At 70.2% G+C, this 57,671-nt stretch carries 48 protein-coding genes (1 of these 48 running past the window's edge); 46 read left to right on the top strand and 2 right to left on the bottom strand.

Annotated features, from left to right (window positions below):
• The 28 genes from ACZK5N_RS12445 to ACZK5N_RS12580 form a co-directional block, all read left to right on the top strand.
• On the top strand, positions 1 to 760 hold a 760-nt coding region (locus ACZK5N_RS12445; protein WP_463625076.1), incomplete at its 5' end, for a transposase.
• A gap of 437 nt (positions 761 to 1,197) precedes the next feature.
• Positions 1,198 to 2,382, top strand: coding sequence for an alpha-amylase family protein (locus tag ACZK5N_RS12450; RefSeq protein WP_459019670.1), 1,185 nt, complete (start codon positions 1,198 to 1,200; stop codon positions 2,380 to 2,382).
• A gap of 140 nt (positions 2,383 to 2,522) precedes the next feature.
• Positions 2,523 to 7,052 carry a glutamate synthase large subunit gene (gene gltB, locus ACZK5N_RS12455; protein ID WP_459019671.1) on the top strand — a complete coding sequence of 1,510 codons (4,530 nt, stop codon included), beginning with the start codon at positions 2,523 to 2,525 and terminating at the stop codon, positions 7,050 to 7,052.
• Positions 7,045 to 8,511: a glutamate synthase subunit beta gene (gene gltD, locus ACZK5N_RS12460; protein WP_459019672.1), complete on the top strand. Its 1,467-nt coding sequence runs from the start codon at positions 7,045 to 7,047 to the stop codon at positions 8,509 to 8,511. The genes gltB and gltD overlap by 8 nt, the downstream gene beginning before the upstream one ends.
• A gap of 16 nt (positions 8,512 to 8,527) precedes the next feature.
• The gene (locus ACZK5N_RS12465; protein ID WP_459019673.1) at positions 8,528 to 8,824 is read left to right on the top strand and encodes a putative quinol monooxygenase; all 297 of its coding nucleotides are present in this window, start codon (positions 8,528 to 8,530) and stop codon (positions 8,822 to 8,824) included.
• Between the two features lie 25 nt (positions 8,825 to 8,849).
• Positions 8,850 to 10,427 carry an aspartate:alanine exchanger family transporter gene (locus tag ACZK5N_RS12470; RefSeq protein ID WP_459020384.1) on the top strand — a complete coding sequence of 526 codons (1,578 nt, stop codon included), beginning with the start codon at positions 8,850 to 8,852 and terminating at the stop codon, positions 10,425 to 10,427.
• An 85-nt stretch (positions 10,428 to 10,512) separates the two neighbouring features.
• A complete protein-coding gene (gene dnaE, locus ACZK5N_RS12475) occupies positions 10,513 to 14,046 on the top strand; it encodes a DNA polymerase III subunit alpha (protein WP_463625077.1) in 3,534 nt (1,177 codons plus the stop codon).
• Entirely contained in the window at positions 14,046 to 14,615 is a 570-nt protein-coding gene (locus tag ACZK5N_RS12480; RefSeq protein WP_459019675.1) for a hypothetical protein, read from the top strand. Before dnaE ends, ACZK5N_RS12480 begins: the two co-directional genes overlap by 1 nt.
• Positions 14,616 to 14,626: 11 nt before the next feature.
• Positions 14,627 to 15,928: a histidinol dehydrogenase gene (gene hisD / locus ACZK5N_RS12485; RefSeq protein WP_463625078.1), complete on the top strand. Its 1,302-nt coding sequence runs from the start codon at positions 14,627 to 14,629 to the stop codon at positions 15,926 to 15,928.
• On the top strand, positions 15,925 to 17,016 hold the full coding sequence (locus ACZK5N_RS12490; protein ID WP_463625079.1) for a histidinol-phosphate transaminase: 1,092 nt from the start codon (positions 15,925 to 15,927) through the stop codon (positions 17,014 to 17,016). The genes hisD and ACZK5N_RS12490 overlap by 4 nt, the downstream gene beginning before the upstream one ends.
• Positions 17,013 to 17,621, top strand: a complete 609-nt coding sequence (gene hisB / locus ACZK5N_RS12495) for an imidazoleglycerol-phosphate dehydratase HisB (RefSeq protein WP_459019678.1) — start codon at positions 17,013 to 17,015, stop codon at positions 17,619 to 17,621. The genes ACZK5N_RS12490 and hisB overlap by 4 nt, the downstream gene beginning before the upstream one ends.
• Positions 17,622 to 17,629: 8 nt before the next feature.
• Positions 17,630 to 18,229 (top strand): imidazole glycerol phosphate synthase subunit HisH, encoded by a 600-nt coding sequence (gene hisH / locus ACZK5N_RS12500; protein ID WP_459019679.1) that lies wholly within the window; start codon positions 17,630 to 17,632, stop codon positions 18,227 to 18,229.
• Positions 18,230 to 18,266: 37 nt separating this feature from the next.
• Entirely contained in the window at positions 18,267 to 19,004 is a 738-nt protein-coding gene (gene priA, locus ACZK5N_RS12505) for a bifunctional 1-(5-phosphoribosyl)-5-((5-phosphoribosylamino)methylideneamino)imidazole-4-carboxamide isomerase/phosphoribosylanthranilate isomerase PriA (RefSeq protein ID WP_459019680.1), read from the top strand.
• Positions 18,997 to 21,345 carry an HAD-IB family hydrolase gene (locus tag ACZK5N_RS12510; protein ID WP_463625080.1) on the top strand — a complete coding sequence of 783 codons (2,349 nt, stop codon included), beginning with the start codon at positions 18,997 to 18,999 and terminating at the stop codon, positions 21,343 to 21,345. The genes priA and ACZK5N_RS12510 overlap by 8 nt, the downstream gene beginning before the upstream one ends.
• A 17-nt stretch (positions 21,346 to 21,362) precedes the next feature.
• Positions 21,363 to 22,883 (top strand): lactate racemase domain-containing protein, encoded by a 1,521-nt coding sequence (locus tag ACZK5N_RS12515; protein WP_463625081.1) that lies wholly within the window; start codon positions 21,363 to 21,365, stop codon positions 22,881 to 22,883.
• Entirely contained in the window at positions 22,880 to 23,674 is a 795-nt protein-coding gene (locus ACZK5N_RS12520; RefSeq protein ID WP_459019683.1) for a lysophospholipid acyltransferase family protein, read from the top strand. Before ACZK5N_RS12515 ends, ACZK5N_RS12520 begins: the two co-directional genes overlap by 4 nt.
• An 8-nt stretch (positions 23,675 to 23,682) precedes the next feature.
• Positions 23,683 to 24,624: a GNAT family N-acetyltransferase gene (locus ACZK5N_RS12525; RefSeq protein ID WP_459019684.1), complete on the top strand. Its 942-nt coding sequence runs from the start codon at positions 23,683 to 23,685 to the stop codon at positions 24,622 to 24,624.
• Between the two features lie 54 nt (positions 24,625 to 24,678).
• A complete protein-coding gene (locus tag ACZK5N_RS12530; RefSeq protein WP_459019685.1) occupies positions 24,679 to 25,452 on the top strand; it encodes a YebC/PmpR family DNA-binding transcriptional regulator in 774 nt (257 codons plus the stop codon).
• Between the two features lie 11 nt (positions 25,453 to 25,463).
• A complete protein-coding gene (gene ruvC / locus ACZK5N_RS12535) occupies positions 25,464 to 25,985 on the top strand; it encodes a crossover junction endodeoxyribonuclease RuvC (protein WP_459019686.1) in 522 nt (173 codons plus the stop codon).
• Entirely contained in the window at positions 25,982 to 26,590 is a 609-nt protein-coding gene (gene ruvA / locus ACZK5N_RS12540) for a Holliday junction branch migration protein RuvA (protein ID WP_459019687.1), read from the top strand. Before ruvC ends, ruvA begins: the two co-directional genes overlap by 4 nt.
• Positions 26,590 to 27,609 (top strand): Holliday junction branch migration DNA helicase RuvB, encoded by a 1,020-nt coding sequence (gene ruvB / locus ACZK5N_RS12545; protein WP_459019688.1) that lies wholly within the window; start codon positions 26,590 to 26,592, stop codon positions 27,607 to 27,609. Before ruvA ends, ruvB begins: the two co-directional genes overlap by 1 nt.
• Before the next feature lie 42 nt (positions 27,610 to 27,651).
• Positions 27,652 to 28,434, top strand: a complete 783-nt coding sequence (locus tag ACZK5N_RS12550) for an HAD-IIA family hydrolase (protein WP_459019689.1) — start codon at positions 27,652 to 27,654, stop codon at positions 28,432 to 28,434.
• Between the two features lie 97 nt (positions 28,435 to 28,531).
• Positions 28,532 to 28,966: a preprotein translocase subunit YajC gene (yajC, locus tag ACZK5N_RS12555; RefSeq protein WP_459019690.1), complete on the top strand. Its 435-nt coding sequence runs from the start codon at positions 28,532 to 28,534 to the stop codon at positions 28,964 to 28,966.
• Between the two features lie 2 nt (positions 28,967 to 28,968).
• A complete protein-coding gene (gene secD / locus ACZK5N_RS12560; RefSeq protein WP_459019691.1) occupies positions 28,969 to 30,591 on the top strand; it encodes a protein translocase subunit SecD in 1,623 nt (540 codons plus the stop codon).
• Positions 30,591 to 31,712, top strand: coding sequence for a protein translocase subunit SecF (gene secF, locus ACZK5N_RS12565; protein ID WP_459019692.1), 1,122 nt, complete (start codon positions 30,591 to 30,593; stop codon positions 31,710 to 31,712). The genes secD and secF overlap by 1 nt, the downstream gene beginning before the upstream one ends.
• Complete coding sequence (locus ACZK5N_RS12570; RefSeq protein ID WP_459020385.1) at positions 31,712 to 32,254, top strand: adenine phosphoribosyltransferase; 543 nt, start codon at positions 31,712 to 31,714, stop codon at positions 32,252 to 32,254. Before secF ends, ACZK5N_RS12570 begins: the two co-directional genes overlap by 1 nt.
• Before the next feature lie 3 nt (positions 32,255 to 32,257).
• The gene (locus ACZK5N_RS12575) at positions 32,258 to 33,343 is read left to right on the top strand and encodes a potassium channel family protein (RefSeq protein ID WP_459019693.1); all 1,086 of its coding nucleotides are present in this window, start codon (positions 32,258 to 32,260) and stop codon (positions 33,341 to 33,343) included.
• A gap of 42 nt (positions 33,344 to 33,385) precedes the next feature.
• Positions 33,386 to 35,659: a RelA/SpoT family protein gene (locus ACZK5N_RS12580; protein ID WP_459019694.1), complete on the top strand. Its 2,274-nt coding sequence runs from the start codon at positions 33,386 to 33,388 to the stop codon at positions 35,657 to 35,659.
• Here the strand turns inward: ACZK5N_RS12580 and ACZK5N_RS12585 are convergent.
• The gene (locus tag ACZK5N_RS12585) at positions 35,656 to 36,903 is read right to left on the bottom strand and encodes a DUF349 domain-containing protein (protein WP_459019695.1); all 1,248 of its coding nucleotides are present in this window, start codon (positions 36,901 to 36,903) and stop codon (positions 35,656 to 35,658) included. The two genes, ACZK5N_RS12580 and ACZK5N_RS12585, sit on opposite strands and share 4 nt — an antisense overlap.
• 30 nt (positions 36,904 to 36,933) lie before the next feature.
• Between ACZK5N_RS12585 and ACZK5N_RS12590 the strand changes: the two genes are divergently transcribed.
• The 3 genes from ACZK5N_RS12590 to aspS are packed head-to-tail and all read left to right on the top strand — an operon-like array spanning position 36,934 to position 40,807.
• Positions 36,934 to 37,605 carry an MBL fold metallo-hydrolase gene (locus tag ACZK5N_RS12590; protein ID WP_459019696.1) on the top strand — a complete coding sequence of 224 codons (672 nt, stop codon included), beginning with the start codon at positions 36,934 to 36,936 and terminating at the stop codon, positions 37,603 to 37,605.
• 7 nt (positions 37,606 to 37,612) lie between these two features.
• Entirely contained in the window at positions 37,613 to 38,950 is a 1,338-nt protein-coding gene (hisS, locus tag ACZK5N_RS12595; protein ID WP_459019697.1) for a histidine--tRNA ligase, read from the top strand.
• Positions 38,951 to 39,010: 60 nt separating this feature from the next.
• On the top strand, positions 39,011 to 40,807 hold the full coding sequence (gene aspS / locus ACZK5N_RS12600) for an aspartate--tRNA ligase (protein WP_459019698.1): 1,797 nt from the start codon (positions 39,011 to 39,013) through the stop codon (positions 40,805 to 40,807).
• Between the two features lie 171 nt (positions 40,808 to 40,978).
• Here aspS and ACZK5N_RS12605 read toward each other — a convergent pair whose 3' ends face one another.
• Complete coding sequence (locus ACZK5N_RS12605) at positions 40,979 to 42,205, bottom strand: multidrug effflux MFS transporter (RefSeq protein ID WP_459019699.1); 1,227 nt, start codon at positions 42,203 to 42,205, stop codon at positions 40,979 to 40,981.
• A 61-nt stretch (positions 42,206 to 42,266) separates the two neighbouring features.
• Between ACZK5N_RS12605 and ACZK5N_RS12610 the strand changes: the two genes are divergently transcribed.
• The 15 genes from ACZK5N_RS12610 to ACZK5N_RS12680 all read left to right on the top strand — a co-directional run.
• Positions 42,267 to 43,676 (top strand): replication-associated recombination protein A, encoded by a 1,410-nt coding sequence (locus tag ACZK5N_RS12610; protein WP_459019700.1) that lies wholly within the window; start codon positions 42,267 to 42,269, stop codon positions 43,674 to 43,676.
• The gene (locus ACZK5N_RS12615) at positions 43,673 to 44,047 is read left to right on the top strand and encodes a DUF948 domain-containing protein (RefSeq protein WP_459019701.1); all 375 of its coding nucleotides are present in this window, start codon (positions 43,673 to 43,675) and stop codon (positions 44,045 to 44,047) included. Before ACZK5N_RS12610 ends, ACZK5N_RS12615 begins: the two co-directional genes overlap by 4 nt.
• Positions 44,044 to 44,277, top strand: a complete 234-nt coding sequence (locus ACZK5N_RS12620) for a hypothetical protein (RefSeq protein ID WP_459019702.1) — start codon at positions 44,044 to 44,046, stop codon at positions 44,275 to 44,277. The genes ACZK5N_RS12615 and ACZK5N_RS12620 overlap by 4 nt, the downstream gene beginning before the upstream one ends.
• A 20-nt stretch (positions 44,278 to 44,297) precedes the next feature.
• Positions 44,298 to 46,949, top strand: coding sequence for an alanine--tRNA ligase (gene alaS / locus ACZK5N_RS12625; RefSeq protein WP_459019703.1), 2,652 nt, complete (start codon positions 44,298 to 44,300; stop codon positions 46,947 to 46,949).
• Positions 46,942 to 47,403, top strand: coding sequence for a Holliday junction resolvase RuvX (gene ruvX, locus ACZK5N_RS12630; RefSeq protein ID WP_459019704.1), 462 nt, complete (start codon positions 46,942 to 46,944; stop codon positions 47,401 to 47,403). The genes alaS and ruvX overlap by 8 nt, the downstream gene beginning before the upstream one ends.
• Complete coding sequence (gene mltG / locus ACZK5N_RS12635; protein WP_459019705.1) at positions 47,400 to 48,515, top strand: endolytic transglycosylase MltG; 1,116 nt, start codon at positions 47,400 to 47,402, stop codon at positions 48,513 to 48,515. The genes ruvX and mltG overlap by 4 nt, the downstream gene beginning before the upstream one ends.
• Positions 48,509 to 49,327: a shikimate dehydrogenase family protein gene (locus ACZK5N_RS12640; RefSeq protein WP_459019706.1), complete on the top strand. Its 819-nt coding sequence runs from the start codon at positions 48,509 to 48,511 to the stop codon at positions 49,325 to 49,327. The genes mltG and ACZK5N_RS12640 overlap by 7 nt, the downstream gene beginning before the upstream one ends.
• Positions 49,328 to 49,340: 13 nt before the next feature.
• Positions 49,341 to 50,537, top strand: a complete 1,197-nt coding sequence (gene aroC, locus ACZK5N_RS12645; RefSeq protein WP_459019707.1) for a chorismate synthase — start codon at positions 49,341 to 49,343, stop codon at positions 50,535 to 50,537.
• The gene (locus ACZK5N_RS12650; protein WP_459019708.1) at positions 50,534 to 51,031 is read left to right on the top strand and encodes a shikimate kinase; all 498 of its coding nucleotides are present in this window, start codon (positions 50,534 to 50,536) and stop codon (positions 51,029 to 51,031) included. The genes aroC and ACZK5N_RS12650 overlap by 4 nt, the downstream gene beginning before the upstream one ends.
• Positions 51,028 to 52,101, top strand: coding sequence for a 3-dehydroquinate synthase (gene aroB / locus ACZK5N_RS12655; protein WP_463625082.1), 1,074 nt, complete (start codon positions 51,028 to 51,030; stop codon positions 52,099 to 52,101). Before ACZK5N_RS12650 ends, aroB begins: the two co-directional genes overlap by 4 nt.
• Positions 52,102 to 52,182: 81 nt before the next feature.
• Positions 52,183 to 52,746 (top strand): elongation factor P, encoded by a 564-nt coding sequence (gene efp / locus ACZK5N_RS12660; protein ID WP_459019710.1) that lies wholly within the window; start codon positions 52,183 to 52,185, stop codon positions 52,744 to 52,746.
• Positions 52,747 to 53,172 (top strand): transcription antitermination factor NusB, encoded by a 426-nt coding sequence (nusB, locus tag ACZK5N_RS12665; protein WP_459019711.1) that lies wholly within the window; start codon positions 52,747 to 52,749, stop codon positions 53,170 to 53,172. It begins immediately after the preceding gene.
• 18 nt (positions 53,173 to 53,190) lie between these two features.
• Complete coding sequence (carA, locus tag ACZK5N_RS12670) at positions 53,191 to 54,315, top strand: glutamine-hydrolyzing carbamoyl-phosphate synthase small subunit (RefSeq protein ID WP_459019712.1); 1,125 nt, start codon at positions 53,191 to 53,193, stop codon at positions 54,313 to 54,315.
• Positions 54,315 to 57,617 (top strand): carbamoyl-phosphate synthase large subunit, encoded by a 3,303-nt coding sequence (gene carB, locus ACZK5N_RS12675; protein ID WP_463625083.1) that lies wholly within the window; start codon positions 54,315 to 54,317, stop codon positions 57,615 to 57,617. The genes carA and carB overlap by 1 nt, the downstream gene beginning before the upstream one ends.
• Positions 57,614 to 57,671 carry the 5' end (the start) of a quinone-dependent dihydroorotate dehydrogenase gene (locus ACZK5N_RS12680; protein WP_463625084.1) on the top strand. 1,001 nt of this gene lie beyond the right edge of the window, so only the first 58 of its 1,059 coding nucleotides appear in the window; its start codon is at positions 57,614 to 57,616; its stop codon lies off the right edge, out of view. Before carB ends, ACZK5N_RS12680 begins: the two co-directional genes overlap by 4 nt.

Raw genomic sequence — 57,671 nt, forward strand, 5'->3', positions numbered from 1 at the left:
CCGACGCATCGGTGAGGAACACACCGTGAAGGTGTGCCACCTGCACCAACTGTTGCTGGAACTGATCCCGGGCGGGGCGAAGAAGGACCTCTCCGCCGCCCAGGCCCGCCGACTCCTGAACGCCGTGCAACCATCCGACCTTGTCAGCGTCACCCGCAAGAGGGTCGCGATGGAACTGGTCGAAGACCTCGAGCGGATCTACCAGCGGAAGAAGGACGCGAACAAGGAACTGGTGGCCCTGGTCAAGGCCACCGGCACCGGGCTGCTCGACCTGCACGGCATCGGCCCCTCCGGCGCGGCCCGGCTCCTGGTCGAGGTCGGTGACATCACCCGGTTCCCCGACAAGGCCCATTTCGCGTCCTGGACCGGGACCGCGCCGATCGAGGCCTCCTCCGGTGACCACGTCCGGCACCGGCTCTCCCGCGGCGGGAACCGCCAAATCAACCGGGTCCTGCACCTCATGGCCACCGTCCAGCTCCGCAACCCCACCGAAGGCCGCGCCTACTACGACCGCAAGAAAGCCGACGGGAAGACCTCCATGGAAGCGATGCGCTGCCTGAAACGACGGCTCTCCGACATCGTCTACCACAGCATGCTCACCGACTACCTCACGCTGCAGGCGACGGGCCCGGGAGGACACCGGGGAACGACACTGACATCCAGCGCGGCCGACTCACATCCCCACACCGGCTCTTCGGATCAGTCACTTCCCGGACCCGTCACCCACCAGCCTAAGACACCCCAACCCGCCACCGCCTGACCACCGACAACAAGACCGGCCGGCATGCTCACACCGCCGCCGGTTCCTCCACGGCTGCCCACCTGCCGGAGCGCAGGCGCGGTCAAGATGGAGCCCCCCACCGGAGGAACGATCTTGACCGCGCCGAGCACCGGCACACCATCAACAGCGGAGGAACCGAAAGAGCTCCATCCGGACCTTGACACAGAAGGGAGCCTCCTGCGGAGGCTGCATGAGCCGGACACGGCTCTCGGTCAAGGGCCACGAGCCGCACACGGCATTCAACACGAGGCTGAGCCGATGTCAGCGCTGCCATCCCCATGAGAGCCAGATCAGGCTCATCGAGTGTCGGCGAGAGCCGTGTCCGGCTCAACCCCACACCAGGCCCGGGCCGACGCCGAGCGCGACACCGGCATGGGTCGGAGTAGCCTGGCGGCACGACCGACGAGGAGACACCGATGGGCCTGATGGAACACGCGATCTGGTGGCAGGTCTACCCCCTCGGGGCGACGGGCGCTCCCATCCGTGGGGAGCACGGTGAGCCGGCCCACCGGCTCACGCGGCTGGAGGCGTGGCTGGACTACCTCGTCGAGCTCGGCTGCAACGGGCTCCTGCTCGGACCGGTCTTCGAGTCCGTCTCCCACGGCTACGACACCCTGGACCACTTCCGCATCGACCCCCGGCTCGGCGACGACGCGGACTTCGACCGGCTCATCGCCGAGGGCCGCGCCCGGGGCATCCACCTCATGCTCGACGGCGTGTTCAACCACGTGGCCCGCGAGCACCGCCTCGTCACCGAGCGGCCCGAGCTGATCCGCCACCGAGACGGCCACCCCCAGGGCTGGGAGGGACACGAGTCCCTCGTTGAGCTCGACCACGACAACCCCGCCGTCCTGGATCTGGTGTCCGACGCGATGCTGCACTGGCTGCGCCGAGGCATCGCCGGGTGGCGCCTCGATGTGGCCTACGCCGTGCCCACCCGCTTCTGGCGCGACGTCGCGGCCCGCGTCCGCGCCGAGTTCCCCGACGCTGTGCTCCTGGGTGAGGTCATTCACGGTGACTACGCGGGCTTCATCCGCGAGTCCACGCTGTCCTCGGTGACCCAGTACGAGCTCTGGAAGGCGGTCTGGAGCTCCTTCAAGGACGCCAACCTCTGGGAACTGGCCCACGCCCTCGAGCGTCACGCGGGGTTCTGCGGCGAGTTCCTGCCGCAGATCTTCGTGGGTAACCACGACGTCACCCGGATCGCCACGATCCTCGGCGCCCCGCGGGCCGCGCTCGCCGCGACCGTGCTGATGACATTGCCCGGCATGCCCAGCATCTACTACGGGGACGAGCAGGGCTTCACCGGCACCAAGACCGAGGCGTGGCACGGCGACGACGAGGTTCGCCCGCCGCTGCCGGCCTCGCCGGCGGAGTTGTCGCCGCTGGGGGAGAGCATGCACCGCACCTACCAGTCGGCCATCGCGTTCCGTCGCCGCCACCCCTGGCTGGCGGGCTCGTCGGTAGAGGTGCTCCAGCGCGACAACACCGCCCTCACCTATCGCTGCCACGGGGGCGCCGAGGAGGCCGAATTCCGTCTGGACCTCGCGGCGGCGTCGCTCACGGTCAGGCAGGGCGACGCGGTGACCGTCCTCGCGTGATGTTTCGAGCAGGTAACAATCTATTTACGCTCGTTCGCGGGGCCTGATATCGGTTTGCCCGCGGAATGCCGCCCGCATACTGTTTCCACGCTACGGCCCGGCCGCAGCGTGTCCTGGAAGTGACCGAGGAGGACCAGCAGATGGCTCAGAGCGTGTTCCCGCACCGCGAGAAGGTGGGTCTGTACGACCCCTCCTACGAGCACGACGCCTGCGGTGTGGCCTTCGTCGCCCATCTCGACGGCGTGCCCCGGCACCAGATCGTCTCGCAGGGTCTTGAGGCGCTGCGCAACCTGGACCACCGTGGTGCCACCGGCGCGGACGAGGCCGCCGGTGACGGCGCTGGCATCCTGATCCAGGTTCCGGACCGCTTCCTCAGGGGTGTCGTCGACGCGCTGCTCCCGGACGCCGGGGAGTACGCCGTCGGCATGGCCTTCCTCCCCGTCGACGACCAGGCCCGGGCCGAGGCCAAGGCGGCCATCGAGGCCCTCGCCGACGAGGTCGAGCTGGACGTCATCGCGTGGCGCGAGGTGCCCGTCGAGACCGCCACGCTCTCGCCGATCTCCATCGGGGCCATGCCGCACTTCGAACACCTCGTCGTGGCCGGCCGCGAGGGCCAGGAAGGCATCGAGCTGGACCGCGCCACCTACGTGCTGCGCCGCCGCGTCCAGCACGAGGTGGGCGTGTATTTCGCGTCGCTCTCCTCGCGCACGCTGGTCTACAAGGGCATGCTCACCACCGCCCAGCTGGAGGAGGTGTTCCCGGAGCTGCACGACGAGCGGATCGAATCGGCGCTGGCCCTGGTCCACTCACGATTCTCCACCAACACGTTCCCCGCGTGGGAGCTGGCGCACCCCTACCGGATGATCGCCCACAACGGCGAGATCAACACCGTGCGCGGCAACCGCAACTGGATGCGGGCCCGCGAGGCACTGCTCACGTCGGACAAGTTCCCCGGCAACCTGGAGAAGCTCTTCCCGATCTGCACCCCCGACGGCTCGGACTCGGCGTCGTTCGACGAGGTGCTGGAGTTGCTGCACCTCGGCGGCCGCTCGCTGCCCCACGCGGTGCTCATGATGATCCCGGAGGCCTGGGAGGGCCACGCGGAGATGGATCCCGAGCGTCGCGCGTTCTACGAGTACCACTCGATGATCATGGAGCCCTGGGACGGCCCCGCCTGCATGACCTTCACCGACGGCACCATCATCGGCGGCTGCCTGGACCGCAACGGCCTGCGCCCCGGGCGCTTCTGGGAGACCGCCGACGGCCTGGTGGTGTTCGCCTCCGAGGCCGGTGTCCTTCCCATCGAGGCCGGTGACGTGGTGCGCAAGGGACGGCTCCAGCCGGGCCGCATGCTGCTGCTGGACCTGGAGAAGCACACCATCGAATCCGACGAGGCGGTCAAGGGCGCGCTTGCCGCTGAGCACCCCTACGGCCAGTGGGTGTCCGAGAACAAGATCGAGCTCGACCAGCTCCCCAGCCGCGCGCACATCGTCCACTCGCACGCCTCCGTGATCCGCAGGCAGCAGGTGTTCGGCTACACCGAGGAGGAGCTGCGGCTCATCATCGCGCCGATGGCCAACGCCGGAGCCGAGCCGATCGGCTCGATGGGCACCGACTCCCCGATCGCGGTCCTCAGCAGCAGGCCCCGGCTGATCTTCGACTACTTCAAGCAGCTGTTCGCGCAGGTGACCAATCCGCCGCTCGACGCCATCCGCGAGGAGCTCGTCACGTCGCTGACCACCAAGATCGGCCCCGAGCGCAACCTCCTCGAGCCCACGCCCGAGGCTGCGCGCCAGATCACCATGAACCGGCCCATCCTGGACTCGGAGCAGCTGGCCAAGATCGTGCGCCTCAACCAGGACGGTGAGCTGCCCGGCTACGGCACCCACGTGGTCCGCGGCCTCTACAAGGTGGCCGGCGGGGGCCGCGCCCTGGAGAAGAAGATCGACGAGATCTGCCAGGAGGTCTCCGCGGCGATCCGCGGCGGCGCCCGCGCGATCGTGCTGTCGGACCGGCACTCCACCGCCCAGCTGGCGCCCATCCCGTCGTTGCTCCTGACCGCGGCCGTGCACCACCACCTGGTGAGGGAGAAGACCCGCACGCAGGTGGGCCTCGTCGTGGAGGCCGGCGACGTCCGCGAGGTGCACCACATGGCGCTGCTCATCGGCTTCGGCGCCGCCGCCATCAACCCGTACCTGGTGTTCGAGACCGCCGAGGACCTGGCACGGCGCGAGATGTACGTCGACGTGTCGCCGGAGAAGGCCATCGCCAACGTCGCCAAGGCGCTGTCGAAGGGCGTGCTCAAGGTGATGAGCAAGATGGGCGTGTCCACCATCGCCTCCTACACCGGCGCGCAGATCTTCGAATGCGTCGGCCTCAGCCAGGACGTCGTGGACCGCTACTTCACCGGCACCACCAGCCGCCTGGGCGGCCTCGGGCTGGGCGAGCTGGCCGACGAGATCAAGGCGCGCCACACCACGGCCTACCCCAGCGACGGCATCCCCCTGGCGCACCGAAACCTGCTGGTGGGCGGCGAGTACCAGTGGCGCCGCGAGGGCGAGCCGCACCTCTTCGACCCGGAGACGGTCTTCCGCCTCCAGCACGCCACCTCCACCGGCGACTACGCGATGTTCAAGCGCTACACCTCGCTGGTCGACGACAACTCGTCGCGCATCATGACGCTGCGCTCCCTCATGGGCTTCAAGCCGGCGCAGCCGATCAGCATCGACGAGGTGGAATCGGTCGAGAGCATCGTCCAGCGGTTCTCCACGGGCGCGATGAGCTACGGCTCCATCTCCATGGAGGCGCATCAGACGCTCGCCGTGGCGATGAACCGCATCGGCGCCAAGTCCAACACCGGCGAGGGAGGCGAGGACCCGGAGCGGCTGCACGACCCGTCGCGCCGTTCCGCCATCAAGCAGGTGGCCTCCGGCCGCTTCGGCGTCACGTCGGAATACCTCACCTACGCCGATGACATCCAGATCAAGATGGCGCAGGGCGCCAAGCCGGGCGAGGGCGGGCAGCTGCCCGGCCCCAAGGTGTATCCGTGGGTGGCGAAGACGCGCCACTCGACGCCCGGCGTGGGCCTCATCTCCCCGCCGCCCCACCACGACATCTACTCCATCGAGGACCTCAAGCAGCTGATCCACGACCTGAAGTGCGCCAACCCGTCGGCGCGGGTGCACGTCAAGCTGGTCTCCGAGATCGGCGTCGGGACGGTCGCGGCGGGCGTCAGCAAGGCCAAGGCCGACGTGGTGCTGATCTCGGGCCACGACGGTGGCACGGGCGCGGCGCCGCTCACCTCGGTCAAGCACGCCGGCGCCCCGTGGGAACTGGGCCTGGCCGAGACGCAGCAGACGCTGCTGCTCAACGGCCTCAGGGACCGGATCGTCGTGCAGTGCGACGGACAGCTCAAGACGGGGCGCGACGTCATCGTCGCCGCCCTCCTGGGCGCCGAGGAGTTCGGCTTCGCCACGGCCCCGCTGGTGGTCTCCGGCTGCATCATGATGCGCGTGTGCCACAAGGACACCTGTCCGGTGGGCGTCGCGACGCAGAATCCCGAGCTGCGCGGCAAGTTCCACGGCGACCCGGACCACGTGGTCAACTTCTTCATGTTCATGGCCCAGGAGGTCCGCGAGCTGCTGGCCCAGCTGGGCCTGCGCTCCATCGAGGAGGCGGTCGGCCGCGTGGACCTGCTCGACGTGGGCAAGGCGGTGGGCCACTGGAAGACCCACGGGCTCAATCTTGGCCCCGTCCTGGCGGAGATCGACGTGCCCGAAGGCACCCCCCGGCACTGCACCACCACGCAGGACCACGGCCTCGACGCCAAGCTGGACGTGGAGCTGATCCGCCTCGCGGAGCCCGCGCTGAGCCGCGGCGAGCAGGTGCGCCACTCGCTCACCGTGCGCAACGTGGACCGCACCGTCGGCACGATGCTCGGGCATGAGGTCACCAAGGCCACGGACGGGCGCGGACTGGACGCCGGCACCATCGAGTTCACGCTCACCGGCACCGGTGGGCAGAGCTTCGGCGCCTTCCTTCCCCGCGGCATCACCCTGCGCCTCATCGGCGACTCGAACGACTACTTCGGCAAGGGGCTCTCGGGCGGCCGGCTCGTCGTCACCCCGCCGTCGGAGTCGAGCTTCGACCCGGCCGAGCAGATCGTGGCCGGCAACGTCATCGGCTACGGCGCCACCTCGGGGGCCATGTTCCTCCGAGGACTCGTGGGCGAGCGGTTCTGCGTGCGCAACTCCGGGGCCACCGCCGTCGTCGAGGGCGTGGGAGACCACGGCTGCGAGTACATGACCGGCGGCGAGGTCCTCGTCCTCGGCCCCACCGGGCGCAACTTCGCCGCGGGCATGTCCGGCGGCGTGGCGTGGGTGCTGGACCTCCACCCGCTGCGTCTCAACACCGAACTGGCGGACCCCGTCGACCCCACGGACGCCGACATCGCCCGCATCCGGGCCCTCCTGGGCGAGCACCGGGCCGAAACCGGATCGCTGGTGGCCGACGAACTCCTGCAGCTCGGCGACGAGGACCTGCGGCTGCGGTTCACCAAGGTCCAGCCCCGCGATTTCGCCCGCATCATGGCCGTCCAGGCCCAGTCCGTCGCCGACGGGCTCACCGTCGAGGAAACCACCACACTGATGATGGAGGCCGCTCATGGCTGATCCCAAAGGATTCATGACCACTCCCCGCCAGGTGGCGGATCGCCGCCCGGTGGAGGAGCGCGTGCACGACTGGAAGGAGGTCTACCCGGGCAGCCCAGGCCGGGCCCTCCTGCCGATCATCTCGGCCCAGGCCGGGCGCTGCATGGACTGCGGCATCCCGTTCTGCCACAACGGCTGCCCGCTGGGCAACCTCATCCCTGAATGGAACGACCTCGTCTGGCGCGACGAGTGGCAGGCCGCGCTGGACCGGCTGCACGCCACCAACAACTTCCCGGAGTTCACCGGACGCCTGTGCCCGGCGCCGTGCGAGACCGCCTGTGTGGTGGCCATCAACATGGACCCGGTGACCATCAAGAACGTCGAGGTGGCCATCATCGACAAGGCGTGGGAGGACTCCCGCGTCGTGCCGCAACAGCCCGAGTGGCACACCGCCAAGACGGTGGCCGTGGTCGGCTCCGGCCCCGCGGGCCTCGCGGCGGCCCAGCAGCTCACACGGGCCGGACACACCGTCGTGGTCTACGAGCGGGCCGACGCCATCGGCGGCCTGCTGCGCTACGGCATCCCCGAGTTCAAGATGGAGAAGGCCGTCCTCAACCGCCGGCTCAAGCAGATGGTGCTGGAGGGCACCCAGTTCAAGACCGGCGTCGAGATCGGCGTCGACCTCACCGGCCGCGAGCTTCTGGAACGCTACGAGGCGGTGGTGCTGGCCATCGGTTCGACGGTGCCGCGCGACCTCCCCGTCCCGGGGCGCGAGCTGGCCGGGATCCATCAGGCCATGGAGTTCCTTCCCCAGGCCAACCGGCGCGCGCTGGGCGAGGACGTGCCGGACCAGATCACCGCCGAGGGCAGGGACGTGGTCATCATCGGCGGCGGCGACACCGGCGCCGACTGCCTCGGCACCTCCATCCGGCAGGGCGCGCGCTCCATCACGCAGCTGGAGATCATGCCCACACCCCCCGAGACCCGTCCGCACGGACAGCCGTGGCCCACCTACCCGATGACGTTCAAGATCACCTCCGCCCACGAGGAGGGCGGCGACCGGGTCTACGCCGTGTCCACCAACCGCTTCGTCGGCGACGACGCGGGCCGGGTGGCGGGGCTGGACATCGTCGAGGTGCGCTTCGAGGCGGGCCGGTTCGTGCCCCTCGAGGGCACCGAGCGCCACGTGCCGGCCCAGCTGGTCCTGCTGGCGATGGGCTTCAGCGGACCGGAGCAGACCGGTCTGGTCGAGGAGCTCGGTCTGGCCCTCGACCCGCGCGGCAACATCGTGCGCGACGAGCTGTACCGCACCAACGTGGACAACGTGTTCGTGTGCGGCGACGCCGGGCGTGGGCAGTCGTTGATCGTGTGGGCCATCGCGGAGGGACGGTCCTGCGCGCAGGGCGTCGACGCGCAGCTCAGTGGCACCTCGAAGCTGCCGCGGCCCATCGGCCCGGAGGCCCGCCAGCTGCTGGTCTGATGGCTAGAGTCTGCTCATGAAGACACTCTTCGCCGAGTTCACCGCGTTGCCCGGGCACGAGGACCGCGTGGCCGAGCTGATGGCCGGCCTCACGGACAAGGTGCGCGCCGAACCTGGCAACGTGCAGTTCCTCCCGTTCACCAGGGAGGAGCACCCGCGTCGCTGGTTCGTGTTCGAGCAGTACCGCGACGACGCCGCGTTCCAGGCCCACATCACGGCGGAGTACGGCGCGCAGTTCAACGCGGAGCTCGTCCACCACATCGCCGAGGACGCCTCCCAGCTCACCTGGCTGAACCAACCCGCCCACAGCTGAACCCTGCCCGCGGCAGAGTAGCCTGCTGACTGTGCTGGACCTGCTCGCCTCGTCGCCCCTGCTGACCATCATGCTGGTGGTGGCGGTGGGCGCCGCCGTCGGGATCATCCCGTTCGGTCCGCTGAAGCTGGGCGCCGCCGGTGCGCTGTTCGTGGGGCTGGCGCTGGGTGCCCTTGACCCGGCCCTCGGCGACGGCCTCGCACTGGTCTCCACGCTGGGGTTGGCGCTCTTCGTCTACGCCGTCGGCATCGCGGCCGGGGAGACGTTCTTCGCGGATCTCAGACGCCAGCTGCCCCTCATGGTCATGGGTGTCGCGGTGCTCGGCGCCGTCACCGCGCTGGCGGTGCTCATCGGCTCCTGGCTGGGCCTGGGCACCGGCATGATCGCCGGCCTGCTGGCCGGCGCGCTGACGTCCACCCCGGCGCTGGCGGCCGCGACCTCGGCCACCGGGAGCCCCGACGCGGCCGTCGGCTACGCCCTCGGCTATCCGGTCGGCGTCGTCCTGGCCATCCTCGTGGTGGCTCTGGTGGTGGGCCGCCGTTGGCCCGCGACGAACGACCCCACGCCGGCCTCGGCCGACGGCATCGTGGCCGAGTCCGTGCACGTCAAGCGGGCCACCGCGCAGCGCGGGGTGCCCGGCTGGGCCGACGAGACCATCAAGATGAGCTACCTCGTGCGCGACGCGCGCACCCGCGTGCTCGCCCCCGGCGAGGACCTGCAGGCCGGGGACCAGGTGCTCGTCGTGGGTTCACCGGCCGCCGTGGAGGAAGCCATCGGATACCTCGGCCACCGGTTGAGCCGTGAACTGACGGATGACCGGGGCGCCGTCGACTTCACGCGCCTGGTGGTGTCCTCGCCGGCGGTGGCGGGCAGGAGCGTGGCGCAGCTCAACCTTCCCAGCCGCTTCGGCGCGGTGCTCACCCGGGTGCGACGCGGCGACACCGACCTGCTGGCCCGCGACGACCTCGTCCTGCAACTCGGCGACAGGGTGCTGGCGGTGGCCCCTCAGGAGGAGCTCGACGACCTGTCGGCGTTCCTCGGCGACTCGGAGCGACGCGTCGCGGAGGTGGACGCGTTGGCGCTGGGCCTGGGGCTGGTGGCCGGTCTGCTGGTCGGCGCCGTCAGCGTGCCGTTGCCCGGAGACGCCGCGTTCTCGCTCGGCTCCGCGGCCGGGCCGCTGCTCGTGGGCATGGTACTCGGCGCCACCCACCGCACCGGTCCGCTGATCTGGGCCATGCCGTTGACGGTCAATCTCACCATCCGGCAGCTTGGCCTGCTGCTCTTCCTCGCCAGCGTCGGGCTGGCCTCCGGCCCCCTGTTCGCCGAGCAGGCGCTCACCGCCACGGGCCTGCGCGCCGGGCTGCTGGCGGCCATCATCGTGGCCGTCTCGGCGGTGCTGTTCCTCGCCGGGTCCCGGCTGCTGGGACTCAGCGCACCCCGGGCCGCCGGGGGGTTCGCGGGTTACGTCGGGCAGCCGGCGATCCTGTCGTTCGCGAGTTCGCGGGTCAGCGACGGGCGGATCGACGCCGGATACGCCGCCCTGTTCGCGCTGGGTATCGTCGCCAAGATCGTCGCCGTGCAGGTCCTGGGGGTTGTGGCGTGAGCCACCGGCCGCGCCGCGCCGCGACCATCGTCGACGGCGGGTATGGTGGGGACCCGTCGCACGGTGACGGAGGGAGGAGACGACGATGACCGACACCTTCGTCCACCTCCACAACCACAGCGAGTTCTCCATGCTCGACGGCGCCGCCCGCGTCAAGGACATGTTCAAGCAGGCCGAGAACCTCGGCATGACGGCGCTGGCCATCACGGACCACGGCAACCTGTTCGGCGCCTACGAGTTCTACAAGGCGTCGAAGAACTTCAACGTCAAGCCCATCATCGGCCTGGAGGCCTACCTCACGCCCCGCACGCACCGCTCCGAGCGCAAGCGGGTGCAGTTCGGGGACGGGACCGGCGACGACGTGGCCTCCAAGGGGGCCTACACGCACATGACGATGTGGGCCTCCAATCAGGAGGGGATGCACAACCTCTTCCGGTTGAGCACCCGCAGCTCACTGGAGGGGTTCTTCTACAAGCCGCGGGCGGACCGGGAACTGCTCAACCAGTACGGCAAGGGCCTCATCGCCACCACCGGCTGCCCCTCCGGCGAGGTGCAGACGTTCCTGCGGCTGGGCCAGTACGACAACGCGCTGGCCTCCGCCGCCGAGTTCCGCGACATCTTCGGGGCAGGCAACTTCTACGTGGAGCTGATGGACCACGGCCTGGACATCGAGACGCGGGTGCGCACGGACCTCCTCCGCATCGCGAAGAGCCTCGGGCTGCCGCTGGTGGCCACGAACGACTCGCACTACGTCCACGCCGAGGACGCGGACGCGCACGACACCCTGCTGTGCGTGTCCGCCGGCTCCCGCAAGGCGCAGACGGACCGGTTCAAGTTCGACGGCAACGGCTACTACATGAAGTCCCCGGCGGAGATGCGGCTGCTGTTCAAGGAGTTGCCGGAGGCCTGCGACAACACGCTGGCCATCGCCGAGCGCGTCGAGACGGTCTTCGACGAGGGCACCGGCACCTACATGCCGCGCTTCGACTGCCCGGACGGCGAGACGGAGGACAGCTGGTTCGTCAAGGAGGTGGAGCGGGGCCTCGCGATCCGGTACCCCGGCGGGGTGCCCGACGAGGTGTGGGACAGGGCCCGGTTCGAGACCGGCATCATCACGCAGATGGGCTTCAGCGGCTACTTCCTGGTGGTGGCCGACTTCATCAACTGGGCCAAGGAGAACGGCGTGCGGGTCGGGCCGGGCCGCGGCTCGGGTGCCGGCTCGATGTGCGCCTACGCGCTGCGCATCACGGACCTGGACCCCATCGAACACGGCCTGCTGTTCGAGCGGTTCCTCAACCCCGAGCGCGTCTCCATGCCGGACTTCGACATCGACTTCGACGACCGTCGTCGCGGCGAGGTGATCGCCTACGTCACCGAGAAGTACGGCTCGGACAAGGTGGCGCAGATCATCACCTACGGCTCCATCAAGGCCAAGGCCGCCGTCAAGGACGCCGCCCGGGTGCTGGACATGCCGTTCTCCATCGGTGAGCAGATCACCAAAGCCATGCCGGCCGACGTCATGGGCAAGGGTGTCCCGCTCACCGAGCTGTTCAACGAGCAGCACAACCGCTACAACGAGGCCAACGAGTTCCGCGAGCTCTACCAGACCTCGCCGGACGTGCGGACCGTCGTGGACACCGCCATGGGCCTGGAGGGGCTCAAGCGTCAGTGGGGGGTGCACGCCGCGGGCGTGATCATGTCCGCCTCGCCGCTGATCGACATCATCCCGCTGATGAAGCGCGAGGCAGACGGCGCCATCATCACCCAGTTCGACTACCCGGGGTGCGAGTCCCTCGGCCTGATCAAGATGGACTTCCTGGGCCTGCGCAACCTCACGGTCCTCGACGACGCCGTGCGCAACGTGCAGCTCAACAAGGGGATCGAGGTGGACCTGGACACGCTCAGCCTGGACGATCCCCGGACCTTCGCGCTGCTCCAGGCCGGCGACACGCTCGGGGTCTTCCAGCTCGACGGTGGCCCCATGCGGGCGCTCCTGCGCCAGATGCAGCCGGACTGCTTCGCCGACATCTCGGCCGTCGGCGCCCTGTACCGTCCCGGCCCCATGGGCGCGGACTCGCACAACAAGTACGCGCGCCGCAAGACCGGCCGCGAGCCGGTGGAGCCGGTCCATCCCGAGCTGGCGGAGGCACTGGAGCCCATCCTGGGGGAGACCTACGGTCTCATCGTCTACCAGGAGCAGGTGATGGCCATCGCCCAGCAGCTGGCGGGCTACTCGCTGGGCAGCGCGGACCTGCTGCGCCGCGCCATGGGCAAGAAGAAGAAGTCAGAACTGGACGCCCAGTACGAGATCTTCTCGGGCGGCATGCAGGAGCGCGGCTTCTCCATGAACGCCGTGCGGACCCTGTGGGACGTTCTCCTGCCGTTCTCGGACTACGCGTTCAACAAGGCGCATTCGGCGGCCTACGGTCTGGTCTCGTACTGGACGGCGTGGCTGAAGGCCAACCACCCCGTCGAGTACATGGCCGCGCTCCTGCAGTCCGTGCGCGACGACAAGGACAAGTCCGGGCTGTACCTGGCGGAGTGCCGCCGGATGGGCATCCAGGTGCTGCCGCCGGACGTGAACTCGTCGGAGACGCAGTTCACGCCGGTGGGCGACCACATCCGCTTCGGCCTGGGCGCGGTCCGCAACGTCGGCGACAAGGTGGTCACGGCGTGGATCACCGAGCGCCAGCGCACCGGGCCCGCCACGGACTTCCACGACTTCCTGGACAAGTCCCCGCTGCTCATGTGCAACAAGCGCGTGATCGAGTCGCTCATCAAGGCGGGCGCCTTCGACGAGATGGGCCACACGCGGCGCGCGCTCATGGGGATCTTCGAGACGGCCGTGGACTCGATCATCGACGTCAAGCGCAACGCGGAGAACGGGCAGGACGGCTTCGACTTCGGCCTGGCGCCTGTGGACGACCCGGGTGGCGCCACGACGCGCGAGCAGGTGCCGCTGATCGACGAATGGGACCGGCGCACGAAGCTGGCGTTCGAGCGCGAGATGCTGGGCCTCTACGTCTCCGACCATCCGCTCAACGGTCTCGAGCACGTGCTGCAGGCCAACAGTGAGCGCCCCATCGCGTCCGCCGCGGCCGGCGAGGGCTACCGCGGGCAGACCAGGCTCTGCGGCCTCATCACCTCCGTCAACCGCCGCGTCAACAAGGCCGGCAACATCTGGGCCCAGGTGGTCCTCGAGGACCTCACGAGCTCCATCGAGGTGACGGTGTTCCCGCGGGTCTACGACCAGGTGGCCGCGCACCTCGCGCCGGACACCATCGTCTCCGTGGAGGGCACCGTCGAGTCCGGCGAGGACCGCGGCAGGATGCGCGCCCAGCACATCGTGGCGCCCCACATGAGCGCCGAGGGTAACGCGGGCCCGCTCGCCCTCACGCTCCCCGCCGTGCGCTGCACGCCCGGCGTGGTCAACCGGATCAAGGAGATCCTGGCCCAGTACCCCGGCTCCGCCGAAGTGCACCTGCAGCTGCGCACGGGTGACCAGGTCAAGACCTTCCGGCTCGGGGACGGGTTCCGGGTGGAGCTCACCTCGGCGCTCTTCGCAGACCTCAAGGCGGTCCTCGGACCCAGCTGCGTCGGCGTCGGGAAGGAACTGTGATGTCGGACGAGGTGCTGGTCTTCTCGCGCAAGGGTCAACTGGCGGAGCTCTGGAACACGCCTGCCTGGAGGGTGGGGCTGTACCTGGCCGGCGCCGTCGTCCTCGGCGTCCTGGCGGGGCTGCTCTGGTCAGGGCTCACCCCGCTGCCCGCCTACACGGTCAACGACGACATGACGGCCTCCATCAACGAGCGCGCGCACACCAGCATCGTCGCGGCCGACGTGACCTTCGCCGTCGTCACCGGCGTGGTGGGGCTGGTGATAGGCGCCGTCGGCTGGGTGATCCTGCACCGTCTCGGATGGGTGGTCATCGCCGTGCCGCTCATCGCCTCGTTGGGCTGTGCGCTCACCGCGTGGCAGGTGGGACTGTTCGTGGGCGAGTCCGGGTTCATCGAGCGGCTCGCCGCGGCCCGCGCGGGGGACGTGGTGCGTGTGGACCTGGCGCTGCGCTCCATGGCCGCTCTGGTGGTGGCGCCGTTCGCCTCCACGACCCCGATCATGCTGATGGCGGCCTTCTGGCCGGAGCCGCGCGTGGACCGTCCGGCGGAGGAGGCCACCGCCTCGGACTAGACTTGGGCCCCGTGCTGCGAGTTCTGGATCTGACGGGCGTCGACGACGCCTACCGTGCCCACCTTCCAAGGGGGGAATTCGACGTGGAGGCGGCCGTCGCCATCGTCGCCCCCATCGTCGAGGACGTGGCCCACCGGGGGGAGGAGGCGCTGCGCGAGTACTGCCAGCGCTTCGACGGCGTGACCCCGGACACCCTCCGGGTGCCCGCCGCCGCCCTGGCCACGGCGGCCGAGGAGCTGGACCCCGCGCTGGCCGACGCGTTCGCCGAGGCCATCAGGCGGCGCCGCCTCGTGGCCGAGCAGCTGGAGCGCGACACCAACCCCGCCCCCGCGATCCTCGCCGACGGCGCGCGCGTGGGGTTGCGCAACATCCCCGTGGAGCGCGTGGGGCTGTACGTGCCGGGCGGCCTAGCGCCGCTCGCCTCCAGCGTCATCATGAACGTGGTGCCCGCGCAGGTGGCCGGCGTACCCTCCATCGCCGTGGCCTCACCGCCGCAGAAGGAGTTCGGCGGGCTGCCGCACCCCAACATCCTCGCCCTGTGCCACATCCTGGGTGTCGAGGAGGTCTACGCCGTCGGCGGCGCCCAGGCCATCGCCATGTTCGCCCACGGCGTGCCGGGGCTGTGCGAGCCGGTGTCCCTCATCACCGGACCGGGCAACATCTACGTCGTCGCGGCGAAGCGGCTCGTGAGAGGGCTCGTCGGCATCGACTCCGAGGCCGGCCCCACCGAGATCGCGATCATCGCCGACGACACCGCCACCGCGTCGTTCGTGGCCGCGGACCTCATCTCACAGGCCGAACACGACCCCTTGGCCGCCTCCGTGCTGATCACCGCGTCTCCTGATCTCGCGGCGCGCGTGCAGGCGGAGCTCGCCGTGCAGGTGCCCGCCACCCGGCACGTGGAGCGGATCCGCACGGCGCTGAGCGGCCCCCAGTCCGCCGTCGTCCTGGTGCGCGACGTGGACCAGGCCGTCGCCGTGGCCGACGCCTACGCCGCGGAGCACCTCGAGATCCAGACCGCGGACGCCGAAGCCGTGGCCAACCGGATCCGCAACGCGGGGGCCATCTTCGTCGGCGACTACGCGCCCGTGTCGCTGGGGGACTACTCGGCCGGGTCCACGCACGTGCTGCCCACGGCCGGCTGCGCCTGCCACTCCTCGGGGCTCACCGTGCGCTCGTTCATCAAGACCGTGCACGTGATCGGCTACACCGAGGAGGCGCTCATGGCCATCGCCGACGGCGTGGAGCGTTTCGCGCTCGCGGAGGACCTGCCGGGACACGCCAATGCCATCACAGTCCGGAGGGCGCGGTGATCACGCTCGCAGACCTGCCGCTGCGCGCCGACCTCGTGGGCCAGGAGCCCTACGGTGCCCCGCAGCTCGACGTGCCCGTTGTGCTCAACGTCAACGAGAATCCGTACCCGCCGTCGCCCCTCATCCGGCACGAGATGGCCGCCGCCCTGGTGGCCGCCGCCGGCACGCTCAACCGCTACCCGGACCGGGAGGCCACGGCGCTGCGGGAGGACCTGGCTGCCTACCTCGGCCACGGGCTGACGGCGGAGCGGATCTGGGCGGCCAACGGTTCCAACGAGATCATGGCTCACCTGCTCACCGCGTTCGGGGGCCCGGGCCGCAGGGTGCTGGCGTTCACGCCGACGTACTCGATGTATCCGGAGTACGCGCGCAACACCTGCACGGACTACGTCACGGTCGCCAGGAACGCGGACTACACCCTGGACGCGCAGCTGGTGCTCGAGGCCATCCGGGAGCACGAACCCACGGTGGTCCTGATCGCCACCCCCAACAACCCCACCGGCACCGTCGTGCCGCTGGAGGTCATCGACGAGATCTGCGCGGGCACGGACGCCATCGTCGTCGTCGACGAGGCCTATCAGGAGTTCGCCGCCACGCCGTCGGCGCTGGAGATCCTTGACCGGCATCCTCGGCTCGTGGTGTCGCGCACCATGTCCAAGGCGTTCGCGCTGGCCGGGGGTCGCGTGGGCTACCTGGCGGCCGCCCCGGCCATCGTCGACGCCTGCCGGATCGTCCGGCTGCCCTACCACCTGAGCACCCAGACCCAGGCCGTGGCCCGGGTGGCGCTGGCGCACGCCGGGGAGTTGCTCGCTCAGGTCCGCCAGCTGGCCGCCGAGGCGCGCGGGTTCGAGGACTGGGCGCGCGGGGGCGGCTACGCCGTGATCGACTCCCAGGCCAACTTCTCCCTCATCGGACGCTTCTCCGACCGGCACCGCGTCTGGCAGGACCTGCTCGATCGAGGCATCCTGGTCCGGGAGACCGGACCCGCCGGCTTCCTCCGTGTCTCCGCGGGCACCCCGACGGAGATGGCCATCCTCCGCGACGCACTGGTCGACCTCAACCCCACCATCGAAGGGACCACCCCGTGACCCGCACCGCCACCGTCGAACGCGCCACCAGCGAATCGAGCATCACGGTCACCGTGGACCTGGACGGCACCGGCCGCTCCACCATCAGCACCGGGGTGGGCTTCTACGACCACATGCTGACCGCGCTGGCCAAGCACTCCCTCATCGACCTCACGGTCCAGGCCACCGGCGACCTCCACATCGATGGCCACCACACCATCGAGGACACCGCCATCTGCCTCGGCCAGGCGCTGCGGCAGGCGCTGGGCGACAAGGCCGGCATCCGGCGCTTCGGCCACGCGGTGGTGCCGCTCGACGAGGCGGTCGCGGACTGCGTCGTCGACGTCGCGGGCCGCCCGTACGTGGTGTGCAAGGGCGAGCCGGAGGGGCAGGTCTATGCGCGCATCGGCGGCTCGGGCGTCGCCTACGCCGGTTCCATGACGTACCACGTGGTGGAGGCCCTGGCCCTCAACGCCGGACTGTGCGTTCACCTGACGCTGCTGGCCGGCCGCGACCCGCACCACATCGTCGAGGCCCAGTTCAAGGCCCTGGCCCGCGCGTTGCGCGACGCGGTAGAGATCGACCCGCGCGTCCAGGGCGTGCCCAGCACGAAGGGGGCGCTCTGACCCGCCGGGTGGGGTTGCTCGACTACGGCTCGGGCAACCTGCACTCCGCCGCGCGCGCCCTGGTGAACGCCGGTGCGGAGCTGGTCGTGTCGGCAGACCTGCACGCGTTGCGCCGGCAGGACGCGCTCGTCGTGCCGGGCGTGGGGGCCTACGCCGCCTGCATGGCGGGGCTCCGAGCTGCGGGTGGCGTCGAGCTGATCGCGGACTGGGTCGCGGCGGAGCGCCCGCTCCTCGGGATCTGCGTGGGGCACCAGGTGCTGTTCGACGGCGGAACCGAGCACGGCGTCGACACGCCCGGGCTCGGCCTGTTCGCCGGTCGCGTCGAGCAACTGCAGGCCCGCCGGCTGCCACACATGGGATGGAACACCGTGGCGCCCCCCGAGGGCACCCGGCTCTTCGCCGGGTTGGCCCGGGAGCGGTTCTACTTCGTGCACAGCTACGCGGCCACGCATGCGCCTGAGGACGCGCTCGTCACCACGGCCCGCCACGAGGCCGCGACCTTCGTGGCCGCGGTTGAGCGTGGCGCCGTGAGCTCCACCCAGTTCCACCCCGAGAAGTCCGGAGCCGCCGGGGCCCGGCTCATCGGCAACTGGCTCGGTTCCTGGTAGCCGGCGCACGCGTCGGTTTCGGATAGGGTTGGGCGTTGTGGAGAAGTTGCAGCTGTTGCCCGCCGTCGATGTGCAGGACGGCCAGGCCGTCCAACTGGTGCAGGGGATCGCGGGGTCGCAGAAGGAGTTCGGTGACCCGCTCGATGCCGCGCTGCGCTGGCAGGACGGTGGAGCCGAGTGGCTCCACCTCGTGGACCTCGACGCCGCCTTCGGGCGAGGCAGCAACGCCGAGCTCCTGCGCTCCATCGTCGGGCGCCTCGACCTGAACGTGGAGCTCTCCGGCGGCATCCGCGACGACGCCTCCCTCGAGCGGGCGCTGTCCACCGGCGCGCGCCGCGTCAACATCGGCACCGCCGCGCTGGAGAATCCGCAGTGGTGCGAGCGGATCATCGCCGAGCACGGGGACCGGATCGCCATCGGCCTCGATGTGCGGGGGGAGAACCTGGCGGCGCGAGGCTGGACCACCGAGGGTGGGCCGTGGCCGGAAACGCTGGACAGGCTGGTCGCGGCGGGCTGCGAGCGGTTCGTCGTCACGGACGTCAACGCCGACGGGATGCTCACCGGCCCCAACACGGACCTGCTCCTGGCGGTGGCGAAGCGCAGCGGCCAGAAGGTGATCGCCTCCGGCGGCATCGCCACCCTGGAGAACCTCCGGGACCTCCGGCTCCTGGTGCCGCAGGGAGTGGAGGGCGCCATCATCGGCACCGCCCTCTACCTGGGCCGGTTCACCATCGAGGAGGCGCTCAGCGTCGCCGGGGGAGACGAGCATGCCTAGGCCACCGGCGAGCACCTTCGGCGAGGTCAACCCCAAGCTGGTGCACGTCCCGCCGTTGCTCAACGGCCGGATCGCGGACCTGCTCAAGGCGAAGAAGATCGTGATGACCGGCGTCACCGGGTTCATCGGTGAGCAACTGCTGTGGAAGGTGCTCACCGAGTGCCCGGACACCACCACCGCCGTCCTCGTGCGCCGCAAGGGTTCCGTCACGGCGCAGCAGCGCGTCGCCTCGCTGCTGGCCAAGAAGATCTTCAAGCCCATCGTGGATGCCTCCGGCGGCATCGAGGCGCTGATGGCCTCCCGCGTCCAGGTCATCGAGGGCGACCTGCCCAACGTGCCGGACCTCCCGCGTGACCTGGACGTGCTGCTGCACTGCGCCGGGGACGTCTCCTTCGACCCGCCCATCGACCAGGCGTTCATGACCAACGTCATCGGCACCAAGGCGCTGCTGACGAAGCTGCGCCAGGCGTGCTCCGACGACGCGGGCACGCTGGTGAAGGTGCCGCACTACGTGCACGTCTCCACGGCCTACACGGCCGGCAGGCGGCGAGGCGCCATCCCGGAGGCGGCGCACGTCCACGACGTGGACTACGAGGCCGAGACCGTGGCTGCGCTGGCCATGAAGGAACACATCGAGGCCCGCTCCCGGGAGGCCGGCCAGTTGACGGCCCTCCGGAAGGAGGCAGAGGCGCTGCACGCCAAGGCCGGCTACCTCACCACCTCGCGGGATACCGAGCGTCGGCGTGAGGAGTGGGTCAAGCGGGAGCTGGTCCAGGCGGGCACGGAGCGCGCGCGCTCGCTGGGTTGGACGGACGTCTACACGTTCGCCAAGGCGTTGGGCGAGCGGGTGGTGGCAGATCTCGGCCAGGGCTTCCGCGTCTCCATCTACCGTCCCGCCATCGTCGAATCGTCGCTGCGCCACCCCTACCCGGGCTGGATCGAGGGTTTCAAGATGGCCGAGCCGCTGATCCTGGCCTACGGCCGGGGCCAACTGCCCGAGTTCCCCGCCTCGCCGGACGCGGTCATCGACATCATCCCGTGCGACTTCATCGTCAACGGCATCATCGCCGTGTGCGCCACCACCCCCGAGATCGGGCGTCCGGAGTACTACCACGGCTCGTCGGGGGCCAGGAACCCGCTCACGTTCCGCGGGGTGTATGAGCACGTCCGCAGCTACTTCTCGGAGCATCCCTACACCTCCGGCCAGGGCTCCACCCCGCTGGCCACGTGGACCTTCCCCGGGGCCGAGCCCATCGAGAAGTTCATGTGGGTGGCCCAGAAGGGCGTGGCGCTGGGCAACGCGGCGCTCAGTTTCGCGCCCCGCGGCAAGACCACCCGGGCCTGGGCCACCCAGCTCGACAAGTCCGGCAAGCAGCTGGACTTCCTGAGCAAGTACCTCACGCTGTACGGCGAGTACCTCCAGTCCGAGCTGCACTTCGTCGACGACGCCGCCCTGGCGCTGCACCACTCCCTGCACCCGGAGGACAAGGAGTCGTTCGGTTTCGACTCCGCCTCCTACACGTGGAGGCACTACCTGGAGGAGGTGCACATCCCGGCCATCACCAACCCGGTGCGCCGCCTCGAGGCGGCACGCAAGCGTCGCCAGGCGCGCTCTGCCACCTTCCGCGACCTCAAACCGGCCGAGCCCGGCACGGTGCTGGCGGCGTTCGACCTCGACGGCACGGTCATGGCCACCAACGTGGTCGAGACCTATCTGTGGGCGCGGCTGCCGGAGCTGTCCCCGATGCGCCGGGCGATCGAGGTCGCGCGGGTCGCTGCGCAGCTGCCGATGTACCTGGGCGCCGAGCGCCGGGACCGTGGCGTGTTCCTGCGCTCCATCTACCGCCGCTACGCGGGGGCGGACCTGGCCGCGTTGGAGAGTTACGTCGACGAGCGTCTCGCACCCCAGATCCTGGACCGGATGTCGCCTGATGCCATCCGGCGGATCAGGGAGCACCGTGACGCAGGCCACACCACCATCCTCATGACCGGAGTGATCCGGCCCCTCACCCGGCCGTTCGAGGGATTGTTCGACACGATCCTCGCGGCGGAGCTGGCCACCGACGAGTCGGGGCGCTGCACCGGCTTCCTCAGCGGTCCGCCGATGGTGGGGGAGTCGCGCTCAGCATGGCTGACCCACTACGCGGCGCTGCACGACCTCGACCTCAGCCAGTCCTACGGCTATGCCGACAGCCATGTCGATCTCCCCATGCTCACCACCGTCGGAAACCCGGTGGCCGTCAGCCCGGACATCGGCCTGATGCGGGCAGCCAAGACGAAGGGCTGGTCCATCGTCGAATGGCCCGCCATGTCGCCGCTGCCGCGCTGGAGGATGTCGTGAACGGAAAGGAACATCCGATGTCTCGTCCAGGATTCGTGCTGGAGGTCGATGACAAGACGCCGCCGCTGCTCACCATGGCCGGCGCAGACGTCCGCCAGGAGCGGATGGGGCTGGGCACCAGGGTGGTGTACCCGGCAGACGCCGTCCCCTCGACGGATCCCGTCGCCCTGATCGACGCGGCGCTCGCCGCGCCTCTCGGGGCGGAGCCCCTCGCCGCGCAGCTGAAGCCGGACACCCGGCTCACGATCGTGGTGGTGGACTCCACGCGGCCGCTGCCGCGCCCCGAGTTCGAGATCCGTCGCACGCTGGTGGAGCGGGTGCTCGAGACGGCCGCGCGGGCCGGGGTGGACGACGTCGAACTCGTCATCGCCACAGGATTGCGGCAGCGCTGGAACGCCGCCCACATCACCGACGTCCTGGGCGACCGGGTGGCCACCTCCTTCCTGCCCGACGGCCTGGTCAGCAGCCACGACGTGACGGCATCGGACCTGGTCACCCTCGGTGACGTCGACGGTGCCCCGGTGAGGTTCAACCGGCGCGTGGCGTCGTCGGATCTCGTGGTGCTCGTCTCGGCCCGCGCGGACTCCGGGGAGCAGTGCCCCTTCGTCGCGGGCCTCGCCGACGTGCGGACCCTCAACCGCCTCCAAGGCGTGGAGCGCGACGACGAGTACTGCCGGGCCGTGGAACGCCTGGTCCACGACACGGTTCGCACGTTCGCTGTGGTGGCGGTGCTGGGGCAACCCCTGCTGTCGCGTTCGCTGCGGTTCGCCTCGAAGCGCGAGTGGGAGTGGAGCCTGGCGGACAAGCTGTCGCTCGCCGGCGCTCGCCAGATCGTCGCGGCGCTGCCGCGCCAGGGGGCGCAGCTGCTGCACGGCAACCCCCGCGCGGACTACGCCGTCGTCGACGTCCTCGGCGGGGACCATGCGCGGGTGTTCGCCGATTCACGGCTGGTCTGGAAGGCCGCCAACGCGGTGGAGCTGAAGGGCCGCTCCGACGTGCTGGTCACCTCGGTGTGGGGGGCATCCATCGACGAGGGGGATCCGGTGGGCTCGCCGCTCAGTGCGGCGCATCACGCTCTGGTGACCCGGGCCGGGTCGCACGTCGGCACCCCGTACACGCGCGAAGGTGGGGCGCTCATCGCCTTCCATCCGCTGCGCGAGCGGTTCTCCAACAGGCGCCAGAGCGCGGCTGCGGATTTCTTCGCCACCGTCCTGCCGCAGACCACGGACCCCGCCGAGATCGCGGCGGTCTACGAGCCGCGCGCCATCGACGACGAGTGGTACCTGGACCTGTACCGCAAGCAGTTCGCCGAGCACCCCCTCCGGGTGTTCCACCAGTGGTACGCCACCGCCAGGGCGGCAGCGCACTTCTCGGACGTCGTCTGGGTGGGCGGGGACCGGCGCAGCGCCGCACTGCTGGGGCACCGCGCGGCCACCACCTACGCAGACGCGCTGGAGATCGCCTCGAACCACGTAGGTCCAACCCCGTCCATCACGGTGCTACGCGGACCGGGGCTGGCGCTGGGCGACGTGCGATGAGCCGTCAGCTGTCGTCCTGGGCGCAGAGCCGCCGCGGTCATCGCGGGCCGCGGCTCACCTGGCCCCGCGACATCGCGCAGATCGCCTCCGACCTGCTCCGGCCCGGCACACCGGCCGGTGCCCCCGCGCGCACCCAGGCCTCCCGCGACAGGCTGAGCCTGCGCGCCCGGCTCTCCGGCCGGCACCTCATGCTCCGGATGCTGAGCCTGCGCCTCGACGTCGAACTCGTCTCCGGAGACAGCATCGCCGGCCTGCAGCCGCCCGTCGTGTTCGCCGCCAACGAGCAGGGCGCCCTGGACTACCAGTTGCTCCGGCTGGCGCTCCCGTCGCGCGTGCGGCCCACCATGATCGCGCCCTCCCGTGCGATCGCCCGCGGCCACAACGTGGTGGTGTTCGCCGACGAGCCGGTCGGCCGCCGCCTCGTGGGCGAGTTCTCCACGGTCCCGGCGGACCTCGCCAACCAGCACAACGTGCCCATCGTGCCGGTGGGCATCGTCGGCACCTTCAAGCTCAAGGACATCCTCAAGCTGGCTCTGCGGAGCAGGCCCAAGGTGTCGATCCGCTTCGGCGCACCCATCTACACCCGCGGGCGGTCCCTGGTGGAGGCCTCGGCCGAGCTGCAGGCCCGCGTCGAGGAGCTGGTGCACGAGGGCGAGCTCTCCTGGTGGACCGTCCAGCGTCGCCACGGCGGCGGGACGGGCGAGCGCCCCACGCCGACGGCCCCCCGCTGGCGGAGGCTCTGGGATCAGGCGGCGCCGGCCTCGGCCCCAGAGTCCCGGATCTGGCGGTAGCGGACGGCATGGACGCCTACGTGGAGCCTCACCTCGCGTGGCGACTCCTCGGGCCGGACGATGCTGAAGACCTGGACCAGTTCCGGGACCAGCTCGACGCGTTGGAGGATTCCGTCCTCTCCGGGGTCGCGGCGTCGATCACCGGCCGGAACCTGCTCGTGGCGCACGCCGTGGGTGGGTTCGACTCCTACCAGTCGCTGTCGGCCTACGGCGTGACCTACATCGCGGAGACGGACCCGCCGCGGATGTACCTCATGGGCGGCGTGCACCCCACCCACCGTCACCTGCACATCGGCACGGCGCTGCTGCACTGGCAGATGACCCACGCGGCCGCGTGGCGCGACGAGTTCCGGCCGGGACAACCGCTGTGGCTGGGCTGCTACGCGGAGCTGGGCCGACCAGGCCTGGCTCGGGTGGCCTCCCACCTGGGATTCACGCCCGAGCGCTACTCCTACGACCTCCAACGCGACCTCACGGTCCCGCTCACCGTGCCCACCGTCGACGGTGTGCTCCTGGAGCCCTTCGAAACCGCCCACTCCGAGCCCGTGCGTCAGCTGCACAACGTGTGCTTCGACGGCATGGGCAAGGAGGTGACCCGGGAGACCTGGGCCGCCAGGGTCGCGGACCCGGACTTCCGCCCCGAGTGGTCCTTCATCGCGCGCGCCGGGGACGAGGTGGTCGGCTACGCCATGAGCGGCCTGGGCGACACCGAGGACGACGGCACGCCCATCGGGTGGATCGAGCGGTTCGGGGTGCACCCGGCCTATCGCGGGAGGAAGATCTCGCTGGCGCTGATGGGCCACTGCCTGCTGGCGATGCGCGACGCGGGCTGCCGGGAGGCGGGCATCGGCATCGACACGCCCGACGGAGTGGGCGTCCAGCGGCTGTGCGCGGACCTCGGCTGGACGACACGCGACGCCGTGGCGCTGCTCTCGAAGGTGGTTCCCTGACCCGCGATAAGCTGTCACGAGCAGTCTGACACGAGCGCGAGAAGGTGGGTCCGGATGAGCGGCCATTCCAAGTGGGCAACAACCAAGCACAAGAAGGCCGTCATCGACGCCAAGCGGGGGAAGCTGTTTGCCAAGCTGATCAAGAACATCGAGGTCGCGGCGCGGCTGGGCGGCGGGGACCTGGCAGGCAACCCCACGCTCTACGACGCGGTCCAGAAGGCCAAGAAGTCCTCTGTGCCCAACGACAACATCGACCGCGCCGTCAAGCGCGGCTCGGGCGCCGAGTCCGGCGGGGCGGACTACGAGACCATCATGTACGAGGCCTACGGCCCGGCCGGCGTCGCCATCCTCATCGAGTGCCTGACGGACAACCGCAACCGTTCCGCCTCGGACGTGCGCGTCGCGGTCACCCGCAACGGCGGGACCATGGCCGACGTCGGCTCCGTGCTGCGGTTGTTCTCCCGCAAGGGCGTGGTGACCGTTCCCAAGCAGCAGGGCGGCAGGGACATCGTCGAGGACGACCTGCTCGAGGCGGCCCTCGAGGCCGGCATCGAAGAGGTCGACGACGACGGCGACGTGTGGGAGGCGGTCTCGGACCCCAACGACACCGTCGAGGTCCGTAAGGCCATCGAGGCGGCCGGGCTGGACTACGACTCCTCCGAGGTGCAGTTCGTCCCCTCCTTCGAGCAGGAGGTCGACTCCGTGGACGTGGCGCAGAAGGTGTTCCGCATCATCGACGCCCTGGACGACTCCGACGATGTGCAGAACGTCTACACCAATCTCGACGTGACCCCCGAGGTCGCCGAGGCCCTCGAGTCCGAGGACTGATCACCCAGGCCATGCGCATCCTCGGCATCGACCCCGGACTCACCCGCTGCGGTGTGGGCATCGTCGACGGCACCGTCGGCCGCCCCCCCACCTTGGTGGCAGTGGGTGTGGTCCGCACCGCGGTGGGGCTCGACGTGGCCCAGCGGCTGCTGGCCCTCGAGGTGGGCCTGGCGGAATGGTTCGACGACTTCGCGCCGGACGCCGTCGCCATCGAGCGCGTGTTCTCGCAGCACAACCTGTCCTCGGTGATGGACACCGCCCAGGCCGCCGGGGTCGCGGCGCTGAACGGCGCCCGCCGTGGGTTGCCGGTGGCGTTCCACACGCCGTCGGAGGTCAAGGCCGCGGTGACGGGATCGGGCAGCGCGGACAAGGCGCAGGTCTCCCTCATGGTCACCCGGATCCTGCGGCTCACGGAGCCGCCGAAGCCCGCCGACGCCGCGGACGCGCTCGCCGTCGCGGTGTGTCACGCCTGGCGCGGCGGCGCCACCAACCGCTACGCGGCCGCGGTCGCGGCGGCGAAGGGGAACCGATGATCGCCCAACTGACCGGCACCGTCGTGACGGCGGGCGCCACCGCCGGCGTGATCGACGTCGGCGGCGTCGGCTACCGCGTGCTCACCACACCCCAGACCGCGGCCGGGCTCCGCCCTGGGGAGCGCACCACCCTGCACACCACTCTGGTGGTCCGCGAGGACTCGATGACGCTGTTCGGTTTCGGCGACGAGGGTGAGCGGGAGGCGTTCGAGCTGGCGCAGACCGCCACGGGCGTGGGCCCGAAGCTGGCGCTGGCCATCGTCTCCGTGCTCACCCCCGGTGAGTTGCGCCGCGCGGTGCTCACGGAGGACATCAAGCGGCTGTGTGCGGTCCCCGGTATCGGCCACAAGGGTGCTCAGAAGCTCATCATCGAACTGAAGGACAAGGTGCTCCTCCTCGCCGACGCACCCGTCGGGGACGGGCCCGCGCCCGTGGACGGCGACGCGTGGCGCGCGCAGGTCAGCGACGGGTTGCAGGGGCTGGGCTGGTCCGCGCGCGACGCGGCGGCGGCGTGTGACAACGTCGCCCACCTCGTCGAGGAGGACCCCTCCGTCGGCGTGGCGAAGCTGTTGCGCGCGGCGCTCAACTCGTTGGCGAGGCGCTAGTGATCAACCCCGAGGTCGATCCGACGGCGGACGTCGAGGATCGCGATTACGAGGCCGCCCTGCGGCCGAAACGGCTCGCCGAGTTCGAGGGCCAGCCGCGGGTGCGCGAACAGCTGGCGCTGGTCCTGGACGCCGCCCGCCATCGAGGCACGGCGCCGGATCACGTGCTGCTCTCCGGCCCGCCGGGCCTGGGCAAGACCACGCTGGCCATGATCATCGCCGCGGAGCTCGGCACCGGCCTCCGGATCTCGTCGGGCCCCGCCATCCAGCACGCCGGGGACCTGGCCGCGATCCTCTCCGGCCTCGACGAGGGTGAGGTCCTGTTCCTCGACGAGATCCACCGCCTCTCCCGGCCGGCGGAGGAGATGCTGTACCTCGCCATGGAGGACTTCCGGGTGGACGTCATCGTCGGCAAGGGGCCGGGTGCCACCGCCATCCCGATCGAGCTGCCGCCGTTCACGCTCGTCGGCGCCACCACGCGTGCCGGCCTGCTGCCCGGGCCGCTGCGGGACCGGTTCGGCTTCACCGCCCAGCTGGACTTCTACGCCGCGGCGGACCTTGAGGGGATCGTCGCCGGCTCGGCGGGGAAGCTGGGCGTGCGGATCGACGACGACGCGCAGCGCGAGATCGCCCGCCGGTCACGGGGTACCCCGCGGATCGCCAACCGCCTGCTGCGGCGCGTCCGCGACTTCTCGCAGGTGCGCGGCCACCCGGACGTGGACCGCTCCGTGGCCAGGGCGGCGCTGGAGCTCTACGAGGTGGACGAGCGCGGCCTCGACCGGCTGGACCGGGCGGTGCTGGACGCCATGTGCCGCCTGTTCGACGGCGGGCCCGTCGGCCTGTCCACGCTGGCGCTCAGCGTCGGTGAGGAGATCGAGACGGTCGCGGAGGTCGCAGAGCCCTTCCTCATCCGTCAGGGATTCATGGTGCGCACGCCGCGCGGCCGCGTGGCCACCCGGGCCGCCTATACCCATCTCGGCATGAGCGTGCCGTCGTCGAACCCCGCGCTGTTCGACTGACACCGGCGGCTGCGGGCACGCGCGGGCCGGTAGCCTACGGGCATGCGGACGCGTGCAGACATCAAGGCCTGGCTCACCGACATGGACGGCGTGCTGGTGCATGACAACCGCGCGCTCCCGGGCGCGCAGGAGCTCATCGACCACTGGGTGGCCACGGGGACGCCGTTCCTCGTGCTCACCAACAACGCCACCTACACGCCGCGGGACCTGTCGGCCCGGCTCAGGGACTCCGGGCTCAACGTGCCTGAGGAGCGGATCTGGACCTCCGGCATGGCCACCGCCAAGTTCCTGGCCGAGCAGATCCCGGGCGGCTCCTGCTTCATGGTGGGCGAGGCGGGCCTGTCGACGGCGTTGCACGACGCGGGCATGGTGCTCTCGGACCGCAACCCGGACTTCGTCGTCATCGGCGACACCCGAACCTACTCCTTCGAGGCCATCACCACCGCGATCAGGCTCATCGACGCTGGCGCCCGGTTCATCGCCACCAACCCGGACGCGACGGGCCCCACGCCCACCGGCGTGGTGCCGGCGACGGGCGCCGTCGCGGCGCTCATCACCAAGGCCACGGGGAGGGAGCCCTACGTGGTGGGCAAGCCCAATCCCATGATGTTCCGCTCAGCGTTGAACAAGATCGGGGCGCACTCGGAGGAGACCGGCATGATCGGTGATCGCATGGACACCGACATCGTCGCCGGCATGGAGGCGGGGCTGCACACGGTCCTGGTCCTCACCGGCATCTCCACGGCCGCATCGCTCGTGCAGTTCCCCTACCGGCCGGTGGAGATCCTCGACGGCGTCCATCAGATGCTCGAGTACACCGACTGACCCGCCCCGATCCGCGCCGCGCCGCGCTGCCGGACGGACCTGCACCACTCACCTCCGCTATCCTGAGCGGTGGCCCACCGTCTCTCGGAGTGAAACTATGCCTTTTGATCTGATTCTCATGATGATCGCGTTGTTCGCGGTCATGTACTTCCTGATGATCCGCCCGCAGCAGAAGCGGGCGAAGCAGCACCAGGAGATGCAGTCGAGCCTGAGTGTGGGGTCGCGCGTCCTCCTCACCTCCGGCATGTTCGGCACCATCGCCTACGTCGGAGAGCGGCAGCTCATCGTCGAACTCGCCCCCGGGGTGGAGGTCACGGTGCTCAAGGGCAACGTGGCGCGGACCGTGACAGCAGACGACGAGGAGTTCGAGTTCACCGACGAGAACGTCGTCGAGGGGGAGACCCCCGACGAGCTGTCCTTGGGCGAGGACGTCACCTCCGGTGAGGCTGTGACGCCCGCCGAGGACGCTCCGGCCGATGACGACTTCTTCCAGGATCGCGGCGCGCAACAGCGCCCGGAGGACACCAAGTAACAGTGGCCACCACAGCTAAGAGGGGGCGCCCCGGCGTCGTCCTCACCGTCTTCCTGCTCATCATCGCGGGGCTCTACGTCATCATGGCGGCCACGAGCACCTGGACCCCTAAACTCGGCCTGGACCTGCAGGGCGGCCAGACGATCACCCTGACCGCCGAGAACGACTCGGTTCCGATGGAGTCCCTCGAACTGGCGCGCAGCATCATCCAGCAGCGCGTCGACGGGCTCGGCGTCGGCGAGGCATCCGTCGTGGTGCAGGGCGAGCGCCACATCGTGGTCTCCGCCCCCAACGTGGCGCGCGACGACCTGGTGGAGCTCGTGGGCGCCACCGCCCAGCTCGCTTTCCGCCCCGTGCTCCAGGTGGGCGCCGGCACCGGGGCGGACCCGTCGTCGTCACCGGACCCGTCGGCCTCCCCGGTGCCGGGCCTGCCCACGGCACCCCCCAGCCCCAGCCCCTCGCCGTCGCCCAGCGCAGGCGAGGTGCCCACGGACCAGCTGCCCATCGCGGAGGTGCTGGCCTACGAGCCCACGGAAGAGGAGTACCAGGGGTTCCTGGACTACACCTGCGGCGACGACGTGACCGAGGACCCCACCCGATCCCAGGTGGTGTGTGATCCCGAGGGTCTGCAGAAGTTCCTTCTCGGCCCGGTGGCCGTCCGCGGCCAGGACCTCAGCACCGCATCCTTCGGCATTCCCCAGGGCGAGCTGCAGTACGCGGTCACGCTGAGCTTCAACGGTCCCGGCACTGCCAACATGTCCGCGCTGACGGGCGCGCTGGTGGGTGCGGCCGAGCCACGCAACATGTTCGCCATCGTCCTCGACGGGAAGGTGGAGTCCGCAGCCACCGCACAGGACCGCATCACCAACGGTGAGGCCATCATCCGCGGCGGTTTCACGGCGGAATCAGCCGCCGGTCTGGCCAACGTGCTGAAGTACGGGTCGCTGCCCCTGTCGTTCGAGCCCTCCCAGGTGGAGACGGTGTCCGCGACCCTCGGGGGCGAGCAGCTGAGGGTCGGCATCATCGCAGGCATCATCGGCCTCATCGTGGTGGCCCTGTACAGCTTCCTCTACTACCGGGGCATGGGCATCGTCGTGGTGCTGTCGCTCGCGGTGGCCGCGTCGGCCACGTACGCGATGATGGTCCTGCTCGGTCAGGTGATGGGCTTCGCGCTCAACCTGCCCGGCATCGCCGGCGCCATCGTCGGCATCGCCGTCACCGCAGACTCGTTCATCATCTACTTCGAACGCATCCGCGACGAGATCCGTGAAGGCCGCAGCCTCAAGTCCGCGCTGGTGGCCGGGTGGCGGAAGGCGCGCGGCACCATCGTCATCTCCGACGCTGTGTCGCTGCTGTCCGCCGTGGTGCTGTTCGTGCTGGCAGTCGGGGCCGTGAAGGGTTTCGCGTTCACGCTCGGCCTCACCACCCTGCTGGACCTGGCCGTGGTGTTCTTCTTCACCAAGCCACTCGTCGAGCTGATGGGACGCACGAAGTTCTTCGGTGAGGGCCACCGGCTCTCCGGTCTGGACGCCCGCCACATGGGCGTCACCCGGGACTCCCTCATCGGCCGCCGCACGCGCCGCAGGCCGGGCACCGTCCCGACGACCACCCCCCAGGAGGCGTGATGTCAGCCAGGAAGCTCGGGATCGCCGAGCGGCTCTACACGGGCCAGTTGAGCTACGACTTCATGAAGAACCGGCGCAGGTGGTTCATCATCTCGGCGGCCGTCATCGCCATCTCACTGCTCCTGCTGCCCATCAGGGGCCTGACGCTGGGCATCGAGTTCAGCGGCGGCACGGATTTCCAGGCACCGATGGCCATCCAGCAGAGCACCGTCGACGACGTGCGCGCCCAGGTGGCAGACGTGGCCGTCAAGGACCTGGACTCGCAGGTGTTCGCCCTCGGCGACGACGCCATCCGGGTCCAGACCCGGGCCCTGACCCCGGCCGAGACCACGACGGTCCGTGCGGAGGTGGCGGAGATCGCGGGCACGACGGTGGACAACGTCACCTACAACGCGATCAGCGGCTCGTGGGGCGAGCAGATCACCCGTCAGGGCACCATCGCGCTCGTGGTGTTCATCGTGCTGGTGATGGCCCTCATCACGGTCTACTTCCGGGACTGGAAGATGTCGGTGGCGGCCATCATCGCGGTCTTCCACGACCTGTTCGTCACGGTGGGCATCTACGCGGCCGTCGGGTTCACGGTGACGCCCTCGACCGTGATCGGTGTGCTGACCATCCTGGCGTACTCGCTGTACGACACGGTGGTGGTGTTCGACAAGATCCGCGAGAACGTCGCCGGCATCGAGCACACCAACAAGACCTACTCGGAACAGGCCAACCTGGCCGTCAACCAGGTGCTGGTGCGCTCGCTCAACACCACCGTGATCGGTGTGCTGCCGGTCCTGGCGCTGTTCATCGCCGGCGCCACGCTGCAGAGCGGCCCGCTGGCGGACCTCGGCCTGGCGCTGCTCGTCGGCATGATCGCCGGCGCCTACTCCTCCCTCTTCATCGCCGCGCCCATCCTGGCGTGGCTGCGCGAGCGGGAGCCGGGCATGACGGAGCACCGCGCACAGATCGAGCGACGCAAGTCGCGCGCCGCCCAGAAGGCGACGCACCGCAGCCCCCTTGACGCCGCGGCCGAGCCGCTGATGGCCACCGAGGGCATCACCATGGTGACCACCGCGGTACGTCAGCAGCGGCGCACGCCCGGCTCAAGGGCCGAACGAAAGGGCAAGCCATGATGGACGAAGCCGCCCAACGGAGAGCCCTGGTCGGCGGGCTCATCGCCGACGTGCCGGACTTCCCCCGCCCAGGTGTGGTGTTCAAGGACATCACGCCCCTGCTGGCCTCGCCGCTCGGCTTCCAGGCGGCGGTCACGGAACTGGTGACGACGGCGCCGCGCGGGATCGACGTGGTGGTGGGCATGGAGGCTCGCGGGTTCATCTTCGCCGCCCCCGTCGCGCTGGCGCTGGGTGCGGGGTTCGTGCCGGTGCGCAAGCCGGGCAAGCTGCCGGGGGAGACCATCAGCGAGTCCTTCGAGCTGGAGTACGGCTTCGAGACGCTCACGATGCACCGCGACGCCATCCGCCCGGGAGCGCGGGTCCTGGTCGTCGACGACGTGCTGGCCACCGGCGGCACCGTCGGGGCCACAGCAGCGCTGCTCAAGCAGATGGGCGCGGATCTGGTGCACGTCAGCGTCCTCATCGAGCTCAGCTTCCTCGGCGGCCGCGAGCGGCTCGCCGAGATGGGCATCGACAACCTCACCTCAGTGCTGACAGTCTGAGCTATGGCCAAGCTGGAGCCCGGGGGTCGCGGTGGGGTGCTGTCGCTGGTCAGCCTGCCCAGGATCAGCGCGTCGCCGTTCAAGGAACTCGCCCGCCGGGCGCTGATGGCGCTGCTGCTGCTCCTGATCAGCACGATGATCGTGTGGCTGGACCACGAGAGCTACGTGGACAACACGGCTCGCGACGGCGTCTCGCTGCTGGACGCGCTCTACTACTCGACGGTCACGGTGACCACCACGGGCTACGGCGACATCACCCCGGTGGCCGCTCATGCCAGGCTCATCAACGTGCTCGTCGTCACCCCGCTGCGCATCGGCTTCCTGGTCCTCCTCGTCGGCACCACCATCGAGGTGCTGACGAAGGAGGGCAGCCGCAGCATCGCGGACCTGTTCTGGAGGAGAAAGATGCGTAACCACGTCGTCGTCATCGGCTACGGCACCAAGGGGCGCAGCGCCGTCAACACGCTGCGCCGCCAAGGCGAGCCGGCCGAGAAGATTCTGGTCATCGACGCCCACGCCAGCGCCGTCGCGGACGCCAACTTCGACGGCCTTGCGGCCTTCCAGGGCGACGCCACGCGCCGTGACCTGCTGCGCCGGGCGGAGATCAGCAAGGCCAAACAGGTCATCATCTCGTTGGACCGGGACGACACGGCGATCCTCGCCACCCTCACCGTGCGCCAGCTCAACCCCACCGCGGGGGTGGTGGTGGCCGTCAGGGAGCACGAGAACGTCCCCCTGGTGCGCCAGTCCGGGGCCTCGTCCGTGGTGACCAGCTCCGAAACCGTCGGACGCCTGCTCGGTCTCTCGGCCATCGGCCCCGAGCTCGGGACCATCATGCAGGACATGCTCACCGGCGCCGAGGGCCTTGAGGTCCACCAGCGCCTGGCCGAGTCCCACGAGGCCGGGCAGCCCCCGTCGGCGGTCCAGGGCGAGCGGGTGATCGGGATCATCCGCAACGGGACGCTGCGCCGGTTCTACGACCAGACCGCAGGCAAGATCGAGATCGGCGACGAGCTGATCGTGGTGCGGCGGGCGCAACCGCCGGCGAAGGACGCCCACGCCCTCCTCGCGCGTCACTACGACGACTAGCGGCTAGGATTGGGCGCCTGAGGCAGTGGAGGGAGGCGGCGGATGTCCGAAGACTCGCTCACGGGTGCCTCCCGCCTCGTCACCGGCCCCGAGCAGCCGCGGCTGCGCATGCGGCACCGGCTGGCCCGGCTGGGCGCGGTGCGGTCGAAGTCCGCCGTCCTGGACCCGCTGTTCCGGATCGTCAGGTCCAACCACCCCAAGGCTGACCTCGAGCTCATCGAGCGCGCCTACCGGGTGGCCGAGCATTACCACGAGGGCCAGAAGCGCAAGTCCGGGGACCCCTACATCACGCACCCGCTCGCGGTGGCCACCATCCTGGCCGAACTGGGCATGACCGAACCCGTCCTGGTGGCCGCGCTCCTCCATGACACGGTGGAGGACACGGACTACTCGCTGGAGCAGCTCAGGGTGGAGTTCTCCGACGAGGTGGCGCGGATGGTGGACGGCGTCACCAAGCTGGACAAGCTGACCTACGGGGAGACCGCGAAGGCCGAGACCATCCGCAAGATGATCATGGCCACCTCCGAGGAGGTGCGGGTGCTGGTGATCAAGCTCGCGGACCGCCTGCACAACATGCGGACCCTGGGCTTCCTGCGGCCGGACAAGCAGGTGCGCATCGCCACGGAGACCCTCAACATCTTCGCCCCCCTGGCACACCGCCTCGGCATGAACACCATCAAGTGGGAGCTCGAGGACCTGTCGTTCGCCGTCATCGAGCCCAAGGTGTACGCGGAGATCGTGGACATGGTGGCGCAGCAGGCGCCCTACCGCGAGCGCTACCTGCGCGAGCTCATCGCAGAGTTCCAGACCCTGCTCAGTGAGGCGAAGATCACCGCCACCGTGTACGGCCGGCCCAAGCACTACTACTCGATCTACCAGAAGATGATGGTCCGGGGCCGCGACTTCAAGGAGATCTACGACCTCATCGGGCTGCGCGTCCTCGTCGCGGACACCGCCACCTGCTACGCGGTGCTCGGCGTGGCGCACGCCGCGTGGAAACCCATTCCGGGCCGGTTCAAGGACTACATCGCCGGGCCGAAGTTCAACCTGTACCAGTCCCTGCACACCACCGTCCTGGGGGTCAACAACGAGCCGGTCGAGTTGCAGATCCGCACGCACGAGATGCACCGCCGCGCCGAGTACGGTGTCGCGGCGCACTGGAAGTACAAGGAGGACCTCCGCCACGGCGTCACGCCGGAGGAGGCCGGGCTGCGCGCCATGCATCAGCTCGGCGTCATGTCGAAGGAGACGGAGGATCCCAGCGAGTTCCTCGACTCGGTGATGTTTGAGATCAACTCCGACGAGATCTACGTGTTCACACCCAAGGGCGAGGTGATCGCGCTGCCGGTCGGCGCCACGCCCGTGGACTTCGCGTTCGCGGTGCACACGCAGGTGGGTTACCGCTGCATCGGGGCGCGCGTCAACGGCCGCCTCGTGGCGCTGAGCACCAGGCTGGCCCAGGGCGACAAGGTGGAGGTGCTCACCTCGAAGGCGGAGGGCGCCGGCCCCAGCAGGGACTGGCTCGGGTTCGTCGTATCGACTCGCGCTCGTCAGAAGATCAAGCAGCACTTCTCCCGCGAACGTCGCGACGAGGCGATCGAGCAGGGCAAGGATGCGCTCGCCAAGGACCTGCGCCGCACGGGCATCCCCATGCAGCGTCTGCTCACCCTCGAGAACCTCACCGCTGTGGCCAACGAGCTGGGTTTCAAGGATGTGCCGAGCCTCTACAACGCCATCGGTGAGGGCCACCTCGGCTCGCAGGGCGTGGTGGAGAAGCTGATCGTGCTGCACGGCGGGGAGGAGGAGGCCGTCGACACGGTCACCGAGGACGTCGTGGTCAAGCAGCGCCGGCGGCCTGTGCGCGACGGAGCCCACATCCTCGTCGACGGGGACGACGCGGTGGTGGCGAAGTTCGCCAAGTGCTGCTACCCGCTGCCGGGTGACGAGATCATCGGGTTCGTGACCCGCAGCGAAGGGGTGTCGGTGCACCGCGCGGACTGCTCCAACGTGCCGGCGCTGATGCGCGAGCCCGAGCGCATCGTCGACGTGGCCTGGTCCGGTCACGAACGTGGAGCGAGCTTCCTGGTCACCATCCAGATCGAGGGCATCGACAGGGCCCGGCTGCTGTCCGACGTGTCGTCGGTGCTGTCGGAGCACCACGTCGACATCATCGCGGTCAACATCACCACCAACAAGCAGCGCCAGTTCAGCGGCAAGATGACGTTCGAATCAGCGGATCCGACGCACCTGCAGCATGTGATCGCCCAGGTGCGCCGGATCCCCGGTGTCTACGACGTGTTCCGTGTGTCCGGTTAGCGGGCCGTGAAGTCCGCGAGCGTCTCGCGGGCCTGGTCCAGCCAGCTGGTGTAGGTCTCGATGGACTGCTTGGCGTCCTTGGCCTTCTTCGCATCGCCCTTGGCCTCTGCGGCCGCCAGATCCGACTCCAGCTTGGCGATCTGGGTCTCGAACATGCGCACCGTGTCCTCAGCGCGACGGCGGGCCTCGGGATCCGTACGGCGCCACTCGTCGGCCTCCATCGCGGCCACCTTCTCACTGACGGTGCGCACGCGGGCGTCGAGGTCACGCATGGCGCCCCTCGGCACGTGGCCGAGGTCTGCCAGCTTGGCGAGGAAGTCCCGGTGGATGGTCTTGGCGGCCTCCACGTCAGTCACGCCCTCGAGGTCCTTCTCCACCTGCTCGACGAGCGTCTGCTTGGCGGCCAGGTTCTCCGACTGCTCCCCGTCCACGGCGCTCTGCGCGGCGGTGCGGGCCTCGAAGAACGAGTCCTGGATGGCGCGGAACTTCGCCCACAGGCCGTCGTCGTCTGCGCGCCGGGCGCTGCCGGCGGCCTTCCAGCGCTGCATGAGGTCGCGGAAGGCCGCCGAGGTGGCCCCCCAGTCGGTGGAGGCGGCCAACGGCTCCGCCTCGGCGATGATGGCCTCCTTGGCGGCCTTGGCGCCGTCCCGGACCTGGTTGAGCTCGGCGAAGTGCGTCTTGCGGCGGCGCGTGTACTGCGTGCGCGCCGACGAGAACCGGTGCCAGAGCTCGTTGTCCGTGGCCCGATCCACGCGGGGGAGTGCCTTCCACTCGTCGAGCAGGACGCGGAAGCGGTCCACGCCGCCGCGCCAGTCGTCGCCCTCGGCCAGCTTCTCGGCCTCCTCGACCATGGCCTCCTTCGCGGCCACCGTCACGGCGTTCTGCTCGGCCCGCTGGGCCTTGCGGGCCTCGATCTGGGCCGGCAGCACCTCCAGCAGGGCATCGAGGCGCCGGGTCAGGGCCTCGAGGTTGCCGACGGCGTTGGCCTCGGCAACGTTTCCGCGGGCGGTCGTGATGGCCGTGCGTGCCTCTTCGGGCGACATCGCCTGGGCCGCGACCCGGGACTCGAGCAGGCCCACCTCGGCGGCCAGGTTCTCGAACCGCCGGACGTAGAACGCCATTGCTTCGTCAGGGGTGGAATCGGGGATCTGCCCGACACTTCGTTCTGTGTCACCCACACGGACATAGACCGTGCCGTCGGCGTCGACGCGGCCGAAATCGGAGGGCGCTTGGGGTTCGCTCATGCGCCCAATCTAGCCGTATAGGGTGTCGTCGTGCTCATCCAGCCCATTCAGGTTTCGCCCTGGCAGTCGAACTGCTACCTCGTCTCACCGGACGAGGACACGCCCGAGTGCATCATCGTCGATCCAGGCATCACGGCCGCCGAACCCGTGATGGCCGCCGTCGCCGAGCGGGGGCTGCGGCCGGTGGCCCTCGTGGCCACGCACGGCCACCTCGACCACGTCGGGGATGCCCATCTCCTGGCCGCCCGGTGGGACATCCCGCTCTACCTGGCATCCGCGGATCAGCATCTCCTGGCGCGGCCCGGGGACGGGCTGGGCCCGCAGGGTGCCGCGCTGATGCTGCAACTGACCGGGTCCGCGACACTTCCTCCGGTGGCAGATCTGCGAGGCTTGGACGCGCCGGTGGACCTGGCGCGCCTCATCCTCACGCCCTTCCCCGCGCCCGGTCACACCCGGGGCTCCACCCTTCTCCAGTTCACCTCCGCACGCACCTCGGTGGTGTTCACCGGCGATGTGCTCTTCGCGGGCACCATCGGCCGCACCGATCTGCCCGGCGGTAACATGTCCGAGATGCGCGAGTCGCTGCGGCGTATCGTCGAGCACTTCCCGGCCGAGACGTCACTGCTTCCCGGCCACGGGCAGCCCACCACCCTCGCCCAGGAGCTCGAGTCCAACCCGTTCCTGCAGCACGACAGTTTGTGAGGAAGCCGTGTCCCGCCCCAAGCCGCTGAGCGGTTACCCCGAGTTCCTCCCCGCCGGCCGCATCGTCGAGAACCGCGTCCTCGACGTGGTCACCACCACGTTCGAGCTGCACGGCTTCGCACCCATCGAGACCCGCGCCGTGGAGCCGTTGGCACAGCTGTCGCGCAAGGGCGAGATCGAGAAGGAGATCTACGTCGTGCGCCGGCTGCACGCCGAGCCGGGCGACGCGGACGAGTTGGGGTTGCACTTCGACCTGACCGTGCCGTTCGCGCGCTACGTGCTGGAGAACGCCGGCCACCTCGCATTCCCCTTCCGGCGCTATCAGGTCCAGAAGGTGTGGCGCGGCGAGCGGCCTCAGGAGGGGCGCTACCGGGAGTTCACGCAGGCGGACATCGACATCGTGGGCCAGGACGCGCTCGCCGCCCACCACGACGTCGAGATCCCGTTGGTGGCCCTGGACGTGTTCGAGCGGCTCCACCGCGACCTCGGCCTCCCGCCGGTGTCGCTGCGCGTCAACAACCGCAAGCTCGCCGAGGGGTTCTACCGCGGAGTGGGCCTGGAGGATCCCGCCGCCGTGCTGCAGCGGGTGGACAAGTTCGACAAGATCGGTCCGGACGCAGTGGTCGCCCTGCTCATCGACGAGCTGGGGATCGGTGGCGCGGAGGCCAGGGCCTGCGTCGCGCTGGCGGGGATCGAGGCCACGGACGAGTCCTTCGTCGACGCCGTCCGCGGCCTCGGCGTCACCCACGACCTGTTGGATCAGGGCCTCGACGAGCTGGCCGCGCTGATCCGCGTGGCGCGACGCTCGGCGCCGGGCCGCGTGGTGGCGGACCTCAAGATCGCCCGCGGCCTGGATTACTACACGGGCACGGTCTACGAGACCTTCCTGGTGGGGTCGGAGAAGCTCGGCTCCGTGGCCTCCGGCGGCCGCTACGACTCGCTGGCCAGCGATGGCAAGGTCACCTTCCCAGGCGTCGGCTACTCGTTCGGCATAACGCGCATCCTGGCTCCGCTCATCGGAAAGGGTCTGCTCACGGCCTCGAGGAGCGTGCCCAGCGCCGTGCTCGTGGCGGTGGACAACGAGGAATCCCGCGAGGTGGCCATCCAGGTGGCCGGCGCGTTGCGGGCCCGGGGCATCGCCGTCGAGGTGGCGCCGAAGGCGGACAAGTTCGGCAAGCAGATCCGTTACGCCGAGCGTCGCGGCATCCCGTTCGTCTGGTTCGGCGCAGGTCACGACGATTCGGTCAAGGACATCCGCTCCGGGGAGCAGATCCCCGCCTCCCCGGAGACCTGGCAACCGCCGCGGGGCGACCTGCGGCCATCCGTGGGCGCCGTGGGCGGCTAGCCAACGGCTACGATGTGCGGGCGAGCTGCACCGTCTATGCAGCCGAACGAGAGGAATACCGTGATCCGCACCCACGACGCCGGCACCCTGCGCGCCGAGCACAACGGTCAGCAAGTCGTCCTCGCCGGATGGGTGGCCAAGCGCCGCGACCACGGCGGCCTGGCCTTCATCGATCTCCGCGACGCCTCCGGGCGCGTGCAGGTGGTCATCCGCGACGAGCTGCTGGAGGCCACCGGCGCCCATGACCTGCGCAACGAGTACTGCATCAAGGTCACCGGCGTCGTCGAGGTCCGGCCGGAGGGCAACGAGAACCCAGACCTGTCCACCGGCGAGATCGAGGTCGCGATCACCGACCTCGAGGTGCTCAACACGTCCGCGCCGCTGCCGTTCCAGATCGACGAGCGGGTCACGGTCGGCGAGGAGGCTCGTCTCCGGTACCGCTACCTGGATCTCCGCCGTCCCGCGCCGGGCGCCGCCATCCGCCTGCGCTCGGACGTGAACAAGGCCGCGCGGCGCGTGCTGGGGGAGCGTGACTTCGTCGAGATCGAGACGCCCACGCTCACCCGCTCCACGCCGGAGGGCGCGCGTGACTTCATCGTCCCCGCCCGCCTGGCACCCGGCTCCTGGTACGCGTTGCCGCAGTCCCCCCAGCTGTTCAAGCAGCTGTTGATGGTGGCCGGCATGGAGCGCTACTACCAGATCGCCCGTTGTTACCGCGACGAGGACTTCCGCGCCGACCGGCAGCCGGAGTTCACCCAGCTCGACGTGGAGATGAGCTTCGTCGACCAGGACGACGTCATCGAGCTCGGCGAGGCGCTGATCAAGGAGATCTGGACGCTGATCGGCGCCGAGCTGGACGCACCGTTCCCCCGGATCACCTACCTCGACTCCATGGACCGTTACGGCTCCGACAAGCCGGACCTCCGCTTCGATCTCGAGATCAGCGAGCTCACCGGCTACTTCGCCGAGACCACCTTCCGCGTGTTCCAGGCGCCCTACGTGGGCGCCATCGTGATGCCCGGTGGCGGCTCGCAGCCGCGCCGCACGTTCGACGCGTGGCAGGAGTGGGCGAAGCAGCGCGGCGCCAAGGGCCTGGCCTATGTGACCCTCGACGAGAACGGCGAGCTGGGCGGGCCCGTCGCCAAGAACCTGTCCGCCGCGGAGCGCGACGGCCTCGCCGCGGCCACCGGCGCCAAGCCCGGCGACTGCATCTTCTTCGCGGCCGGTGCGAGGACGTCGTCGCAGGCGCTGCTGGGCGCCGCGCGCAACGAGATCGGCGAGCGGTGCGGTCTCATCGACGAGGACGCGTGGAGCTTCCTCTGGGTGATCGACGCCCCCCTGTTCAAGCCCACCTCGGACGCGAAGGCCGAGGGTGACGTCGCCGTCGGCGAGGGCGCCTGGACAGCCGTGCATCACGCGTTCACCTCGCCCAAGCCCGAGTGCCTCGACACGTTCGACACCGACCCGGGCGGCGCGCTGGCATACGCCTACGACATCGTGTGCAACGGCAACGAGATCGGCGGCGGGTCCATCCGTATCCACCGTCGCGACGTGCAGGAGCGCGTGTTCAAGGTGATGGGGATCGGCGCCGAGGAGGCGCAGGAGAAGTTCGGCTTCCTCCTCGATGCGTTCCAGTTCGGCGCGCCGCCCCATGGCGGCATCGCGTTCGGCTGGGACCGGATCGTCGCGCTGTTGAGCAGGTCGGACTCGATCCGCGACGTCATCGCCTTCCCGAAGAGCGGCGGCGGGTACGACCCGCTGACCCAGGCCCCGGCTCCGATCTCCGCGCAGCAGCGCAAGGAGGCGGGGGTGGACGCCAAGCCCGAGGCGAAGGGGGCCGCTCACCCCGCCACCTGAGCGTCGTGGGGCGACCCACCCGGTCCCTGAGGAGCCCGGCGTCGCTCACGTACCCGAAAGCACGGTGAATGTGCGAAGCGGGGCCTCAGGGGCGCTCGAGGTGAGACCTCGTCGGCGTGTCGTGCCCGCGGAGGGCGGGTCCGCGGGAGGGCGGGACGGGGGGTGGCGCGGTCAGCCGCCGAGGACGTTGGGGACGCTGCGCGGGCGGAGCACCAGCCACAGTGCGGCCGTCGACAACACCGCACAGACCAGGATGCCGGTACCCATCGGGACCGCGCTGGTCATCGGGACCAGCCCGATGAGCGGGCCCACCGCGGACCCGACGACCTGCGTCACCGCCCCCATGAGGGAGGCCGCCGTGCCGGAGTGCCTCCGGTGGTTGTGCAGCAGGAGGATCTGGCCGCACGGGGCCGCCAGGCCGAAGCCGAACGTCAGCGTGAAGAGGGCCGGGATGAGCGGCTGGTAGCCGACGTCCGCGGCGTCGACGAGCAGCACCGCCAGGCCAGCGGTCACCATGAGGCCGGTGGCCAGGACCAGGACCCACTGAGGTCCCCAACGCTGCGCCAGCCGGCTGCCGAGCTGCACGCCGACGAACACACCGAACGAGCAGATGGCGAACACCGTGCCGAAGCCGCGGGGAGTGAGGCCGTAGACCTCCTGAAGCAACACCGAGGAGCTGGACACGTAGGAGAAGAGCGCCCCGAACGCGAACGCCGCGACCAGGATGGCCCCCAGCGCCATCCGGTCGGTGAACACGGCCTTGAACGCGAGGCCGATGGGCTTGAGACCACCTGAGGTCCGCTCGGACGGGGGCCGGGTCTCCACCGTCGTGACGGCGATGAGCACGATGACGACGGCGCCGTAGGCCGCGAGGCCCCAGAACACGCCCCGCCAGTCCATGAATCCCACCATCCAGGAGCCGACGATGGGCGCGACGATGGGCGCCAACCCTGAGATCAGCGCCAGCCGCGACAGCATCACCACGAGCGGGCGGCCGCTGAACAGGTCGCGCGCCATGGCCATCGCGACGACGGCGCCGCCGGCGGCACCCACGCCCTGGAGCACGCGCATGGCGGTGAGGAACTCGATGGTGGGCGCGGTGGCGACGAGCACCGACGACAGGACGTGCAGGATCGAGCAGGCGATCAGCGGGATCCTGCGGCCGAGGCGGTCGCTGAGGGGCCCGACGAGGAGCTGGCCGGTCGCGAAACCGAGGGTGGTGGCCGAGAGCGTCAACTGAACCTGCGCGTCGGACAGCAGCAGGTCCGCCTTCAGCGCGGGGAAGGCGGGTAGGTAGAGGTCGATGGTGAACGGTCCGAGGCCCGTCAACATCCCCAGCGTGAGGATGATGGCGATGCGACGGCGCCGCGAGAAGGAGTTTCCGAGGTGCGAGGCCACAACCGCCCATCCTAGGAAGGTTCCGGTTTCAAACAAACTCGGCCCGGCTAGAGTGGCGCCGATGAGCTTCGACCTGTTCGGCAACCCGGACCCCGCGCCCCCGGCGAGGGGCGGCACGCTGAGCGACGCCACGAACCCGCAGGCCCCGCTCGCGGTGCGGATGCGGCCCCGGACCCTGGACGAGATCGTGGGCCAGCGCCAGTTGCTGGCGCCCGGCTCGCCGCTGCGGCGCCTGGCCGAGGGCCAGCCCATGTCGGTGTTCCTGTGGGGTCCCCCGGGCGTGGGCAAGACCACCATCGCCTCCGTGGTCTCCCAGGCGACCAACAGGCGCTTCGTCGAGCTGTCGGCCGTCACGGCCGGGGTGAAGGAGGTCCGTGCCGAGCTGGAGACCGCCCGCCGGGAGCTCGCGCGGGGGAACGCCACCGTCCTGTTCGTCGACGAGGTGCACCGCTTCTCCAAGGCTCAGCAGGACGTGCTGCTGCCAGCCGTGGAGAACCGCCTTGTCACCCTCATCGCCGCCACCACGGAGAACCCGTCCTTCTCCGTCATCTCGCCGCTCCTGTCCCGCTCCCTGCTGCTGCGGCTCCAGCCGCTCAGCACGGAGGATCTGGTGGGGTTGCTGGCCCGTGCGCTCACCGACGAGCGCGGCCTGCGCCGCGCGTCGGGTGAGACGTTCGAGCTGTCGGACGAAGGCCGCGACCTCATCATCCGGCTCTCCGGCGGCGACGCGCGCCGGGCGCTGACCTACCTGGAGGAGTCGGCGGCCGCGGCGGAGTCACTGGGCACCGGGACCATCGACGAGGCGGCGGTCGAGTCCTCGGCGGACCGCGCGGCCGTGCGCTATGACCGAGACGGGGACCAGCACTACGACATCATCTCGGCCTTCATCAAGTCCATCCGGGGCTCGGACGTCGACGCGGCCCTGCACTACCTGGCCCGCATGCTGGAGGCGGGGGAGGACCCGCGGTTCATCGCCCGCAGACTGATGATCTCGGCCTCCGAGGACATCGGCATGGCGGCCGGGGGAGTGCTGCAGACCTGCGTCGCGGCGGCGCAGGCAGTCCAGCTGCTCGGCATGCCCGAGGCGCGGATCACGTTGGCCCACGCCACCGTCGCGGCCGCCACGGCGCCGAAGTCGAACGCCGCCTACGTGGCGCTCGACGAGGCCATCGCAGACGTGCGGCGCGGCAAGGGTGGCCTCGTGCCCCCGCATCTGCGCGACGCCCACTACGCCGGGGCCGAGAAGCTGGGTCACGGGCAGGGCTACCGCTATCCCCATGACTTCCCCCACGGGGTGGTGGCGCAGACGTACCTGCCGGAGGATCTGGAGGGCGCCGCCTACTACCGCCCGACCGATCACGGGCAGGAGGCGGCCATCGCGGAGCGCGTCTCGCTGCTGCGCGGGCTCCTGGCCGGGGACCCGTCGGCTAGAGTTACGCCGTCCGCAGATCCAAGGAGGACAGGACCATGACCGTTGGAGACATCGCCGGGCTGATCGCCGCGATCGCGCTGTGCGTGCTCGTCGCCCTGCTGGCCGTTCCGTTGCTCAAGCTCAGCCGGGTGCTGGATGAGGTGCGCCTCACCGTGCGCGATGTCGGCCACAACTCCGTGCCCATCCTGCAGGAGCTCAAGGGCACCGTGCTGGCCACCAACGAGGAGCTGGCCAAGCTGAGCCTCGTGACAGACGACGTCAGCCGGGCCTCCGGCCACGCCACCGTGGTGACCGAGAACGCCGCCCAGATGTCGACGCTGTTCGCCGCGACACTCGGGGGGCCGCTCGTCAAGACGGCCGCCTTCAGCTACGGCATCCGCAAGGCGCTCAAGGGACGGAAGAAGACATGAGCCGCCTGTTCTGGATCCTCGTCGGCGTCGGCCTGACCGTCGTCGTGGTCCTCCGGGGCAAGGAGTTGATGCACCGCCTGACCCCCAAGGGTGTGCAGGAGCAGATGGTGGCCAAGGGCCATGAGGCGGCCGCCGGTTTCGGCGATTTCATGGCGACCTTCCGCGCCGCCATGGCCCAGCGCGAGGCCGAGCTCCGCGACGAGCTGAACATCAACGCACCCACCCACTGACCACTCAAGGGACCCCACGCATGAAGACCTCCGAGATCCGGAGCCGTTTCGTCGACTTCTTCGCCGCCAACGACCACACCGTCGTGCCCAGCGCGTCGCTGCTCTACAACGACCCCACGCTCTTGTTCGTCAACGCCGGCATGGTGCCGTTCAAGCCGTACTTCCTCGGTGACGAGCCGGCCCCCTTCAAGCGCGCCGTGTCGTCGCAGAAATGCGTGCGGACCCTGGACATCGACGAGGTGGGCAAGACCACGCGGCACGGCACGTTCTTCCAGATGCTGGGCAACTTCGCGTTCGGTGACTACTTCAAGGAAGGCGCCATCAACTACGCCTGGCAGCTCGTCACGGGCTCAGAGGCCGACGGCTGCTGGGGCTTCGACCCGGACAAGGTCTGGGTGACTGCGCTCTACGGGGACCAGGAGACCATCGACCTGTGGCGGCAGGTGGGCGTTCCGCGCGAGCACATCCAGGAGCGCGGCCTCAAGGACAACTACTGGCACATGGGCGTGCCCGGGCCCGGGGGCCCCTGCTCGGAGATCTACATCGACCGGGGTCCGGAGTTCGGCGCCGAGGGCGGCCCCGAGGCGGATGAGGACCGGTTCCTGGAGATCTGGAACCTGGTGTTCCAGCAGGAGGAACTGTCCGCGGTCCGGAAGAAGGACGACTTCGACGTGCTGCGGCCGCTGCCCAGCCAGAACATCGACACCGGCTCCGGCCTGGAGCGGGTCGCGCTGCTCAAGCAGGGCGTGGCCAACATGTACGAGATCGACGAGGTGTTCCCGGTGATCGCCAAGGCGGCGGAGCTCTCCGGGCGCCGCTACGGCGCTGACCCCACCGACGACGTGCGCTTCCGGGTGGTCGCGGACCATGTCCGTTCGTCGCTGATGCTGATGACCGACGGCGTGACCCCCGGCAACGAGGCCCGCGGCTACGTCCTCCGCCGCCTGCTGCGCCGGGTCGTGCGGTCCATGCGCCTGCTGGGCGTCGGGGACCCGGTGCTGGGGGAGCTGCTGCCCGTCTCCCGGGACCTGATGCAGGTCTCCTACCCCGAGATCGCGGAGAACTGGGCCCGGGTGTCGCAGGCCGCGGTCGCGGAGGAGGAGTCGTTCCGCCGCACGCTGCAGGCCGGCACGCTCCTGTTCGACATGGCGGTGGGGGAGGCGAAGGCGCAGGCCTCGTCGACGCTCGGCGGCGCGCCCGCGTTCCAGCTGCACGACACCTACGGCTTCCCGATCGACCTGACCATGGAGATGGCCTCGGAGCAGGGTCTCACCGTCGATCGGGCCAAGTTCGACGAGCTCATGAAGGAACAGAAGGAGCGGGCCCGGGCAGACGCCAAGTCGAAGAAGGGCGTCACCGCCTCGATGGAGGCCTATCGGGAGCTCCGCGATCGCGGCGAGGTGCCGTTCCTCGGCTACACGGACCTCGACGTGTCCACCCGGATCCGCGGCATCATCTCCGGCGGCGTCACGACGGACCGCGCGCGGGACGGCAGCACCGTGGAGATCGTGCTGGAGGAGACGCCCTTCTACGCGGAGGCCGGTGGCCAGGACGCCGACCACGGCACCATCGTGGGTGAGGGGTTCACGCTCGAGGTGCTCGACGTGCAGAAGCCGGTCCCCGGACTGACCGTGCACCGCGTCGAGGTGTTCGGCGAGCTCGCCCTCGGTGCCGCGGCCGACGCGAGGGTGGACGCCCTCGCCCGGCACGGCGCCAGCCAGGCCCACACGGCCACGCACATCGTGCACGCGGCGCTGCGGGAGCTTGTCGGCCCCACGGCCACGCAGGCGGGCTCGTACAACAAGCCCGGCTACATGCGCTTCGACTTCTCCTCCCCTCAGGGGCTCTCCGGGCAGCTGAAGGCGGAGGTGGAGGCGCGCGCCAACCAGGCGATCGCCGACAACTTCGCCGTGACGGCCCAGCAGATGCCGCTGGAGCGGGCCAAGGCGCTCGGGGCCATGGCCATGTTCGGCGAGAAGTACCCGCCCATGGTCCGGATGGTGGAGCTGGCCGGACCCTGGTCCCGCGAGCTGTGCGGCGGCACGCACGTCGGCACCACCGCGGAGATCGGGGTGCTCAACCTGCTGTCCGAGGCCTCCATCGGCTCCGGGGTACGACGCGTCGAGGCTCTGGTCGCGCACGACGCGTTCGCCAAGTTCGCGGCGGAGCGGGCGCTCGTGTCCCAGCTCACGGACTCGCTCCGGGTGCAGCCGGACCAGCTCGTCGGCCGCGTCGAGCGGCTGGTGGCGCAGTTGAAGGAAGCCGAGAAGCAGATCGCGGCCCTCAACTCCGAGCGCCTTCTCGCCTCGGCGCCCGGCATGGCGGACAAGGCCGTCGACGTGGGCGGCGTCAGGTTCCTGGGGCTTGAGGTGCCCGGTGTCGCGGGGGCGGACCTGCGGACACTGGCGCTGGACCTCAGGGAGCGGTTGGGCTCCGGCGCCGCGGTCGTGGCGCTGGTCGGCGGGGCGGACAAGCCCAGCGTCCTCGTCACCACCAATGACGCGGCGCGCGGCCTGGGTCTGCGCGCTGGACAGCTCATCGCCCCGGCCTGTGCCGCGCTCGGCGGCAAGGGCGGCGGCAAGGACGATCTCGCGCAGGGCGGCGGCACGGACGCCGGCGCCGCCCCCGAGGCGATCGCCGCGGTCCGGCAGGCGTTGGAGACGCGTGCCTGAGAGCGCACGGCTGGGCATCGACTGGGGAAAGGCGCGCATCGGGGTGGCCGCCAGCAACCGCGGCACCACCTTCGCCTACCCGGTGGAGACCGTGCCCGCCGGGGCGGGCGAGCTGGCCCGCCTTGGCGCGCTGGTGGCGGAGTACCAGCCCGGCGTGATCTACGTCGGCCTCCCGCTGACGCTCTCGGGTGAGCGCGCGATCGCGGCTCAGCACGTCCTGGCCAGGGCGGCGGCGTTGGCCGCCGTCGTCGCGCCGGTGCCGGTGCGGCTGGTCGACGAGAGAATGAGTACCGTCGCGGCATCCCGTAGTCTGGGCAGCGCCGGACGCCGCACGAAGCAGCAGCGCAGCGTGATCGACCAGGCGGCAGCCGTCGAGATCCTGCAGCGGGCCATCGACGGCGAGGAGCGTGGGGGCGCCCCCGTCGGCGAACCCGCACCGAAGGAGGAACCGTGAGCCCCGCGTTGTTCGACAACGACAGCCAACTGGACTGGCGCAAGATCGGCTACTACGCGCGCAGCGCGTTCGCCGTGCTCCTGTCCGTGGCCGTCCTGGTGGGCGGCGGATGGTTCGTCTACTCGAAGGCGCAGGACGCCTACATCGCGTGGCGCACGGAGGATGACTTCATGGGTGAGGGGACGGACCCGGTGCAGGTGGTCATCCCGAGCGGCGCCACCATCACGCAGATCGGCGATCTGCTCACCGAGGCCGGGGTGATCAAGTCCACCCGGACCTTCCGGCAGGTGGCGCAGCGCAGTGGCGAGTCCTCCCAGTTGCAGGCCGGCCGGTTCAACCTCAGGAAGGAACTGCCGGCTGAGACGGCCTTCGCGATGCTGCTGGACCCGGCCAACCAGCAACGGCTCATGGTGACCTTCCCGGAGGGCACCACCGCCCTCGAGCAGGTGTCCATCATCGCCGCGAAGACCGGTCTCGCGGCTGCCGACATCACGGCCGCGGCCGCCGACACCAGCGTCTTCCCGCTGCCCGACTTCGCGGGCGGCAAACTGGAGGGTTTCCTCTTCCCCTCGACGTATGCCGTGCAGGAGCCGCCGCAGGCCGCCGCCATCCTGACCTCGCAGGTCAGGCAGTTCGGTTTGGTGGCGGAGTCGATCAGCCTCGAGGGCCGCGCGGCGGAGATGTCCGTGGACCCCCTGAGCGTGGTGACGATCGCGTCGATCATCGCCAGCGAGGTCAACGTGCCGGCGGACCAGCCCAAGGTGGCCGCGGTCATCTACAACCGTCTGGAGCAGGACATGCCGCTGCAGATGGACTCCACCGTGCACTATGCGGTGGGCAAGTCCGGCTCGGTGACCACCACCGCCCAGGACCGCGCCACCGCGTCGCCCTACAACACCTACCTCAACACCGGCCTCCCCCCGGGCCCCATCAGCAACCCCGGCCAAACGGCGCTCGAGGCGGCCCTGTCGCCGGCGGACATCGGGTCCCTGTACTTCGTGACCGTGGACCTGGACACCGGTGAGACCCGCTTCGCGGACACCCTCGAGGAGCACAACGCCAACGTGGCGCTCTTCCAGGCGTGGTGCCAGGCCAACACCGGCCGATGCTGAGGCGTTCCGGCGTCGTCGGAGACCCTGCCGACCATTCGCTGTCCCCGGCCATCCACCGCGCCGGGTACGCGGCGCACGGCCTGGACTGGTCCTACGACGCCTACACCGTGGCCCCTGCGGACCTGGACGATTTCGTGTGGGCCAGGCTCGACGATCCCGCGTGGGCGGGGTTGAGCGTCACCGCGCCCCACAAGGAGGCGATTCTCGCCTTCGGGGACGCCGACGAACCCACCCGCCTGCTGGGTGCCGGGAACACGCTCATCTTCGGCGACGGGGGCGCACGGGTCTTCAACACCGACGTGCCCGGTTTCGTGCGCGCCTGGCGTGCGCACGGCCTCGGTGTGCCCGGCCGGGCGGCGATCCTGGGCAACGGCGCCACCGCCAGGTCCATCCTGGTGGCGCTGGCTGGTCTCGGCGTGCGCGAGGTCCAGTTCCTCGCCCGCACCCCCGAGCGGGCGGCCGGGGCGCTTGACCTGGCCTCCGCTCTCGGGGTGAGCGCGGAGGCGGGGGTGCTGGGGGAGGACCTCGGCGCCGTCGACCTCGTCGCCAACACCATTCCGGTGGCCGCGACGGCCCCGCACGCCCGGGCGCTGGCCGCGGCGGCGGCGGTCGTGTTCGACGCCGTCTACGATCCGTGGCCGACGCCCCTGGGCGAGGCCGCGGTGGCGGCCGGGCGGACGGCGCTCAGCGGGCTGGACCTCCTGGCCGGGCAGGCGGTGGACCAGTTCTACCTGCTCACGGGCGCCCGGATGACCTTCGAGGAGTGCCGATCGGCAGCTGAGCAGGAACTGAGGCGCCGCGCGGGTCTCTGACACAATGGCGCCCATGCTTCGATACCTGACCGCCGGTGAATCCCACGGCCAAGCCCTCATCGCCACCATGGAGGGCATCCCCGCGCATGTGGAGGTCGGAGTGGAGGAGATCGCGGCCAACCTGGCGCGCCGCCGGCTGGGCGCCGGACGTGGGGCGCGGATGAAGTTCGAGGCCGACGAGGTGACGCTGCTCGGCGGGTTCCGCCACGGCGAGACGCTCGGCTCGCCCCTGGCGATCATGATCGGCAACACCGAGTGGCCCAAGTGGCACCAGGTGATGGCCCCCGGCGCAGTGGAGGCCGACGTGCTGGCCGCCCTCGCCCGCAACGCCCCGCTGACCCGTCCGCGGCCCGGTCACGCGGACCTGGCGGGGATGCAGAAGTACGACTTCGATGAGGCGCGCCCCATCCTCGAGCGGGCCTCCGCCCGCGAGACCGCGGCCCGGGTCGCCCTGGGCACCGTCGCGCAGGCGTTCCTGCGGCAAGCGCTCGGGATCGAGGTGCTCAGCCACGTCGTCGAACTGGGCCCCGTGCGGGCCGCGCGGGCCGATCTGCCCACTGCCGCCGACCTCGCCGCCATCGACGCCGATCCCGTGCGCTGCTTCGACCAGGCGGCCTCCGAGGCGATGCAGGCCGAGGTGGAGGCGTGTCATCGGGAGGGCGACACGCTCGGCGGCGTCGTCGAAGTGGTGGCCTGGGGACTGCCGCCCGGCCTCGGCTCCCACAGCCAGGGGGACCGTCGCCTCGACGCGCGGCTGGCCGGCGCCCTCATGGGCATCCAGGCCATCAAGGGCGTGGAGGTGGGCGACGGGTTCGCTCTGGCCAGGCGGCGCGGGTCCGCGGCGCACGACGAGATCCTCCCCGGCGAGGCCGGTATCCAGCGCGCCACGCACCACGCGGGCGGCACCGAGGGCGGCATGTCCACAGGCGAGGTGCTGCGCGTGCGGGCCGCCATGAAGCCCATCGCCACGGTGCCCCGGGCCCTGCGCACCATCGACACCGCCACCGGCGAGGCGGCCGCCGCGCACCACCAGCGCTCGGACGTCTGTGCCGTCCCGGCCGCCGGCGTCGTGGCCGAGGCCATGGTCGCCCTGGTACTGGCCGAGGCGGTGTTGGAGAAGTTCGGCGGTGACTCGGTGGGCGAGACCCGACGCAACGCGCAGGCCTACCTCTCGGACGTCGCCGCCCGCGGGCTGCGGGTCGGCCGATGAGCATCGTCCTCATCGGCGCCCCCGGGGCCGGCAAGTCCACCGTCGGGAAGCGCCTCGCCAGGAAGCTCGGCCGCACCTTCGTCGACGTCGACCAGCGGATCGAGGAGGTGGTGGGCAAACCGGTTGCGGAGATCTTCGCCGACGAGGGGGAGGCCCACTTCCGCGCGCTCGAGCAGGACGCCACCATCGAACTCCTGCAGAGCCACGACGTGGTTGCGCTGGGGGGCGGTTCCGTCCTGAACCCAGCCATCCGGGCGGCCCTGGACGGCCACGAGGTGATCTGGCTGAAGGTGTCCATCGGCCAGGCCACGCGCCGCGTCGGCATGAACACGGTGCGGCCGCTGCTGCTGGGCAATGTGCGCGGCCGTCTCATCGAGCTGCTGCGTGAGCGCACCCCGGTCTACGAGGCGTTGGCCACACAGGTGGTGGACACCGACGGGCGCGGCAGCAACGAGATCGCCGACGCCCTCGCGGCGGAGCGGGAGACACAGTGAGCATCCGGGTGGGGTCCGCACTTGGCCCCTACGACGTGCACATCGAGCGGGGGGCCCTCGAGCGTCTCCCAGACCTGGTCGTGGGCGCGGACCGGGTGGCGATCATCCACCCGGCCGCGCTCGCCGGGGTGGCGGGGGTGGCCGCGCAGCTCGTCGGGCACGGCGCCCTCCTCATCGAGGTCCCCGAGGCCGAGGCGGCCAAGACGCCGGAGGTCCTGGCACGCTGCTGGGGCGCGCTCGCCGCGGCGGGGCTGACGCGCAACGACATGGTCGTGGGCATCGGGGGAGGCACCACCACGGATCTGGCCGGTTTCGTCGCCGCCACCTGGCTGCGGGGCGTGAGCTACGTCAGCGTGCCCACCTCCGTGCTCGGCATGGTCGACGCCGCGGTGGGCGGCAAGACCGGCATCAACCTGCCCGCCGGGAAGAACCTGGTGGGGGCGTTCTACGATCCGCGCGCCGTGCTGTGCGACCTGGCACTCCTCGACACCCTGCCCGAGCGCGACGTCCGGGCGGGCCTGGCGGAGGTGATCAAGTGCGGGTTCATCGCCGATCGCCGGATCCTGGAGCTGGCGACCGAGGACCTGGCCGACTGCCTCGACGTCACGGGGGAGCGGTTCGCCGACATCGTCACGCGGGCGGTCAACGTCAAGGCGGCGGTCGTGGCCACCGACTTCCGCGAGTCCACCTCCAGCGGCTCGCGGGTGGGCCGCGAGGCGCTCAACTACGGCCACACGCTGGGCCACGCCATCGAGGCGCACGCCCACTACACCTGGCGCCACGGTGACGCCATCAGCGTCGGCATGGCATGGATGGCACGGGTCTCCCGTGACCTGCTGGGCCTGGACGCCGCGACAGTCGAGCTCCACGATCACCTCCTCGGCGGCCTCGGGCTGCCGCTGCGCTACGACGGCGACGCCTACCCGCAGCTCCGGGGCATCATGAGCCTGGACAAGAAGGCCAGGGGCAGCCGCCTGCGCCTCGTGGGCCTCGCCGCCCAGGGCGCCCCGGTGATCATCGACGGACCCGACGAGGCCGTGCTGGAGGCCGGCTATGCCGAGCTCGGATAGGCGATCGGCGGCACTCTCGGGTAGAGTGCCACGTTGGCCGGACAGCGCCCGCACAGTCACTGCGAACGAGGAGAGCCTTTCATGGCGTCAACCAATGATCTCAAGAACGGAATGGTGCTCGACCTCGACGGTCAGCTCTGGCAGGTGCTGTGGTTCCAGCACCACAAGCCGGGCAAGGGCAACACCGTGGTCCGCTCCAAGCTGAAGCACGTCCTGAGCGGCAAGATCATCGACCGCACGTTCAACTCGGACACCAAGGTGGACACCGCGACGGTGGACCGCCGCGAGATGCAGTACCTGTACCTCGACGGCGACGCCTACATCTTCATGGACAACACCTCCTTCGAGCAGTTCCACGTGCCCGCCGAGACCGTCGGGGACGCCAAGGACTACATGCTGGAGAACCAGACCGCCATCGTCGCGACGCACGAGGGGGAGCCGCTGTTCATCGAGCTGCCCGCCTCCGTGGAGCTCGAGGTCACCTACACCGAGCCCGGCCTGCAGGGGGACCGCTCCACCGGCGGCACCAAGCCCGCCACGCTGGAGACGGGCAAGGAGATCCAGGTGCCCCTGTTCATCACCACCGGCGAGCGGATCAAGGTCGACACGCGCGACGGCTCCTACCAGGGCCGCGTCAGCTCGTAGATGGAACCCACGCCCCACTACTCGGCGCAGACCAAGGCCCGCAAGGCCGCCTTGGACATCCTGTACCAGGCGGAGCTGCGCGACGACTCGCTGACCGAGACCTTCGCCGAGCAGCGCACGCTGTCCGGCGCTGTGGTGCGCGAGTTGACCACCCGCATCATCCTCGGCGTCGCCGAACACCTCGACGAGATCGACCAGCGGATCGCGGATTCCACGTCGAGCAACTGGCCGCTCGACCGGATGCCGGCCGTGGACCGTAACCTGGCCCGAATCGCGGTGTTCGAGCTCGACTACTCCGACGTGCCGCCCGCGGCGGTCATCTCCGAGGCGGTCCGCCTCGCCGGTGACCTCTCGACGGACGACTCCCCAACCTTCCTCAACGGACTACTGTCCAAGGCCCTAGCGGCCAAGCCGAACACGAACTGACGATCAAGCGAGGTGCGCATGAGTTCCCTTCCTGCGATTCTGGTATTGGAGGATGGGCGCGTATTTCGTGGCCGGTCCTTCGGCGCGGCGGGTGAGACCTTCGGCGAGTTGGTCTTCTCCACCGGTATGTCCGGCTATCAGGAGACCCTGACGGACCCGAGTTACCGCGGGCAGGTGGTGCTCGCCACCGCCCCGCACATCGGCAACACCGGATGGAACGACGAGGACGACGAGTCCTCCCGTATCTGGGTGGCCGGCTACATCGTGCGGGACCCCTCCCCGCGGCCCTCCAACTGGCGCTCGCGGCGCAGCCTGGACTCGGAGCTGGCCGCCCAGGGCGTCGTCGGGATCTCTGAGATCGACACCCGGGCGCTGACGCGCCACATCCGCGACCGCGGCGCCATGCGCGTGGGCATCTCGACGGAGACCACCAGCTCCGACGCCCTGCTGGCCCGGGTCCTGGAGCAGCCCGCCATGGCCGGGCGCGATCTCACGGCGGATGTGACCACTCCCGCCGCCTACACCGTTCCGGCCGTCGGCAGGCGGCGGGGCACCGTCGTCGCGGTGGACCTCGGCATCAAGTCGATGACCCCCAAGGAACTCGCCGCGCGTGGCCTCGACGTCCACGTGGTGCCCGCCGGCTTCACGTTCACGCAGATCAGCGCGCTCAACCCGGACGGGGTGTTCTTCAGCAACGGCCCAGGCGACCCGGCCGCGGCCGACGGGCCGGTGGAGGTGCTGCGCGAGGTGCTGCGCGCCGGCATCCCGTACTTCGGGATCTGCTTCGGCAACCAGCTCTTCGGCCGGGCTCTCGGGCTGGGCACCTACAAGCTCAAGTTCGGCCACCGCGGCATCAACCAGCCCGTGATGGACCGCACCACCGGCAAGGTCGAGGTCACCGCACACAACCACGGCTTCGCCGTCGACGCGCCGCTGGACCGCGCCGTCGAGACCCCCTTCGGAGAGGTGACGGTCAGCCACGTGTGCCTCAACGACGACGTCGTGGAGGGCCTCGAGCTCCGCCGCGACGGCAGGGTGGCCGGCTTCTCGGTGCAGTACCACCCGGAGGCCGCGGCCGGCCCCCACGACGCCAACTACCTGTTCGACCGCTTCGTCGACGTCATGTATGGAAAGGACGCCTGATGCCCCGCCGCACGGACATCTCCTCGATCCTCGTCATCGGCTCCGGCCCCATCGTCATCGGGCAGGCGTGCGAGTTCGACTACTCCGGCACCCAGGCGTGCCGGGTGCTGCGCGAGGAGGGCTTCCGGGTGATCCTGGTCAACTCCAACCCGGCCACGATCATGACGGATCCCGACTTCGCCGACGCGACCTACGTGGAGCCGATCACGCCCGAGTACGTGGAGCGGGTCATCGCCAAGGAGCGGCCGGACGCGGTGCTCGCCACCCTCGGCGGCCAGACGGCACTCAACACGGCCGTCTCGCTGCACGACAACGGCGTGCTCGCCAAGTACGGCGTCGAGCTGATCGGCGCCTCCATCGAAGCGATCCAGAAGGGCGAGGACCGGGAGCAGTTCAAGGACATCGTGCTCTCGATGACCGACATCCCAGGCGGCGTGCCGGAGGTGGCCAGGTCCCAGATCTGCCACACCCTCGACGAGGTGGTGGCCGCCGCCGAGGTGCTCGGCTACCCCGTCGTGGTGCGGCCCAGCTTCACCATGGGCGGTGTGGGCTCCGGGTTCGCTCACGACGAGGCCGAGCTGCGCCAGATCGCCGGCGCGGGCCTGTCGGCCTCCCCGGTCACCGAGGTGCTCATCGAGGAGTCCATCCTGGGGTGGAAGGAGTACGAGCTGGAGGTGATGCGCGACACGAAAGACAACGTCGTGATCATCTGCTCCATCGAGAACTTCGATCCCATGGGCGTCCACACGGGTGACTCCATCACCGTCGCGCCGGCCATGACGCTGACGGACCGCGAGTACCAACGGATGCGCGACGTGGGCATCGGCGTGATCCGGGCCGTCGGCGTGGACACCGGCGGCTGCAACATCCAGTTCGCCATCAACCCCGACGACGGCCGCATGATCGTCATCGAGATGAACCCCCGTGTGTCGCGGTCCTCGGCGCTGGCGTCGAAGGCCACGGGCTTCCCCATCGCCAAGATCGCCGCGAAGGTCGCGGTGGGCTACACACTTGACGAGATCCCCAACGACATCACCCTGGAGACGCCGGCGAGCTTCGAGCCCAGCCTGGACTACGTCATCGTCAAGGTGCCGAGGTTCGCGTTCGAGAAGTTCCCGGCAGCGGACCCCTTCCTCACCACCCACATGAAGTCCGTCGGCGAGGCCATGGGCATCGGGCGCAACTTCACCGAGGCCCTGGGCAAGGCGTTGCGCTCCCTCGAGGACCCGTCGGCGCCGTTCGACTTCGTGGCGCCTCTACAGAGCGTCGAAGACCTGCTCGCGCGGGCGTCGAAGCCGCACGACGGCCGGATCCAGCTCGTCATGCAGGCGCTGCGGGCGGGGGCCACCGTCGAGCAGGCCTACGAGGCCACGAAGATCGACCCCTGGTTCCTGGACCAGATGTCGCTGATCCTCGATGTGGCGCGGGAGGTGGGAGCGGCGCCCGAGCTCACCCCCGAACTGCTGCGCCACGCCAAGCGCCACGGCCTCTCCGACGCGCAGATCGCCTCCCTGCGCAACCTCAGCACCGAGGTGGTCCGCGGGGTCCGCTGGGCGCTGGGGATCCGGCCCGTGTACAAGTCCGTGGACACCTGTGCGGCCGAGTTCGCCGCATCGACGCCCTACATGTACTCCTCCTACGACGAGGAGAACGAGGTGCCCCCGCGCACCAAGGAGGCCGTGCTCATCCTGGGGTCCGGGCCCAACCGGATCGGGCAGGGCATCGAGTTCGACTACTCGTGCGTGCATGCCACCATGGCCCTGCGCGAGGCCGGCTACGAGACGGTCATGGTCAACTGCAACCCGGAGACCGTCTCGACGGACTACGACACCTCCGACCGGCTCTACTTCGAGCCGCTCACCGCCGAGGACGTGCTGGAGATCTACCACGCCGAGCTCCAGGCGGGTCCCGTGGCCGGCGTCATCTGCCAACTCGGCGGCCAGACCCCGCTCAAGCTCGCCCAGACGCTCAAGGACGCCGGCGTGCCCATCGTCGGCACCTCGCCGGAGGCGATCAACCTCGCCGAGGAGCGCGGCGCCTTCGGCCGGGTGCTGGCGCGCGCCGGGCTGCCGGCCCCCAAGCACGGCATGGCCACCACCGCCGAGGAGGCCAAGGCCATCGCCGCGGACATCGGCTATCCCGTCCTGGTGCGGCCCAGCTACGTGCTCGGGGGTCGCGGCATGCAGATCGTCTACACCGACGACGCGTTGGAGACCTATATCGCGAAGGCCACAGACGTGGACGCGGACCGGCCGGTGCTGGTGGACCGGTTCCTGGACGACGCCGTCGAGATCGACGTCGACGCCCTCTACGACGGCGTGGACCTGTACGTGGGCGGGATCATGGAGCACATCGAGGAGGCCGGCATCCATTCCGGTGACTCCGCCTGCGTACTGCCGCCGATCACCCTCGGCGACGCGCTGATCGAGCAGATCCGGCACTACACCCGCGAGATCGCCGAGGGGGTGGGCGTGCGCGGTCTGCTCAACATCCAGTTCGCGCTGCACGCCGACACGCTCTACGTGCTGGAGGCCAACCCCCGCGCGTCGCGCACGGTGCCGTTCGTGTCCAAGGCCACCAACACCGCCCTGGCCAAGGCCGCCGCGCTCATCATGCTGGGCCGCAGCATCGCCGACCTGCGCCTCAGCGGGATGCTGCGTGCGGAGGGCGACGGCTCCACCCCGCTCCCGGGGAGCCCGATCGCGGTCAAGGAGGCCGTGATGCCGTTCAACCGCTTCCGCACGGCCACAGGCGCCTTCGTCGACACGCTACTCGGCCCGGAGATGCGTTCCACGGGCGAGGTGATGGGGCTGTCGGACAACTTCGGCACGGCCTACGCCAAGTCGCAGGACGCCGGGGGCGGCCCGCTGCCCACGTCCGGCAAGTTGTTCGTCTCGATCGCGGACCGCGACAAGCGGCACGCCATCTGGCCGATCAAGCGGCTCGTGGACCTGGGCTTCCAGGTGCTGGCCACCACCGGCACCGCCTCGGTGCTGCGCCGCAACGGCGTGGCCGCCGAGGAGGTTCTCAAGCTGTCCGAGATGCCCGAGGGCAGCGATCAGCCGAGCATCGTCGACCTCATCATCGCCGGTGACATCGACCTGATCTTCAACACCCCGGAGGGCTCCTCGACAGGTGCGAGCACCCGCGAAGACGGCTATCTCATCCGCACGGCCGCCGTGCTGGCCGACGTCCCTGTGGTCACCACCGTGCCCGGGCTGGCCGCGGCCACCCAGGGCATCGAGGCGCTACAGCGGGGCGAGCTGGAGGTGCGCTCCCTGCAGGAGTGGGCGGCGCGGTGACCTCCCTGGTCACGGAGGCGCTGCGCGTCGGCTACCGGGGACTCCGCGCGGGCC

It is taken from the genome of Tessaracoccus pujii, assembly GCF_055326215.1.

Coding starts and splice junctions, on each gene's coding strand:
- ACZK5N_RS12450 (WP_459019670.1), top strand. CDS start 1,198: ATGGGCCTGATGGAACACGCGATCTGGTGGCAGGTCTACCCCCTCGGG.
- gltB (WP_459019671.1), top strand. CDS start 2,523: ATGGCTCAGAGCGTGTTCCCGCACCGCGAGAAGGTGGGTCTGTACGAC.
- gltD (WP_459019672.1), top strand. CDS start 7,045: ATGGCTGATCCCAAAGGATTCATGACCACTCCCCGCCAGGTGGCGGAT.
- ACZK5N_RS12465 (WP_459019673.1), top strand. CDS start 8,528: ATGAAGACACTCTTCGCCGAGTTCACCGCGTTGCCCGGGCACGAGGAC.
- dnaE (WP_463625077.1), top strand. CDS start 10,513: ATGACCGACACCTTCGTCCACCTCCACAACCACAGCGAGTTCTCCATG.
- ACZK5N_RS12480 (WP_459019675.1), top strand. CDS start 14,046: ATGTCGGACGAGGTGCTGGTCTTCTCGCGCAAGGGTCAACTGGCGGAG.
- ACZK5N_RS12510 (WP_463625080.1), top strand. CDS start 18,997: ATGCCTAGGCCACCGGCGAGCACCTTCGGCGAGGTCAACCCCAAGCTG.
- ACZK5N_RS12515 (WP_463625081.1), top strand. CDS start 21,363: ATGTCTCGTCCAGGATTCGTGCTGGAGGTCGATGACAAGACGCCGCCG.
- ACZK5N_RS12520 (WP_459019683.1), top strand. CDS start 22,880: ATGAGCCGTCAGCTGTCGTCCTGGGCGCAGAGCCGCCGCGGTCATCGC.
- ACZK5N_RS12525 (WP_459019684.1), top strand. CDS start 23,683: ATGGACGCCTACGTGGAGCCTCACCTCGCGTGGCGACTCCTCGGGCCG.
- ACZK5N_RS12530 (WP_459019685.1), top strand. CDS start 24,679: ATGAGCGGCCATTCCAAGTGGGCAACAACCAAGCACAAGAAGGCCGTC.
- ruvC (WP_459019686.1), top strand. CDS start 25,464: ATGCGCATCCTCGGCATCGACCCCGGACTCACCCGCTGCGGTGTGGGC.
- ruvA (WP_459019687.1), top strand. CDS start 25,982: ATGATCGCCCAACTGACCGGCACCGTCGTGACGGCGGGCGCCACCGCC.
- ACZK5N_RS12550 (WP_459019689.1), top strand. CDS start 27,652: ATGCGGACGCGTGCAGACATCAAGGCCTGGCTCACCGACATGGACGGC.
- yajC (WP_459019690.1), top strand. CDS start 28,532: ATGCCTTTTGATCTGATTCTCATGATGATCGCGTTGTTCGCGGTCATG.
- secF (WP_459019692.1), top strand. CDS start 30,591: ATGTCAGCCAGGAAGCTCGGGATCGCCGAGCGGCTCTACACGGGCCAG.
- ACZK5N_RS12570 (WP_459020385.1), top strand. CDS start 31,712: ATGGACGAAGCCGCCCAACGGAGAGCCCTGGTCGGCGGGCTCATCGCC.
- ACZK5N_RS12575 (WP_459019693.1), top strand. CDS start 32,258: ATGGCCAAGCTGGAGCCCGGGGGTCGCGGTGGGGTGCTGTCGCTGGTC.
- ACZK5N_RS12580 (WP_459019694.1), top strand. CDS start 33,386: ATGTCCGAAGACTCGCTCACGGGTGCCTCCCGCCTCGTCACCGGCCCC.
- ACZK5N_RS12585 (WP_459019695.1), bottom strand. CDS start 36,903: ATGAGCGAACCCCAAGCGCCCTCCGATTTCGGCCGCGTCGACGCCGAC.
- ACZK5N_RS12610 (WP_459019700.1), top strand. CDS start 42,267: ATGAGCTTCGACCTGTTCGGCAACCCGGACCCCGCGCCCCCGGCGAGG.
- ACZK5N_RS12615 (WP_459019701.1), top strand. CDS start 43,673: ATGACCGTTGGAGACATCGCCGGGCTGATCGCCGCGATCGCGCTGTGC.
- ACZK5N_RS12620 (WP_459019702.1), top strand. CDS start 44,044: ATGAGCCGCCTGTTCTGGATCCTCGTCGGCGTCGGCCTGACCGTCGTC.
- alaS (WP_459019703.1), top strand. CDS start 44,298: ATGAAGACCTCCGAGATCCGGAGCCGTTTCGTCGACTTCTTCGCCGCC.
- ACZK5N_RS12640 (WP_459019706.1), top strand. CDS start 48,509: ATGCTGAGGCGTTCCGGCGTCGTCGGAGACCCTGCCGACCATTCGCTG.
- aroC (WP_459019707.1), top strand. CDS start 49,341: ATGCTTCGATACCTGACCGCCGGTGAATCCCACGGCCAAGCCCTCATC.
- ACZK5N_RS12650 (WP_459019708.1), top strand. CDS start 50,534: ATGAGCATCGTCCTCATCGGCGCCCCCGGGGCCGGCAAGTCCACCGTC.
- efp (WP_459019710.1), top strand. CDS start 52,183: ATGGCGTCAACCAATGATCTCAAGAACGGAATGGTGCTCGACCTCGAC.
- nusB (WP_459019711.1), top strand. CDS start 52,747: ATGGAACCCACGCCCCACTACTCGGCGCAGACCAAGGCCCGCAAGGCC.
- carA (WP_459019712.1), top strand. CDS start 53,191: ATGAGTTCCCTTCCTGCGATTCTGGTATTGGAGGATGGGCGCGTATTT.
- carB (WP_463625083.1), top strand. CDS start 54,315: ATGCCCCGCCGCACGGACATCTCCTCGATCCTCGTCATCGGCTCCGGC.